This is a genomic window from Myxococcus sp. RHSTA-1-4 (assembly GCF_020037125.1).
Lineage (GTDB): Bacteria > Myxococcota > Myxococcia > Myxococcales > Myxococcaceae > Myxococcus.
The window spans coordinates 115344-172001 of sequence record NZ_JAIQDG010000008.1; the positions used below are offsets into that span (position 1 = coordinate 115344).

Annotated in this window: 47 protein-coding genes and 1 pseudogene (2 of these 48 running past the window's edge); 27 read left to right on the forward strand and 21 right to left on the reverse strand. The window is 70.9% G+C overall.

Going from position 1 to position 56658, the window contains the following annotated elements; all coding sequences use genetic code 11:
• From K8638_RS13675 to K8638_RS13690, 4 genes are all read left to right on the forward strand, one after another.
• Positions 1–710: the 3' portion of an amidohydrolase family protein gene (locus tag K8638_RS13675; protein WP_223755084.1), read on the forward strand. It extends 373 nt beyond the left edge of the window; only the last 710 of its 1083 coding nucleotides appear in the window; its start codon lies off the left edge, out of view; the stop codon is at positions 708–710.
• The gene (locus tag K8638_RS13680) at positions 703–1074 is read left to right on the forward strand and encodes a metal-sulfur cluster assembly factor (RefSeq protein ID WP_223754946.1); all 372 of its coding nucleotides are present in this window, start codon (positions 703–705) and stop codon (positions 1072–1074) included. Before K8638_RS13675 ends, K8638_RS13680 begins: the two co-directional genes overlap by 8 nt.
• 133 nt (positions 1075–1207) lie before the next feature.
• Positions 1208–2206 carry a hypothetical protein gene (locus tag K8638_RS13685; RefSeq protein ID WP_223754947.1) on the forward strand — a complete coding sequence of 333 codons (999 nt, stop codon included), beginning with the start codon at positions 1208–1210 and terminating at the stop codon, positions 2204–2206.
• A gap of 36 nt (positions 2207–2242) precedes the next feature.
• Positions 2243–2737 (forward strand): hypothetical protein, encoded by a 495-nt coding sequence (locus K8638_RS13690; protein WP_223754948.1) that lies wholly within the window; start codon positions 2243–2245, stop codon positions 2735–2737.
• A gap of 15 nt (positions 2738–2752) precedes the next feature.
• On the opposite strand, the gene K8638_RS13695 is transcribed toward K8638_RS13690, so the two are convergent.
• A complete protein-coding gene (locus tag K8638_RS13695) occupies positions 2753–4246 on the reverse strand; it encodes a PLP-dependent aminotransferase family protein (protein WP_223754949.1) in 1494 nt (497 codons plus the stop codon).
• Positions 4247–4371: 125 nt separating this feature from the next.
• Here K8638_RS13695 and K8638_RS13700 point away from each other — a divergent pair, with 125 nt between their 5' ends.
• Complete coding sequence (locus tag K8638_RS13700) at positions 4372–4875, forward strand: cupin domain-containing protein (RefSeq protein WP_223754950.1); 504 nt, start codon at positions 4372–4374, stop codon at positions 4873–4875.
• A gap of 2 nt (positions 4876–4877) precedes the next feature.
• The gene (locus K8638_RS13705) at positions 4878–5768 is read left to right on the forward strand and encodes a dihydrodipicolinate synthase family protein (protein ID WP_223754951.1); all 891 of its coding nucleotides are present in this window, start codon (positions 4878–4880) and stop codon (positions 5766–5768) included.
• A 79-nt stretch (positions 5769–5847) separates the two neighbouring features.
• Here K8638_RS13705 and K8638_RS13710 read toward each other — a convergent pair whose 3' ends face one another.
• From K8638_RS13710 to K8638_RS13730, 5 genes are all read right to left on the reverse strand, one after another.
• The gene (locus K8638_RS13710; RefSeq protein WP_370643968.1) at positions 5848–6369 is read right to left on the reverse strand and encodes a GNAT family N-acetyltransferase; all 522 of its coding nucleotides are present in this window, start codon (positions 6367–6369) and stop codon (positions 5848–5850) included.
• Positions 6370–6484: 115 nt separating this feature from the next.
• On the reverse strand, positions 6485–7438 hold the full coding sequence (locus K8638_RS13715) for a zinc-dependent alcohol dehydrogenase family protein (protein ID WP_223754953.1): 954 nt from the start codon (positions 7436–7438) through the stop codon (positions 6485–6487).
• Between the two features lie 444 nt (positions 7439–7882).
• Positions 7883–9886: an acetyl-CoA carboxylase biotin carboxylase subunit gene (locus tag K8638_RS13720; protein WP_223754954.1), complete on the reverse strand. Its 2004-nt coding sequence runs from the start codon at positions 9884–9886 to the stop codon at positions 7883–7885.
• Between the two features lie 14 nt (positions 9887–9900).
• Positions 9901–11517, reverse strand: coding sequence for an acyl-CoA carboxylase subunit beta (locus K8638_RS13725; protein ID WP_223754955.1), 1617 nt, complete (start codon positions 11515–11517; stop codon positions 9901–9903).
• Positions 11518–11522: 5 nt separating this feature from the next.
• Positions 11523–13238 (reverse strand): acyclic terpene utilization AtuA family protein, encoded by a 1716-nt coding sequence (locus K8638_RS13730; protein ID WP_223754956.1) that lies wholly within the window; start codon positions 13236–13238, stop codon positions 11523–11525.
• Between the two features lie 126 nt (positions 13239–13364).
• Here K8638_RS13730 and K8638_RS13735 point away from each other — a divergent pair, with 126 nt between their 5' ends.
• Both K8638_RS13735 and K8638_RS13740 read left to right on the forward strand, forming a co-directional pair.
• On the forward strand, positions 13365–14000 hold the full coding sequence (locus K8638_RS13735; protein ID WP_223754957.1) for a TetR/AcrR family transcriptional regulator: 636 nt from the start codon (positions 13365–13367) through the stop codon (positions 13998–14000).
• A gap of 61 nt (positions 14001–14061) precedes the next feature.
• Positions 14062–14940 carry an SDR family oxidoreductase gene (locus K8638_RS13740; RefSeq protein WP_223754958.1) on the forward strand — a complete coding sequence of 293 codons (879 nt, stop codon included), beginning with the start codon at positions 14062–14064 and terminating at the stop codon, positions 14938–14940.
• A 52-nt stretch (positions 14941–14992) separates the two neighbouring features.
• Here the strand turns inward: K8638_RS13740 and K8638_RS13745 are convergent, their stop codons facing one another.
• The 3 genes from K8638_RS13745 to K8638_RS13755 form a co-directional block, all read right to left on the reverse strand.
• Positions 14993–17854, reverse strand: a complete 2862-nt coding sequence (locus tag K8638_RS13745; RefSeq protein WP_223754959.1) for a vanadium-dependent haloperoxidase — start codon at positions 17852–17854, stop codon at positions 14993–14995.
• A 54-nt stretch (positions 17855–17908) separates the two neighbouring features.
• Positions 17909–18427, reverse strand: coding sequence for a hypothetical protein (locus K8638_RS13750; RefSeq protein ID WP_223754960.1), 519 nt, complete (start codon positions 18425–18427; stop codon positions 17909–17911).
• 188 nt (positions 18428–18615) lie between these two features.
• Positions 18616–19083: a macro domain-containing protein gene (locus K8638_RS13755; protein ID WP_223754961.1), complete on the reverse strand. Its 468-nt coding sequence runs from the start codon at positions 19081–19083 to the stop codon at positions 18616–18618.
• A gap of 95 nt (positions 19084–19178) precedes the next feature.
• Between K8638_RS13755 and K8638_RS13760 the strand changes: the two genes are divergently transcribed.
• Positions 19179–20048: a hypothetical protein gene (locus K8638_RS13760; protein WP_223754962.1), complete on the forward strand. Its 870-nt coding sequence runs from the start codon at positions 19179–19181 to the stop codon at positions 20046–20048.
• A gap of 53 nt (positions 20049–20101) precedes the next feature.
• On the opposite strand, the gene K8638_RS13765 is transcribed toward K8638_RS13760, so the two are convergent.
• The 5 genes and pseudogenes from K8638_RS13765 to K8638_RS13785 all read right to left on the reverse strand — a co-directional run bounded on the left by K8638_RS13765 (position 20102) and on the right by K8638_RS13785 (position 27273).
• A complete protein-coding gene (locus K8638_RS13765) occupies positions 20102–21223 on the reverse strand; it encodes a TetR/AcrR family transcriptional regulator (protein ID WP_223754963.1) in 1122 nt (373 codons plus the stop codon).
• Between the two features lie 623 nt (positions 21224–21846).
• The gene (locus K8638_RS13770) at positions 21847–22392 is read right to left on the reverse strand and encodes a hypothetical protein (RefSeq protein ID WP_223754964.1); all 546 of its coding nucleotides are present in this window, start codon (positions 22390–22392) and stop codon (positions 21847–21849) included.
• A 98-nt stretch (positions 22393–22490) separates the two neighbouring features.
• A pseudogene (locus tag K8638_RS13775) lies at positions 22491–22894 on the reverse strand (hypothetical protein).
• 11 nt (positions 22895–22905) lie between these two features.
• Positions 22906–23760: a DUF2381 family protein gene (locus tag K8638_RS13780; RefSeq protein ID WP_223754965.1), complete on the reverse strand. Its 855-nt coding sequence runs from the start codon at positions 23758–23760 to the stop codon at positions 22906–22908.
• Between the two features lie 108 nt (positions 23761–23868).
• Positions 23869–27273 carry an amidohydrolase family protein gene (locus K8638_RS13785; protein WP_223754966.1) on the reverse strand — a complete coding sequence of 1135 codons (3405 nt, stop codon included), beginning with the start codon at positions 27271–27273 and terminating at the stop codon, positions 23869–23871.
• A 239-nt stretch (positions 27274–27512) separates the two neighbouring features.
• On the opposite strand from K8638_RS13785, the gene K8638_RS13790 reads away from it, so the two are divergent.
• The 7 genes from K8638_RS13790 (at position 27513) to K8638_RS13820 (ending at position 32114) form a co-directional block, all read left to right on the forward strand.
• Entirely contained in the window at positions 27513–28052 is a 540-nt protein-coding gene (locus tag K8638_RS13790) for a hypothetical protein (protein ID WP_223754967.1), read from the forward strand.
• A 46-nt stretch (positions 28053–28098) separates the two neighbouring features.
• Complete coding sequence (locus K8638_RS13795; protein ID WP_223754968.1) at positions 28099–28518, forward strand: hypothetical protein; 420 nt, start codon at positions 28099–28101, stop codon at positions 28516–28518.
• Positions 28519–28884: 366 nt separating this feature from the next.
• Positions 28885–29334 carry a PaaI family thioesterase gene (locus K8638_RS13800; protein ID WP_223754969.1) on the forward strand — a complete coding sequence of 150 codons (450 nt, stop codon included), beginning with the start codon at positions 28885–28887 and terminating at the stop codon, positions 29332–29334.
• A 5-nt stretch (positions 29335–29339) separates the two neighbouring features.
• The gene (locus K8638_RS13805; RefSeq protein ID WP_223754970.1) at positions 29340–29801 is read left to right on the forward strand and encodes a PaaI family thioesterase; all 462 of its coding nucleotides are present in this window, start codon (positions 29340–29342) and stop codon (positions 29799–29801) included.
• A 10-nt stretch (positions 29802–29811) separates the two neighbouring features.
• Complete coding sequence (locus K8638_RS13810) at positions 29812–29973, forward strand: hypothetical protein (protein ID WP_223754971.1); 162 nt, start codon at positions 29812–29814, stop codon at positions 29971–29973.
• Positions 29974–30068: 95 nt separating this feature from the next.
• Positions 30069–30833 (forward strand): DUF4142 domain-containing protein, encoded by a 765-nt coding sequence (locus K8638_RS13815; RefSeq protein ID WP_223754972.1) that lies wholly within the window; start codon positions 30069–30071, stop codon positions 30831–30833.
• 264 nt (positions 30834–31097) lie between these two features.
• A complete protein-coding gene (locus K8638_RS13820) occupies positions 31098–32114 on the forward strand; it encodes a hypothetical protein (RefSeq protein WP_223754973.1) in 1017 nt (338 codons plus the stop codon).
• Positions 32115–32367: 253 nt separating this feature from the next.
• Here the strand turns inward: K8638_RS13820 and K8638_RS13825 are convergent, their stop codons facing one another.
• The 3 genes from K8638_RS13825 to K8638_RS13835 all read right to left on the reverse strand — a co-directional run bounded on the left by K8638_RS13825 (position 32368) and on the right by K8638_RS13835 (position 34810).
• Positions 32368–32673, reverse strand: a complete 306-nt coding sequence (locus K8638_RS13825; protein WP_370643973.1) for a hypothetical protein — start codon at positions 32671–32673, stop codon at positions 32368–32370.
• 201 nt (positions 32674–32874) lie between these two features.
• Positions 32875–33552 (reverse strand): retron system putative HNH endonuclease, encoded by a 678-nt coding sequence (locus K8638_RS13830; RefSeq protein ID WP_223754975.1) that lies wholly within the window; start codon positions 33550–33552, stop codon positions 32875–32877.
• Positions 33527–34810: an AAA family ATPase gene (locus K8638_RS13835; RefSeq protein WP_223754976.1), complete on the reverse strand. Its 1284-nt coding sequence runs from the start codon at positions 34808–34810 to the stop codon at positions 33527–33529. Before K8638_RS13835 ends, K8638_RS13830 begins: the two co-directional genes overlap by 26 nt.
• Positions 34811–35007: 197 nt before the next feature.
• On the opposite strand from K8638_RS13835, the gene K8638_RS13840 reads away from it, so the two are divergent.
• From K8638_RS13840 to K8638_RS13855, 4 genes are all read left to right on the forward strand, one after another.
• Positions 35008–36360 carry an RtcB family protein gene (locus tag K8638_RS13840; RefSeq protein WP_223754977.1) on the forward strand — a complete coding sequence of 451 codons (1353 nt, stop codon included), beginning with the start codon at positions 35008–35010 and terminating at the stop codon, positions 36358–36360.
• Between the two features lie 160 nt (positions 36361–36520).
• Entirely contained in the window at positions 36521–37459 is a 939-nt protein-coding gene (locus tag K8638_RS13845; protein WP_223754978.1) for a TIGR02266 family protein, read from the forward strand.
• Positions 37460–37572: 113 nt separating this feature from the next.
• A complete protein-coding gene (locus K8638_RS13850; RefSeq protein ID WP_223754979.1) occupies positions 37573–38049 on the forward strand; it encodes a cupin domain-containing protein in 477 nt (158 codons plus the stop codon).
• 136 nt (positions 38050–38185) lie between these two features.
• On the forward strand, positions 38186–39091 hold the full coding sequence (locus K8638_RS13855) for an MBL fold metallo-hydrolase (RefSeq protein WP_223754980.1): 906 nt from the start codon (positions 38186–38188) through the stop codon (positions 39089–39091).
• 13 nt (positions 39092–39104) lie between these two features.
• On the opposite strand, the gene K8638_RS13860 is transcribed toward K8638_RS13855, so the two are convergent.
• The gene (locus K8638_RS13860) at positions 39105–41378 is read right to left on the reverse strand and encodes an ATP-binding protein (protein ID WP_223754981.1); all 2274 of its coding nucleotides are present in this window, start codon (positions 41376–41378) and stop codon (positions 39105–39107) included.
• 224 nt (positions 41379–41602) lie between these two features.
• Between K8638_RS13860 and K8638_RS13865 the strand changes: the two genes are divergently transcribed.
• Entirely contained in the window at positions 41603–43816 is a 2214-nt protein-coding gene (locus K8638_RS13865) for a tryptophan synthase alpha chain (protein WP_223754982.1), read from the forward strand.
• Between the two features lie 251 nt (positions 43817–44067).
• Here K8638_RS13865 and K8638_RS13875 read toward each other — a convergent pair whose 3' ends face one another.
• Positions 44068–44583 carry a hypothetical protein gene (locus K8638_RS13875; RefSeq protein WP_223754983.1) on the reverse strand — a complete coding sequence of 172 codons (516 nt, stop codon included), beginning with the start codon at positions 44581–44583 and terminating at the stop codon, positions 44068–44070.
• A 183-nt stretch (positions 44584–44766) separates the two neighbouring features.
• On the opposite strand from K8638_RS13875, the gene ppk1 reads away from it, so the two are divergent.
• The 4 genes from ppk1 to K8638_RS13895 all read left to right on the forward strand — a co-directional run bounded on the left by ppk1 (position 44767) and on the right by K8638_RS13895 (position 52891).
• Positions 44767–46926 (forward strand): polyphosphate kinase 1, encoded by a 2160-nt coding sequence (gene ppk1 / locus K8638_RS13880; RefSeq protein WP_223754984.1) that lies wholly within the window; start codon positions 44767–44769, stop codon positions 46924–46926.
• 182 nt (positions 46927–47108) lie between these two features.
• Positions 47109–49856 carry a glycosyltransferase gene (locus tag K8638_RS13885; protein WP_223754985.1) on the forward strand — a complete coding sequence of 916 codons (2748 nt, stop codon included), beginning with the start codon at positions 47109–47111 and terminating at the stop codon, positions 49854–49856.
• A 27-nt stretch (positions 49857–49883) separates the two neighbouring features.
• Complete coding sequence (locus K8638_RS13890; RefSeq protein ID WP_223754986.1) at positions 49884–52640, forward strand: glycosyltransferase; 2757 nt, start codon at positions 49884–49886, stop codon at positions 52638–52640.
• Between the two features lie 44 nt (positions 52641–52684).
• Complete coding sequence (locus K8638_RS13895; RefSeq protein ID WP_223754987.1) at positions 52685–52891, forward strand: hypothetical protein; 207 nt, start codon at positions 52685–52687, stop codon at positions 52889–52891.
• A 327-nt stretch (positions 52892–53218) separates the two neighbouring features.
• On the opposite strand, the gene K8638_RS13900 is transcribed toward K8638_RS13895, so the two are convergent.
• Positions 53219–54364, reverse strand: a complete 1146-nt coding sequence (locus tag K8638_RS13900; protein WP_223754988.1) for an App1 family protein — start codon at positions 54362–54364, stop codon at positions 53219–53221.
• A 162-nt stretch (positions 54365–54526) separates the two neighbouring features.
• Between K8638_RS13900 and K8638_RS13905 the strand changes: the two genes are divergently transcribed.
• Positions 54527–54967, forward strand: coding sequence for a DUF6209 family protein (locus K8638_RS13905; RefSeq protein ID WP_223754989.1), 441 nt, complete (start codon positions 54527–54529; stop codon positions 54965–54967).
• Positions 54968–55023: 56 nt separating this feature from the next.
• On the opposite strand, the gene K8638_RS13910 is transcribed toward K8638_RS13905, so the two are convergent.
• The gene (locus K8638_RS13910) at positions 55024–55542 is read right to left on the reverse strand and encodes a hypothetical protein (RefSeq protein WP_223754990.1); all 519 of its coding nucleotides are present in this window, start codon (positions 55540–55542) and stop codon (positions 55024–55026) included.
• 163 nt (positions 55543–55705) lie between these two features.
• Between K8638_RS13910 and K8638_RS13915 the strand changes: the two genes are divergently transcribed.
• Positions 55706–56658 carry the 5' portion of a DUF2169 domain-containing protein gene (locus tag K8638_RS13915; RefSeq protein WP_223754991.1) on the forward strand. It continues 91 nt past the right edge of the window, so only the first 953 of its 1044 coding nucleotides appear in the window; the start codon lies at positions 55706–55708; its stop codon lies beyond the right edge, outside the window.

Below are 56658 nucleotides of genomic sequence, written 5' to 3' on the forward strand. Positions count from 1 at the left end.
CGCTGGACGATTTGGAGAAGCAGGCCGAGGAGCTGAAGCCCGCCGGCCTGAAGCTCTACCCCGCGGCCTGGCTGGGGGACTCGTTCCGCCACACCGGCTGGCGCATGGATGACCCGAGCATCGCCTTCCCGCTCTTCGAGCGCGCGCGCAAGCTGGGCATCAAGAACATCGCCGTCCACAAGGGGCTGCCCATGGGCGCGGTGCCGCTCGAGCCCTACAAGGTGGATGACATCGGCGGCGCGGCGGATGCCTTCCCGGACCTGAACTTCGAAATCGTCCACGGCGGCATGGCGTTCCTGGACGAGACGGGCATGCAGCTGTCGCTGTTCCCCAACGTGTACGTCAACCTGGAGGTGACGGGCGCGCTCATCGTGAAGCGCGAGCGCTGGTTCGCCGAGTCCCTGGCCGCGCTGCTGAAGTGGGCGGGCCCGGCGAAAATCATGTGGGGCTCGGGCACCGTCTTCAGCCACCCGCAGCCGGCCCTCCACAAGTTCTGGAACGACTTCCAACTGCCGGACGACCTGGTGCACGTCGCGGGCATGCAGGTGACGCCCGAGGTGAAGCGGATGATTCTCGGCGAGAACTACGCCCGCTACGCGGGGGTGGACGTCGAGGCCGTCAAGGCGCGCATCTCCAACGACAGCTTCGCCAAGGCTCGCGCGAAGGGAGACGCCACGCCCTACAGCTACAAGGAAGGCCTCCATGACTGAGCAGGAGCTGCGGGCGCGCATCCAGGACATCCCGGACCCGTGCAGCCTCGCCACCGGCGTGCCGCTGGGCATCGGCGAGATGGGCCTGATTCAGTCGCTGGAGTGCGTGGAGGGGAAGGTGACGGTGCGCATGCACATCACCTCGCCCATGTGCATCATGGCCGCGTACTTCATGCGTGAAATCGAGCAGCGCCTCACCGGCCAGGAGGGCGTCGCGTCGGTGCACGTGGAGTTCGACCAGGACCTCCAGTGGACGCCCCAGGACATCCACCCCGATGCCCGCGAGCGGCTGGCGGCGAAGCGGATCACCATGCTCGGCGGGCGGCTGATGCCGCGCGGCGAGGCGGGGAAGTGCGGCGCCTGAGCGCGTAAGTCCCCGATTTCACGAATGTGACGGTGAGTGTCGGGGGGAAGCGCACAGGGAGAAGCAACTCTCCGTGGGCTCCCCCGACAATGATCGACAGGTAGAATTCCTCCACAAATCCCCCGGAGCCCCCATGAATCCCCTCCAGCGTGCTCGCCAGATTGCAACCAACGTCGCCACCGGTGCCGGCCGGGCCGTGAACCAGGCCCAGGACGCGGTGGGCAATGCCGCCGGTCAGGTGCGGGACGCGGTGGGAACCGCCGCCGGCCAGGTGCGGGACGCGGCCGCCGCGGGCGGCCGCCGCGTGGGCCAGGCGGTGGACGGCTTCGAGCGCGGTGCGGCGCGTGGCGCCCAGGCGGTGGTCGGGGCGTTCGGCTTCGGCAACCAGCCGGACCGCGTGCACGACGGGAAGTTCGTGGGCGCGGGCGGGCAGACCTTCTCCCCCACCACCCCGCTGAGCGACATCCCCGCCGTCACGCCGCGCAACAACCCGAACGCGACGCAGACCATCCTCTACGTCAACGGCATCCAGACGACGAAGGACGCGCAGTTCAACAGCCTGCAGGCCATCGCGGACACCACGGGCTCGCGCGTCATCGGCATCCACAACGCCACCGAGGGCATCGCCGCGGACCTGACCCAGTGCGTGAAGGACAAGCTGGACAAGGGCCGCAACCCCGCCGTGGATACGCTGGCGGACACGCTCTACAGCGAAATCAAGGCGGGCCGGAGCGTGCACCTGATGGCGCACAGCCAGGGAGGCCTCATCTCCAGCCGCGCGCTCGGTGACGTGTACCGCAGGCTGCGCATCGAAGACGGGATGAGCCAGCAGCAGGCCCAGCAGATGATGAGCCGCATCAACGTGGAGACGTTCGGCGCGGCGGCCACGCGCTACCCGGACGGCCCGAACTACGTGCACTACGTCAACCGCGGCGACCCGGTGCCGGGTCTCTTCGGCCTGGGCCCGATTCCGGACCGCTGGAACCCCATCGCGGACGGCGGCAATGGCTCGCGCGTGCACCACTTCAACGAGTTCCACCTCAACCCCATCGCGGCGCACGGCTTCGAGTCCGTCTACCTGAACCACCGCGTGCCGTTCGACCAGGCCCGCGCGGGGAACTTCGAGCGCTAGGCCATGGCAACCGCTCCGCGCAGTGGACTCGTCGGCATGCTGCGGTCCTGGGTCTCCTTCCTGGGCCCGGCCGCGCCCGCCGACACCCCGCTGACGCGTGAGTCCGCGCGGCGGCTGGTGCAGGGCTTCCTGGGGGAAGAGGGCACCCCGCCGAGCGGTGGCATCAACGAGCAGGGCTTCGGCGGAATCTCCGCCGGAGGGATGAGCCTCTACTTCGAGTGGCACGAGGACACCCAGGCGCTGGAGTGCAGCGCGCTGGTGTACCGGTTCCGCGAGCCACCGAAGCCGGGCGTCATCGAGGGCTTCCAGGCGGAGGAGCGCGAGGGCACCGACGCGGGTGGCGGCACCGTGGACTACGAGCCGGAGAACCGGGGCCTGTTCCTCAGCCGCACGTACACGCGGATGCCCACGGAGCGCGCCTTCGCCAAGGACATGCGCCGGCTGATGAAGGCCAGCCAGAAGTGGGCGGACGAGGTGCTGGACCGCGTGGCCTCGCGCGTGTTCCACCCCGAGGAGCTGCAGCCGCGCTGAGCGCGGGGGCTGCCGCTACGCCCGGGAAGCCCTGCGCCCACGGGGGCACGCTCGTGCCAGCCGCCGCACCGCTTCCCGCAGCTCCGCGGGATTGAGCGAGGCATAGCCCAGCCGGAAGGCCCTCGGCCCCGCCCCCTCCAGCGCGAAGGCCCGGCCGGTCGTCAGCAGAACCCCTTCCCGCCCGGCCTGCTCGGCCCACAGCTCCACGTCGAGCTCCTCGCGGACGCGGGTCCACAGCGCGAGCCCGCCCGCGGGCACGTCGAAGTCCACGCGCCCCTCCAGCTCCGCGCGCAGGGCCTCGGCGAGCACATCGCGCCTCACCAGGTACTCGCGGCGCGCACGGCGGGCATGGCGCTGCAGCTCGCCCTCTTCGAGGAGTTCCGCGACGGCTCGCTCCAGCGGCGCGTCTCCCTGCCGGTCCACCACGGCGCGCAGGGAGGCCAACCGCCGGACCACCGGCGCGGGGGCGGCGACGTAGCCCAGGCGCAATCCGGGAGCCACCAGCTTGGAGAGCGAGCCCACGTAGATGACGCTCCCCGCCCGGTCCGCGCTCGCCAGCGGCAGCACGGGACGGCCCTCGTAGTGGAACTCGTGGTCGTAGTCGTCCTCGACGATGGCGACCCCGGCCTCCTCCGCGAGACGCAGCAGCTCCAGCCTGCGGGCCGCGGTGAGGGTGACGGTGGTGGGGTACTGATGGTGCGGCGTGACGAAGACGGCGCGCACGGGCTTGCGAGCGAGCAGCGCCTGGAGCGCCTCCACCTTCATGCCATGCGCGTCCACCGGCAGTCCCACGAGCTCCGCGCCCGCCAGCCGCAGGGCGTCCCAGGCGGGGCGGTAGCCGAGTGACTCCACCGCGACGACGTCACCCGGACGCACCAGGGCGCGTGCCACCAGGAAGAGCCCCATCTGGCTGCCCCGGGTGACGAGCACGTCGTCCTCCCCGGCGGCGAGCCCCCGCGTCTCGCTCAGCATCCGGGCCAGCGTCCGCCGCAGCAGGGGTTCTCCTCGTGGGTCGCCCACGGCGAGCGTCGTCCGGGACCTGCCGGTGAGGACCCGCCGGAAGGCGCGCGACAGCTCCACGGCGGGGGCCAGCCGCACGTCCGGTGCGCCGTCATTGAAGAGCAGCGTTCCTCTCGGCGGCGGCGCGGTGGCTTCCCGCGGTGACTCCTCCCAGCCGTCGAGCCGGAAGGCGGGCCGGGCGGGCATTCGCTGGCGGGGCGCGCTGCCGAAGCCCCTGGGCGTCTTCACGGGCAGGGTGCCGGACACGAAGGTGCCGCGTGACGGCTCCGCGGACGCCCACCCCTGCTGGATGAGCTCGCGATACGCCGCGTCCACCGTGTTGCGGTGAATGCCCAGTTGCCGCGCGAGCGCGCGCGTTCCGGGCAGGGCATCCCCGGGAGACAGCCTGCCGCGCTCGATGTCGCGGACGATGGCGCGCGACAGGCGCACGAAGAGCGGCGCGTCGGAGTCCGGGGTGACTTCCAGGTTCAGCTTCCAGGAGCGGAGCACCGGCCTAGCGTACTTCGAAGAACCGGCACTTTTCGAGGTGCCGGCCTGTCTCTACTTATTCGCCCGCGTCCGCCGCTCCGGAGAGACGTCCTTCCGGCGACCGGCGGGCGAGGAGACGCGACACCATGAGCCAGACCGCTGAAGTGAAGAAGAAGTACGAGTCCGCCGACTTCGACAAGACGCCGCCCCGCCCGCGCGTCGTCATGCCGGACCGGCTCGCCCACCCCCACGTGGAGGACGCGGGCCGCAACGAGGGCTACTCCCAGGAGCGGAAGCACCCCGTCTTCTTCGTGGACCTGCCCTCGCACGCCATCAGCATGACGATTGGCTGGCTGGAGCCAGGCCAGTCCTCCAACAGGCACCGCCACACCTACGAGACCATCCTCTACGTGCTGGAGGGTGAGGGGTACTCGGACATCCAGGGCCGGCGCATCCCCTGGAAGCAGGGCGACGCCGTCTACATCCCCGTGTGGGCGTGGCACAACCACGTCAACACGCACCCCACCGCCCGCGCGCGCTACCTCGCCTGCGAGAACGCTCCCATGCTGCAGAACATGGGCGGCGTGGCGCTCCGCGAGGAGGTGGGCGAGAAGGGCCAGTCGCTCCTGCGTCACGAAGAGGAGGGCTGACCATGAGCCGCAACGTTCCGCTGCGCGGCATCATCGGTTACACCATCACTCCCTTCCGGGAAGACGGTGGCGTCGACCTCGACACCCTCCAGTTGCTGACGGACCGGATGGCCGGCTCGGGCGTCCACGGCATCGCCCCGCTGGGCAGCACCGGCAGCCTGCCCTACCTGGACGACGGGGAGCGCGAGGCCGTCATCGAGACCACGATGAAGGCCGTCCGAGGCCGGGTGCCCGTGCTGGCGGGCGTCTCCAGCCTCACCACCGAGCGCACCCTCCACCATGCCCGCTTCGCCGAGCGGGCCGGCGCCGCCGCGGTGATGGTCATCCCGATGAGCTACTGGAAGCTCACCGAGGAGGAAATCTTCCGGCACTTCGACCGCGTGGCGAGAGCCATCTCCATTCCCATCATGGCCTACAACAACCCGGCCACGGGCGGGCTGGACATGACGCCGGAGTTCCTGGCCCGGCTGCTCCAGATTCCGAACGTCACCATGGTGAAGGAGAGCACCGGTGACGTGGGCCGGATGCACCGCCTGCGCCAGGTGGCCGGAGAGGACGTCGCCTTCTACAACGGCTCCAACCCGCTCGCGCTCGCCGCCTTCGCGGCCGGTGCGCGCGGCTGGTGCACGGCGGCGCCCGCCCTCATCCCGGAGCTGAACCTGCGCCTCTACCGCGAGGTCGTGGAGAAGGGAGACCTCGCGGCGGCCCGGAAGGTGTTCCAGCAGCAGCTGCCGCTGCTCCAGTTCATCGTGAAGGGCGGACTGCCCCGCACCATCGCCGCGGGACTGGAGCTGCTGGGCACCCGCGTGGGCCCGCCGCGGGCGCCGCTCCTTCCGCTGCCAGACACGGAGCGGGAGGCGCTGCGCCGCATCCTGGAGAAGCTCGAGGCGTGAGGAAGTGATGTGCCCGCCCGGGCGCTGGCCGTGGGCCATCGCCCCGGGCGTTGACCCGAAGAGGCACGCGGGCCGAGGGTCAGCGCGACACTCGGACCGTGGGGCGCCAGTCCTCGCGGCACAGGGCCCAGCGCTCGTGGTCCCTCCACCGGCCGGCCACCTTGAGGTACCGGGGTGAGAACCCTTCCAGCCGGAACCCGGCCCGCTCCACCAGCGCCTTGGACGCGGCATTGCCGGGCTGGATGTTGGCCTCCACCCGGTGGAGCCTCATCGTCCGGAAGGCGTGCGTGAGGACCAGTTGCAGGCTCTCGGACATGAGCCCACGTCCCTGGAAGCCGTGGACGGCCCAGTAGCCCAGGTACGCATTCTGGAACCCACCCCGGAATATCTGGCTCAGGTTGAAGACGCCGATGAGGTGCCCGGACTCGCGCTCCCAGGCGAGGAGGGCCTCGAAGTCTTCGCCCTGGTTGCGCTGGAGATAGGCCTGGAACCCCTCGGGCGTGGTGGGGGGCGAGACCCACGGGCGGTGGAAGGCCCGGCTCGCCCGGGTGGCCGCGAGGAACACCTCGCCGTCATCCACGTGAGGGGCTCGCAGGACCACCCGGGGACCTCGGACGAGGACGCGCCGTGTGACGCGTGCCGCCTTCTGACGACCTGTCGCAATCCGTGCCATCTCTTCACCGCGCCATGGGCACCGTCCCCATGGAGCGGTGAGGCTACTTGCGGCTCACGGTCAGCACCACCTTGCCGCGCCCGTGTCCCGAGTCGAGGACGCGGTGCGCTTCCGCCACCTGCTCCAGCGGCAGCACACGCTCGACCAGTGGGCGCATCTGCTTGCGCTCGAGGAGGACGGACATCTCCTCCAGCCGGCGCCGCTCGCGGGTGAGGAAGACACCGTGCAGCGTCAGGTTGCGCGGGTAGAAGGCGGACACGTCCCCGCTGAACCCGAGGATGGTGGCCAGCCGCCCGGCCGGCCGCGTCGCCGGGATGCTGGGAATCATGTTCTTGCCCACGGTGTCGAACACCGCGTCCACGCCCTGGCCGCCCGTCTCGCGCAGCGCCACCTCGGCCGGGTCCTCGCTCCGGTAGTTGATGGCCACGTCCGCGCCCAGCTTGCGCAGCGTCTCCAGGTTGTCCGGACCGGAGGTGGCCAGCACCCGGGCGCCCATCGCCTTGGCGATCTGCACCGCGAACGAGCCCACGCCTCCGGCGCCTCCGTGGATGAGCACCGTCTCCCCGACGCGGACCTGCAGCCGCCGCACCAGGGCATCCCACGCGGTGCCTCCGGCCAGGGGAACGGCGGCGGCCTCCTCGTGCGACAGGCTCGCGGGCTTCCTCGCGATGATGCTCGCCGGGACGACGTTGAGCTCCGCGTAGGTGCCGTGCGGGTTGCCGAAGATTTCCGGCGTGTAGAAGACCTCGTCGCCGGCCTTGAACTCCGTCACGCCCGGCCCCACCTGCTCGATGACACCCGAGGCGTCGTAGCCGATGACGGACGGCGGCTGGAGCCCCGCCCATCTCCCGTCCTGGCGCAGCTTGGCGTCCACGGGGTTGGTGCCGGAGACGACGACCCGGACGAGCACCTGCCCGGGACCGGGAGTGGGAGTCGGAACGTCACGGACCTCGAACAGCTCGGGGCCGCCGAAGCGGGGAAGGACGATGGCGCGCATGGGCGCGGAACTAACCGGGCGCGCCGGACCTCGCAATGCCTCCTGGAAGCAAGCGTCCATGGCCGGACGACCGCGGCTCGCCTCGGGGGCCGCACCGCGCGGAATGGAATCTCCATTCCACGGCGCAGGCCCCCGGAACCCCACCGCGCGGAATGGAGCGTCCGTTCCACGGACGGGGCACCCGGAAGCGCATGGCAGCGGAATGGAGCGTCCATTCCGCAACCGGGGGGCCCCGGGGCGCATGGCCGTGGAATGGAACGTCCATTCCGCAACCGGGGGGCCCCGGGGCGCATGGCCGTGGAATGGAGATTCCATTCCGCGAGAGGGAGCGCCCGGGGAGGCACGGCGTGGAATGGAACGTCCATTCCGCGGATGCCGCGCCCCGCTCCGGGAGGAGGTGGAGGTAAGCGCCCAGGCAGTCGCTCACCGGCGCCTCGTCCGGAGTCAGGCGTCCTGCTTCTTCTCCGGTGTCAGCACCACCAGGAGCTGCCGCGCGGAGACCTGGGCGCCCACGGTGATGTTCACCGCCTCCACCGTGCCCGCCACGTCCGCGACGACCTGGAATTCCATCTTCATCGCCTCCAGGACCGCCAGTACATCCCCGGGCTTCACCGTCGCGCCGGCCTGCGCGCTCACGCGCAGGATGCGTCCGTCCATCGGCGCGATGAGCCGGCCGCTCCCAGCACCGTCCGACTTCGACGGCGGCCGGAACGTCACGTCCGTCACCGCGTGCGCGCCATCGCCCAGGTCCAGCCAGAGCGAGTCCCCATCGCGCAGGTAGCGCGCCCGCTCGCGGGCCCCTGCCACGGAGAAGTCCAGCACTCCGTTCGCCATCCCGAGCACCGCGAGGTCGAACGTCTCGCCTCCCACCTCGACCGAGTACCGCTCCGAAGACATGGGCCGGACCACCACCTGCTCCTCACGGCCGCGGCTCACGAGCTTCAACGGCACCGGATGGGCGCTGTACGCCGTATTCCAGTTCACCAGCGAGGCATCCAGCCCGGCCTCCCTCGCGAGCTTCAGCGCCTCGCCATGGAAGAGCACCACCCCCGCCAGGGCCTGGACCTTCGCGCCCGGCTGGTAGAGCCGCTCGACAGCGCCCGCCTCCGCGTGCTTCCCGATGAAGCCCGTGTCGTACTCGCCCGAGCGGAACGCCGGATGCCCGAGCACATGGAGCAGCAGGCCCTTGTTCGTGGTGACGCCGAACACCATGAGGTCATGCAGCGCCCCCACGAGCCGCCGGCGCGCCGTCTCACGGTCCGGCCCGTACGCAATCACCTTCGCCTGCATCGAGTCGTAGAAGGGCGGAATGTCCTGCCCCTCACGCACACCGTGGTCGATGCGCACGCCCTCGCGCGCGGGCAGCCTCCACCCGAGCAGCCGTCCCGCCTGGGGCGCGTAGTTGTTCGCCGGGTCCTCCGCGCAGAGGCGCACCTCGATGGCGTGCCCCTTCCAGGACACCTGCTCCTGCGTGAGCGGGAGCCGCTCCCCCGCCGCGACGCGGAGCTGCCACTCCACCAGGTCCAGCCCGGTGATTTCCTCCGTCACCGGGTGCTCCACCTGGAGGCGGGTGTTCATCTCCATGAAGTAGAACTCACCACCCGGCGCGAGCAGGAACTCGATGGTCCCCGCTCCCCGGTAGCCGATGGCCTTCGCGGCCGCCACCGCGACCTCGCCCATGCGCGCACGCAGCGAGGGGCTCACGGCCGGCGAGGGGCTCTCCTCGACAATCTTCTGGTGCCGGCGCTGCACGGAGCAGTCGCGCTCGCCCAGGTGCACGACATTCCCATGCTCGTCCGCGAAGACCTGGAGCTCCACGTGGCGCGCGTCGATGACGGCCTTCTCCAGGATGAGCTCGCCGCTCCCGAAGGCATTCGCCGCCTCCGAGCGCGCCGACTGGAGCGCCGCGCGAAGCTGCGCCGGCTCGCGGACGAGCCGCATGCCACGCCCGCCACCACCCGCCGCGGCCTTCACCATCAGCGGGAAGCCGATGCGCGCGCCCTCGGCCGCCAGCGCCTCGTCATCCGCGTCCGTGGCCTCGTAGCCGGGGATGCAGGGGACGCCCGCCGCAATCATGCGGAGCTTCGCCTGCCGCTTGTTCCCCATCAGCGAGATGGCCTCGTGCCCCGGCCCGATGAACACCAGCCCCGCGTCCCGGCACGCGCGGGCGAACTCCGCGTTCTCCGAGAGGAAGCCATACCCCGGGTGGATGGCGTCCGCGCCCGACGCCTTCGCCGCCGCGAGCAGCTTGTCGATGACGAGGTAGGACTCCTTCGCGGGCGAGGGGCCGATGGGCACGGCCTCGTCCGCCGCGAGCACGTGTGGCGCCGCGCGGTCCGCCTCGGAGAACACCGCCACCGTCCGGTAGCCGAGCTTCTTGCAGGTCCGAATCACCCGGACGGCAATCTCGCCACGGTTGGCGACGAGGACCTTCTTGAATCGCTCCATGGTGTCCGTCCCTCTCACAGGCGCGCCACGCCGAAGGTGTTGGGGTGCACCTCACGCCGCTTCGCGTCCCGGCACACGGAGAGCGCGAAGCCGAGCACCCGCCGCGTGTCCCGCGGGTCGATGAGGCCGTCATCGAAGAGCCGCGCGCTGCAGTTGAACGGGTGCGACTCCTTGTCGAACTGGTCCATGATGGGCTGGCAGAAGGCGCGAATCGCCTCCTCGTCCACGGCCTCCCCGCGCCGCGCGAGCTTCTCGCCGAAGACGATGGACATCACCTTCGCCGCCTGCTCGCCGCCCATGACGGCGGTGCGCGCGTTGGGCCACGCGAAGATGAAGCGCGGGTGGAAGGGCCGGCCGCACATGCCGTAGTTGCCCGCGCCGAACGAGCCGCCCACCAGCACCGTGAGCTGCGGCACCGTCGCGTTCGCCACCGCCTGAATCATCTTCGAGCCGTGCTTGACGATGCCGCCCTGCTCCGGCTGCGTCCCCACCAGGTAGCCCGTGGTGTTCTGCAGGTAGAGGATGGGCGTGTCCGTCTGGCAGCAGAGCTGGATGAACTGCGCCGCCTTCGTCGCCCCCTTGGGCGTAATCGGACCGTTGTTCCCGATGATGCCAATGGGCATCCCGAAGATGCTCGCCCTGCCGCAGACGGTGTGCGGGTCGTACTCGTCCTTGAAGCCGGTGAACTCGGAGCCGTCCGCGATGCGCGCGATGATTTCGCGGCAGTCGTACGGCTTCCGGTAGTCCGCGGGCACCGCGCCGCACAGCTCGTCGGGCGAGTAGCACGGCTCCGCGTACGCCACCCGCTCCACCGGAGGATGCTGCGCGTTCCACCCGAGGTTCGCCATGATTTCGCGGGCCATTCGGATGGCATCGGCGTCGTCCTCGGCGAGGTAGTCCGCCGTGCCCGCCACCGTGGCGTGCATCTCCGCGCCGCCGAGCTCCTCGTCCGTGGCCACCTCGCCGGTCGCCGCCTTCAGCAGCGGCGGGCCCGCGAGGAAGACCTTGGCCTTCTTCTTCACCATGACGACGTAGTCGGACAGGCCCGGCAGGTATGCGCCGCCCGCGGTGCTGGAGCCGTGGACCACCGTCACCTGCGGAATGCCCGCCGCCGACAGCTTCGCCTGGTTGTAGAAGGTCTCCCCGCCGGGGATGAAGATCTCCTGCTGGTACATCAGGTTGGCGCCGCCGCTCTCCACCAGCGACAGCATGGGCAGCTTGTTCTCCAGCGCAATCTGCTGGCCCCGCAGCGCCTTCTGCACGCCCCACGGCGACGCGGTGCCGCCCTTGATGGCGGAGTTGTTCACGAAGACGAGGCACCGCACCCCGGACACGTAGCCGATGCCGGCGATGCTGTTGCCTCCGGCCAGCGAGCCGTCGCTGTCGTCGTGGTAGCCGTAGCCACACAGCGTGGACAGCTCCAGGAACGGAGAGCCCCTGTCCAGCAGGAGCATCAGCCGCTCGCGGGGCAGCAACTGGCCGCGCTTGTGGAACTTCTCGCGCGCCTGGCTCTCCGTGTTCCGGACCTTCGCCTCCACCTCACGCAGCTCGGCGACGCGCGCGAGCATCTCCGCGCGCTGCGCCTTGAACGACTCCGAGTTCGGGTCGATTCGCGATGTGATTCTCGGCATCTGTCTCACCCCTGCCCTTCACGGAGCAGCGACTCGGGAACGTCCACGTGGCGCGAGCGGAGCCACTCGCCCAGCGCCTTGCCCTGCGGGTCGAAGCGCGTGGACGACGACACGCCCTCGCCCAGGATTCCGTCGATGACGAAGTTCAGCCCCCGAAGGCCCGGGAAGACGTGCCGCTCGATGGGGAAGGCGGCCGTCTCCGGGAGCAGCTCACGGAGCTTGTCCGCCGTGAGCGCGTGCGCCAACCAGCGCCAGGCCTCGTCCGTCCTCGCCCAGACGCCGATGTTCGCGGCGCCGCCCTTGTCGCCACTGCGCGCGGCGACGATGCGCCCGAGCGGCACCCGGCGCGTGGGCCCCGAGGGCAGCGGCGCGGGAAGCTCGGGCGGTGTCACCGGAGCCAGAGCCTGCGTCTTCTCCTTCGCCAGCGGGGCAATCACGGAGCGCGTCCCATCGGGCAGGACGGCGACGTGCTCCACCTTCGCCGCGTCCACATAGGCGGGCGTGTAGACACCGTAGGGCGCGCCATCCGACGGAGGCGCCGTCATCGTGAAGCCCGGGTAGCTGCCCAGCGCCAGCTCCACCGCGGCGCCGCTGAAGGCGCGGCCCACCACCTTCGGGTCCGAGTCCTTCACCACGACGCGCAGGAACGCGGCGGCCTGCTCCTCCGTGGCCGCGTCCTCCCGGTCCGTCCGGACCAGCGTCCAGTGGACCTCCTTCGGCTTGCGCGTCATCGCCGCTTCCATCTGCTCGCGGACGAGGCGGGCCTTCTCCTCGATGTCGAGCCCCACGAGGACGAACGTCGCCTCGTTGCGGTAGCCGCCCAGGTTGTTGAGGCAGACCTTCACCGTGGGCGGCGGCGGCTCACCGCGCACGCCCGAGATTCGGACGCGGTCCTTGCCGTCGGAGGCCAGGGCAATGCTGTCGAAGCGCGCCGTCGCGTCGGGCCCCGCGTACCGGGCCCCGGTGATTTCGTAGACGAGCTGCGCGAGCACCGTGTCCACCGTCACCGCGCCGCCCGTGCCCGGGTGCTTGGTGATGACGGAGCTCCCGTCCTCGTGAATCTCCGCCAGCGGGAAACCGGGACGGCGGGCGTCCAGCTCCGTGAAGAAGGAGTAGTTGCCACCCGTGGCCTGCGTGCCGCACTCCAGCACGTGGCCGGCGACCATCGCCCCGGCCAGCCGGTCCCAGTCGTCCGTCTTCCAGCCGAAGTGCGCCGCCGCCGGACCCACCACCAGTGACGCGTCCGTCACGCGCCCCGTGACGACGAGGTCCGCCCCCGCGCGCAGACACCCGGCGATGCCCCACGCGCCCAGGTACGCATTCGCCGTGAGCGGGCTGCCCAGTCCCAGCTCGTCGGCATTGCCGATGAGGTCGTCGCCCTCCACGTGCGCCACCTTCACCTGCACGCCCAGGCGGCCCGCCAGCTCCCTCAGCGCGGCGGCGAGCCCCGCCGGGTTCAGCCCTCCCGCGTTGGTGACGACCTTGACCTTCTTCTCCACCACCAGCGCGAGACACTGCTCCATCTGACGGAGGAACGTCTTCGCGAAGCCCGTGGCCGGGTCCTTCATCCTGTCCCTGCCGAGAATCAGCATCGTCAGCTCGGCCAGGTAGTCGCCCGTGAGGACGTCGAGCTGCCCGCCCTCCAGCATCTCCCGGACCGCCGAGAAGCGGTCTCCATAGAAACCCGAGGCATTGCCGACACGCAGGGGGGACGCGCTCATGCACTCTCCGCACAGCCGCGGCACCTCACACGGGCCGCGAGTCTGGGTTGAAGGAAGTCTGGGGGGCGGCCTCAAAAAAAGCAAGCGCGCTTGCTTTTTTCCACCCCGGCTTCCATCCTGACTCTCGTGAGTGAGTCCTCCAGCGCGACGGGCAGGCAAGAGCAGGAGCGCAGCCGTGTCACGCGCCAGCGCCTGATGGAGGCCGCCATCAGCGCCCTCTCGGAGCTCGGGTGGGCAGGCGCCACGATGACGGTCATCGCCGAGCGGGCGGGCGTGTCCCGTGGCGCGTGTCAGCACCACTTCCCCACCCGCGCCGACCTGGTCGCCGCGGCCGTGGAGTACGTCGGACATCAGCAGGTGGAGGAGGTCATCCGGCGCGCGGAGCAGCTCCCGGCGGACTCGCGGCGGACGGAGACCATCCTCCACATGCTCGCGGGCATCTACATCAGCCCCGTCTTCACCGCGGCCGTGCAGCTCTGGGTGGCCGCCGTGGCGGACCCGGAGTTGCGCTCGCAGCTCGCCCCCCTGGAGGCGCGCGTCGGGCGGGAGTTCCACCGGCTGACGGTGAAGCTGCTCGACGTGGACGACAAGGACCCGGAGGTGCGTGAGCTGGTGCAGGGGACGCTCGACCTCATCCGCGGCCTCGCGCTGGCGAATCTCCTCCGGGACGACAGCGCCCGGCGGAAGAAGGTGCTCCACCGGTGGGCGCTCACGCTCGAAGATGCGCTCGAGGCCCGGCGCTCACGCAAGGCCGGGGGCTGAACTTCACGGCAACACGCCAACACGGGCCCCGGCGGACGCCAGGGCCGCATCTGGAGGTGACATGGGCTACCGCTCTCTCTTCGCGCCGGGCTGCTTCAAGGACCGCGTCATCGTCGTGACGGGCGGTGGCAGCGGCATCGGGCGCTGTACCGCGCATGAACTGGCCTCGCTGGGCGCGCACGTCGTGCTGGTGGGCCGGAAGCAGGACAAGCTGGAGGCCGTCGCCGCGGAGCTTCGCGAGGACGGCGGCGCGTGCTCGCTGGAGGTGCTCGACATCCGCGACGAGGAGGGCGTGAAGGCCACCGTCGGCCGCATCGTCGCCGCGCATGGCCGCATCCACGGCCTGGTCAACAACGCGGGCGGGCAGTTCCCCTCTCCGCTGGCCATGATTTCCAAGAAGGGCTTCGACGCCGTGGTGTCCACCAACCTCACGGGCGGCTTCCTGATGGCGCGCGAGGTCTTCCTCCAGTCGATGAGCAGCCACGGCGGCGCCATCGTCAACATGCTCGCGGACTGCTGGGGCGGCATGCCGGGAATGGGGCACTCGGGCGCGGCGCGCGCGGGCATGCTCAACCTGACGCAGACGGCCGCCGTCGAGTGGGCCTCGGCCGGCGTGCGCGTCAACGCCGTGGCCCCCGGCTGGGTCATCTCCAGCGGCCTGGACAGCTACGAGGACGAGGGCGTCAAGGCGCTCATCCCCCTGCTCAAGAAGGAGGTCCCCTTGCAGCGGCTGGCCACCGAGTCCGAGGTGAGCGCCGCCATCGTCTTCCTGCTCACCGACGCCGCCGCCTTCATCACCGGCGAGGTCATCAAGATTGACGGCGGCGCGTCGTGCAACACCAAGGTCTACCCGCTCGAGGAGTCCTCCGCCTCCAAGCCCTACGAGGGGTTCCATCGCGCGACGCGACCCGCCATCCTCGGAGGGGAATCCAAGAAGTAGGAGCGCGGCACGCGCGAGGCCCCAGCCTCTTTGGCCGGGGCCTTTTGCTTGTTCAGGGGACCGCGGTGCCGTCGAAGAAGGCCCGTGCCCGAGCGACAGCGGACAGGCCCACCCTGCTGCCGAGCCGGCGGCCCACGAAGTCATCCGGCGCCACGTGGATGCCGCCCCACAGGCGCGACTGTCCCGCCTGGTCCGCGGCGTCGTAGTACGTGGCCCACTGCAAGCGCACGTCGGTGGAGGGGCCTCGCTCGAAGGTGAGGTAGGCGTTGGCGCTGGCAACGAACTCGCCCAGGCCGCCGGGGAAGTACGCGCTGCCGGTGAGGGAGGTGAGCACCTCGGCGGCGGAGCGGCTGAAGGTGCTGTGCCCGGAGATGAAGCCCGGGAAGGCGGGCGTCACGAAGGTGCGGAGCTGGAAGGGAATCCACTCCACCGCCCGAATCCAGCCGGAGCCGCCCACCTCGTTGCGGCGGTCTCCCGGCTCGCCCCTCCACGAGAGCACCACCACCTGTCCCTGGAAGTGCGCCAGGTGCGCGTGCCGCTGTCCCGGCGCGGAGCTCTCCGGCGTGACGACCTCGATGAGCCCCGGCACCAGCGGCAGGCCGTCCGGGTGGTACGACGGCCCGCTCGGGTCCGTGGACTGGCCCAGCTTGCCCATGTAACGGATGAGGGAGATGGGGCGCGCGGCGATGAAGGCGCGCTTGATTTCCCACGCGACGATGGCCGCGTCATGCACGGCGCCGTTGAGCGCGAGGTACACCTTCACGTCCCACTCCAGCGGGTCCAGCGCCTCGCCCGCGCCGAAGAGGCGCCGCGAGAAGCCCGGCGAGTCCGCCACCGAGTTGGCGAGCACGTTCCAGTGCCCCGGCGGCGTCTCCGACTTCGGGCCGTCCGCCCAGAACTCCGCCAGCACGCGGCCGAAGTCCCCACGCCTCACGAGGTGCGGCGTGTACGGCTGGCCGGTGATGGGATTGACGGGATGGCCGGTGCCGTCATTCGCGCCCAGGCTGTTGTTGCCGTACGCGCCGGGCGACAGGTCCATGAGCTCATCGCTGCCGAGCCAGCTCGTCTTCCGCAGCACCTCCACCACGTTCGTCCGCAGCTCCGCGCCGAACACCGGCGGCGCGCCCGGGTCCAGGTACAGCCCGCCGCCCTCCGGCCGCGTCAGGGCGAACGGCGTCACGTTCGTCCAGTGCGCGCCGATGTAGCCCTGCACACCCGCCGAGGTGATGATGCCGTTCTGGGTGACGGCCACCGCCAGGTTGAGCGGCTGCCACAGCGAGGGGTTCACCAGCGTCGCACCCGGCGTGTCCACCACCAGCGGCGCGTTCACGAACTGGAAGCCCGTGGTGTCCTTGTAGTCGTTCTGCTCGTTGGCGCCGTCGTCCGCGCCCGCGCGGATGATGGCCTGGCCGATGCGGTTGCCCAGCGCGCGAGGGCTGTCTCCCGCAGTGGTGGTGTCGTCCGGCGCGTACCCGAGCTTCTCCATGAAGGCGCGGAAGCACGCCGCGGAGGTGAGCCCGCCGGTGGACTTCGCATAGCGGTGCGTGAGCACACGGTAGGCGGCGTAGCTGAGGGCCTCCGCGCGCGCCGCCGCCACGTCCTGGGCGGTGTGCTTCTCACGCAGGAAGGTGCCGTCCGCCGTCGCGTCGTAGGCGGCCCACGCGTCCCACATGGCCGCGGACAGGTGATACAGGTTGCGCGCGTGCACCGTCGGCCGGGGAATGTCGCGGCGGATGGCGTTGAGAATCTGCTCGTTCCACCGGCGGGCGATGGTGCCCGCCGGACGAGGGTCCACCGCCGACGCGGGACAGCTCACCGCGGGCGGAGGGACGGTCTCCACCGGAGGAACCCGCGCCACCTCCGGCCCCCGGTGCAGCAGCGCGCCCACGTCGAGCGAGCCCGACAGCACGTTGCCGCCCACCGCCCACACGCCCCCCTCCGGGTCCGTCCACGTCGCGTGCAGGGACTCCACCAGCGGCGGCGAGCCAATGTCCGCCCGCGCCCAGACGCCTGCCTTGCGCTGGTACACCTCGCCCCGGAAGCCCGTGGCCCAGCCGGTGCCGTCCTCCGCCAGGGACACGCCCTGGAGGAGCGGGCACCCCTCCGGGGAGCGGCTCACGAAGCGGCCGGCGGACTCGTCCAGCTCCAGGATTTCTCCCTGGCCCTCGCCGCCCACCACCGTCACGACGCCGCCGGCACCGTGCACCGTGAAGAGGCGGCTGGTGGTGCCGGTGGGAAGCCTCGCGAAGGCTCCGCCCCCGCGCGAGCGCAGCACCACGCCCTGCGCGCCCACCACATACACGTCACCGCCGGTGCCCCACACCTTGAAGAAGCCGGGGAGGTCTCCATCGGCCGTGCGTGGCAGGTCCGCGAATGGCAGCGCCACCTCGCTCCACCGCGCGCCGTCGTAGTGCCAGATGAAGCCGCCGCGGTCGGACACGCTGCCCACCGCGTACACGTCATCCGGTCGTGAGCCCCACAGGCCGTACACCGTGTGGCGCGCCAGGCCCGGCGTGGACATGCGAGTGAAGGTGCCGCCCTCGTAGCGGAGGATGTTGGCGTTGCCGCCGGACATCATCACCGGGCCGTCCTGGAAGGCGTGGACCCACCACAGGTCTCCGCGCACGCCGGTGGGCAACTCCTTCCAAGCCGTGCCGTCGAAGTGGAGCACGGTGGGCCCGCGGCCCCGGTCCGCGCCCACCGCCCACACGTCAGAGCGCGAGCGGCCCGACACCGCGAGCAGCGCCTCCGGCCGGGCCTCGGCCACGGCGGCCCAGGGGATGGGCTCGGGCTGTGGCTCGGGCTCGGGGTCATCCGGACAGCCGGTGAGCAGGGCTCCCAGCAGCACGGGCAGCAGCCATGCGCCTCTCACACGCGCCCGTGGCGTGGAGGGGGTGAAGGGGTGCTCCTGCATGGAGGTGCTCCTGCGTACCGCGGGGTTCACTTCAGGGAGGTGGGGTGCCACGTGTTACGGGTAGGTCTCCCACTGGAGCGTGGCGGTGCGCGTGTCGGAGCCGTGCTCGCCAGACTCCGCGACGAAGGACGCCTTCAGGCGCACCTCCCGGCCCAGGGCCTCGGACACACTGGGGACCACCAGCAACAAGCCCTCCAGCAGGGCGGGGGCGCCCTCCGTGGTGGCCTGGGTGAAGCGCAGGTCCACCGCGTAGGGAGCCGACACGCGCACCCCGTCCGAGGTCCGCTCCAGGGACATCTCCACGCGGGCCTTCATGTCATTCAGGTTCCAGGCCCGCATCGACACGAAGACGTGCTGGCTGCCCTGGCCTCCCGAGGTCAGCTCGAGCGTGCCGCCGTCCTCGATGGGCGTGAACCTTCGGCCCGTGCCCACCTCGAAGCGGAGCGGCTCTCCCTCGGGGTCGGGCCCCGGGCCGGGGTCGGGGTATGGGTCGGGGCCAGGGCCGGGGCATCCCGCCAGACCGAGGCCCAGGGCGACGAGCGCGCTCCAGGTGACCGCTCGAATGCGGCTCATGGCGCCACCCGCGCGGCGGAGGAGATGGAGGTGCCCCGCGGCACACGCCGGGACGAGAAGATGGATGAAGCCACGACGTACGACAGGGTGCCCGCGCTCAAAGATGTCCCCCGGACCACTGAACCACGGTCCGGGAGCATACGTGATTTCCGAGGCTGGATTGGAATGCCCCGAATCGAGGCCCGGGGTCAGGAGCGACGGAAGCGAACCACGCGCACCTCCAGGGCGCCGGCCTCGGCGTCCAGGACGGTGCGCATCACTTCCAGGGCCCGCTGCTCGTCGAAGCCTCCGGAGCCTGCGCCGATGAGCGGGACGGCCAGTGAGGTGAGGCCGAGCTCGCGCGCCCGGGCCAATGCGTTGCGGACGGAGTCCTGGATGGAGCGCTCCGATGCGCGCCAGAGCATGTTGATGCCGGCCACGTGGATGATGGCCTTGTAGGGAAGCCGTCCGGCCGAGGTCACCACCGCCGTGCCGAGCGGCATCGGCCCCACGCGGGCCAATTCGCGGAACGGACCGAGCCCCGCCTTGCGCTTGATGGCTCCGGACACGCCCTGCGGCAGGAGCAGCCACCAGGGGATGATGTTCCGGTTCCAGGCGTTGACGATGGCCTCCACCGGCTGGTCGAGCAGGTCTCCTTCGACGATGTGGACGGGCATGGAGGGGACTCTAGCGCTGCCTCGTGCTCGAAAGATGAACCGTCCGTGATTCGACCATGATGTGGCCGCATGGCGGCGTACCATCATCGCCCGACATGCGTTCCCATTCCCGCTGGCTGCTGGCGTTGCTGTGCCTCTGTGGCTGTTCCCGCACCTCCCCCCCGTCCGTGAAGCCTCGGGAGGAGGGCGCTTCCACCACCGCGGCCCGGTCTCCGGACGCTCCACTGTCCAAGGCCGCGCTCGATGCCGTGCGCAAGCGCGCGATGTACATCGTGGACGCGGAGCGCGCCGCCATCGGCGCCACCGACCTCCTGCTGGCGATGGAGGAGCGCGACGAGTCGAAGCTGGAGTTCTTCCTCACCGTGCCCCGAGGCGACACCTGGTACGGCCTCTTCGGCAAGCTGGATGACCAGGGCACCTTCGTGCCCGGGTACGCCTTCCGCTCGCCGCGTGCGGTGCCCGAGAAGATGGAGCCGATGCCCCTGAGCGCGCTGCCCGCGGACTTCAGCGCCGAGGCACGCGCCGTGAGGACGGCCACGCAACGGGCCTACGCCACCCATGGCAGGCGGCAGCTCAATCCCGTGGTCTATGCGGAGGAAGGGGCCCTCTCCGTCTACGTGCTGCAGGGCTTCAATGAACGAGGGCTGTATGTACTCGGCGGTGACTTCCGCTTCGACTTCAGCCGGGATGGGCGCAAGGTCCTCGAAGAGGTCGCGCTGCACAAGAGCATCATCCCGGTGGACCTCCGCGAGGATTCGGAGGGGCAACGCCCCGAGGCCATCGTGCACTCGCACGTCTTGTTTCCCGGACCGGTGGAGACCGAGTGGGCCCTGCTGATGCTCTACCCGGAGCTCAATGCGCTGTACGTAACCGGCCTGGACTCACGCTGGATGTACGCAATGCATCCGGACGGCAGGGTCCGAATCATCGATGCAAAGAGGGAGAAGGCAGTCGACCCGGAGTGACGACGCTCCTGGACTCGGGACCTCCCGGCGCACAGGCCAGGAGGTCCAAGCCCTCACAGCCGGCTCATTCGTGCGCGGTAGGGATTCGCACGAGGCAGAGCGCCGCCTGGCGGTGCCTGGGCCATGGCGGTGCATCGGCGAAGGCGCGAACGGGGCGGCCCTCGGTGAATGCCCTCGCGTTGCACGGACCAGGATGGACGTCTCGCCGCGTTCGCGGCCGCCCGGGAGCCAAGGCACTCGACCCGCGCATCCCTCCATCGAGCCCCCTGGCATGTGTCCCGCGAAGGCCAGGCGGCGCGACGGCAAGATGACACGGCCAGGCGCTCGCATTGCCGGGGAGCGCATGGGGGCGGAGATTCGGCGTGCGTTGAGAGTGCGCCACTTTCTCGGAGAGCATGCCCCGGCACCACTCCGTCGGAGACGGGCACCTCTGGCGATGCAGCACCGGTGGCCAACGCGGAGCCGCCAGTCCTCTCGGCCTCGATGTGCTCCGCGACAGACGCAAGCGTGCCGGTGACTCCAGGCTCGAGGTCTTCCGTCCTCGCCGCCCCAGAAGGAGGCGTGTCGGAGCCTCGGGAGGGCGAGTCCTCCTCCGCAGCCAGCGCCTTCCAGAGGGCCCGGCCCGCGGCGTTGACGTCTTCCTCGACCAGCGCCCCCTCCTCGCCCCGGGCCAGTGCTCGCACCAACTCCGCCAGCGCTCCCCAGATGAGTCCCTCTCCCACCCGGGCGCTGCCCGGCGCCAGCGCCCCCTCGCGCTCACCGAGGGCCAGCACCTCGCGCACCAGCGCCCGCGCCTCGTCCCCAAAGGACTGCGGCTCGAGCGAGTCCTCGTGCCAGTGCATGAAGGCGAAGTGGAAGCACTCCGGCCTCCGCGTCGCGAACCAGGCCAGCTGCTGCCAGAAGTCGTCGAAGTCCTCGCGGAAGCCGCGGCCCTCCCGCGAGCTCGGCTCCACCTCGAAGACGATGCGCGCGATGCGGCACAGCTCGCTGTCGGCCCACTGGCGCACCCGGTGGGCGAAGGCGCCCTTGCTGCCGTAGCGCCGGTAGAAGCTGCCCACCGACAGGTTCGCGGCCCTCGCCATCTCCTCGGCCCGTACGTTGCCGTAGCCCCGCCGCGCCATCACCGCCGCCGAGTCCCGCATGCTCATGAGGTACAGCTGCTCCGCCGTCCACATACCCCTTCCCCTCCCTCTCGCCCCTGGGACGACGCTCCGCTGAAAGGAGTGCTCCTCCCGCGGCATGGTGTCTATCTCAGGGGGCTGACATGCCAGGTGGGTTGGGGCCCGCCACCGGAGAGGACTCGGCGGGTCACGCGGAATGGATGCTCCATTCCGCGCGTGGCGGCCCGGGGGAGCCGACATGGCAAAGAGGTTGGGGGCGAGGCGCGGTGAGGGCTGCGCGGGCCGCGCGGAACGGACGCTCCATTCCGCGCAGGGCGGCCCGGGCGGGGACTGACAAGGTGGAGAGGCGGGGCCCATACGTGGTGAGCGCGTGGCGGGCCACGCGGAATGGAAGTTCCATTCGGGACCTGGGCGGCTCGGGGCTGACGTGCCGGGTGGTGAGGCGGGGCCCATGAGTGGTGAGCGCCTGACAGGCCATGCGGAACGGACGCTCCATTCCGCGCAGGGCGGCCCGGGGGGCTGACATGACGAGAAGTCGTGGCATGGGAGACAGGGCCTGGGGCTTCGCGGGTTCTCGGTCTCCGGGCACTCCGAACATGCCCGGGTTGCCGTTGCGGCTACTGCGTGGCCGAGACGGCTCCGCGGCAGGACTCATCCGCGTCCCGAATCAGTCGCAATCAAGAGCCGCCATCCAACCACCTTGGAAGTGGCTGCGGCTCTCCCCAGGTGGTGTCACCGACGGGAATGGACGGGCCGGACGAGGTCTCCGGCATCCCTGCATCCGGCCCTTCCGAAGTGGGAAGCGTTTCGGGTTCACCATCAAAGAGCCGCCGGAGGATGCGCCCATCGGTGCTGATGGCGTACTTCACGCCGCCATCCAGCATCCGGGGGCCAGGCTTGCAGGACTCGGGGTCAGCGGAGAGCCGCACGAAGACGACGTCTCCCTGCTTGATGACCCGATAGCGGTATGACTCCTGCCTGTTCCAGCATGACCGCTTCGTGGAGTCAGGAGGCAGGAAGTCATTGGCCGCAATCGCAATGGCCCGGAGCAACACACCGTCCAACTCATATGGCTGGCTCTGGGCGCTCATCCGTGCTGCCTCGCGGTCGAAGAGGTCCGGGAAGACGATGGACGTATCTTCCTCGACTGGAGCAGGGCGCCAGCCCTGGTTTCGCGCGCAACCGGACAGGACGACGACCGCCACGAGGAGCAGACCTCTCATGGACAAACCCTCCGCGCTATTCGAGGCGTTGATCCCCAAGGACGTGACCGATGAGGCAGAAGACATCTGAGCCGTCACGTCCACGGAAGCCGGGTGGCTCAGCGGAACTCGTCCACGATGTCGACCCCCGCGCGCGGGAATTCGAGGATGGCCGTCCCAGGCTTGGACTCAGGCCGCTTCATGAGCTGCCCCTTGCCAAGCCGGGCGACAGCGCAGATAGGCACCTTGTCGCCTCCCCTGACGGGCTGAGCCTCGTAGTAGCGGATGACGACAGGGTGATGGGATGGTTATCGGCCTGGTTCGCATCGAGATCAACCCAGGCGGACTCCCCGACGAACATCCTGAGATAGCGCATCGCCTTTCGCGATTCCTCGGGGCACTTCTCCGGCCCTGGCGTCCCATCGGCACGAAGAGCGACTCCACCCATGGTGGCTCCGGCGCACCCGGAGGCCATCAGGAGAAGGGAGGTCCAGCACAGGAGCGCGAGCTTGTTGTCAGCCATCCTGGTCGCTCTTACTTCCGGGCGAGGTTGTGTTCCAGCAAGACGTAGGCGTGCCTGAGCCCGTCGTGCCGGTAGAGTTCCAACATCAGGTTCGTCAGAGCGCCACCCTCCACGAACGCACCGCCGTCCACGACGAAGGCAATCGCGCCGGACGCTCCAGGAGGAATCGAATCCTGAGTCGCACGAACAGCGACGGCTCGGCGCTGACCACCGGAAACGGTCATCAGGCGGGCCTCCTTGATGCTCCAGTCCCGCTGCGTGTCATGGTTCCGGACCTTGAATACAACCGCCGCCTTGTCCTTCCCCTTGAAGACGAGCGTCTCAACCTCGGCGTCCTCGTCCCTCCCCGCCCAGCGCCGGTACATGACGAACGGCGTCTGAGCAATGGCGCCGCTCGCCAGCAGGGCCGCCAGGGCATGGTCCGCCGAGGTCTCCTCCATTCGGTAGCGCTCGACCTGCTCTTCAAGCACGCGCTTCTTCTTGAGCGCGTCATGCAGGGATGAGAGCACGGCATCGTAGCTCTCACGGTCCCTGAACACGTTGACCTGCTGGTCCGCCCTACCCCACTCCTCTTGCCGCGGCGGTCGCACCAGAAACGGAATCTCCGTTCCATCCGCGAGCGTCACGAGAAGAGGAACGCCTTCCTCGGGCGCGAGGTCTCGCAGTGGCTCCAGAACCACCTTCCTGCCGCCCACGAGAGGTGGCTCGAAGCGGCCCTCCCAGCCCAGCAGCTTCGTCCTGGCCGGGTCGCACGGCAGCTCGAAACGCAGGACGGTGGCGACCTGCCCCTTCACATGAATGCGATGGGTGGTGCCGTCCGGAGAGTCCGAGAGCAGGGGGGTCCGAATGGAGAGCGTCTCCCACAACCTACCAGGGCCTCTGGCCCCCCCAAGCCGAGAAGCCTCCCTCGACACTCCCCCAGACTCGGGACCTCCCGGCGCACACGCCAGGAGGTCCCGGTCCTCACAGCGGGCTCAGTCGCACTCGCTCGTGTGCGTGTGCGCCGTGGCCTTCGGGCTCCAGCCCTCGTTGCCGTCCTTCTCGAAGAAGAACTTCGCGCGCTGGCGCTGACGCGTCCCCACCTCGTTGAGCGTGGCCGCGTCGTACAGCCGCCCGTTCACCATCGTGTAGCGCACCGTGCGGCTGTTCCGGAGCTCCTCCAGCGGGTTCTTGTCCAGCACGATGAGGTCCGCCAGCTTGCCCTCCTCCAGCGAGCCCACCTCGCCGTCCATCCCCAGGTAGCGCGCGCCGTTCAGCGTCGCCGCCCGGAGGGCCTGCAAGGGCTTCATCCCTCCCTGGCCGAACATCCACAGCTCCCAGTGCGCCGCCAGGCCCTCGCGCTGGCCGTGCGCGCCCAGCTGCACGCTCACACCCGCGTCATTCAGCTCGCGCGCCACCTTCGCCGCGTTGAAGTGGTTGAAGTCCTCGTCCGTCACCAGCTTCGCCGGACGCAGGCTCTTCGAGTCCACCACCCGCCGCGGCACGAAGGACAACAGCCGCTCGTCCTCCCACACCTTCGTCTTCTGGTACCAGTAGTTCTCACCCCAGATGCCGCCGTACGCCACGCCCAGCGTCGGCGTGTAGCCCGTGCCGCTCTTTCCCCAGAGCTGCTTCACGTCCGCGTAGATGCGCGCCACCGGAATCGCGTGCTCCACCCCGGTGTGCCCGTCCACCACCATCGTCAGGTTGTGCTGCAGCAGCGAGCCACCCTCCGGCACCACCAGCATCCCCAGCTCGCGCGCCGCCTGCAGCACCTTCTGCCGCTGGTCTCTCCGCGGCTGGTTGTAGCTCTTCACGCTGAACGCCCCGATGGCCTTCATCCGCCGCAGGTGCGAGCGCGCGTCATCCAGCGATTCAACCGGCGCCCGGTAGCCCGCCCCCGCCGCGCCGTAGAGGATGGTGCCCGTGGAGAAGATGCGCGGCGCCAGCAGCGCCCCCGTCTTCCCCAGCTCGCTCGCGGCGAACACCTGCGACGAGGCGTTGGACGGGTCATGCAGCGTCGTCACGCCGAACGCCAGCGACGCCGCATGCACCCAGCTCTGCTCCGGCATCAGCCCGTCCACGCCCATGGCCCCGTGCCAGTGCACGTCGATGAGCCCCGGCATCAACGTCTTCCCCTTCACGTCCACCACCTTCGCCCCCGCCGGCACCTGCACCTTCCCCACCGGCCCCACCGCGACGATGCGGTTGCCCCGCACCACCACCACGCCCTGCTCCAGCACCTCGTCACCCTTCATCGTGATGACGCGCCCGCCCACCAGCGCCAGCGTGCCCTCCGGCACGTCCGACTTCGCCAGGAAGGAGATGTCCACGCCCTTCGCCGGCGCCTCCGGCAGCTTCTCCGGCGCGCCGTCCATGAAGCGGAAGCTGTCCTTCAGCTCGCGCGTGAAGAGCTCGGGCCCCAGCGCCCAGTGCAGGCGCTTGCTGTCACCCGACCAGTGCAGGTACTCGCCCGCGTCCTTCGTCACCCGCGCCACCGGCAGCGCCTTCGCGTCCGGCCCCGCCGACGCCGACTTCGCCCCTCGCGGGAAGGGCATCAGGAACGCGTTGAAGTTCTCCCGGAACGCCACCCACTTCTCGTCCGGGGACACCCGCAGCTCCGTCGCCTCCGCGCTCGTCAGGTGCGTGCGCTCCTGGCTCCCGTCCAGCGCCACGCTCTTCAGCGAGCGCACGTCCTCCTTCTCCTTCGACTCCACGTGCAGGAAGTACACGCGGTCCGGGCGCGCGCCGAAGTGCGGCTGCTCGCCGTCCCGCGACAGCCGCCGCGGCGTGCCACCGGACACCGGCATCACGAACAGGCCCGTCTCCCGGCTCCACTGGCCCGGCATCAGGTAGCCGTCACCCGACGCGCGGTACACCAGCGCCTTGCCGTCCGGGCTCAGCGCCGGCTCCACGTAGTAGCCCGGCTTCGACGTCAGCACCTTCCCCTCACCCCCCGTGGCCGGCACCACCCGGATGGAGCCCAGCTTCTCGTCGTCCCACGTCGTGTAGACGATGGACTTCCCGTCGCGGGAGAACGACGGGTAGAACTCCAGGTGCTCCTCCTGCTTCGTCAGCCGCCTCGGCGTGCCGTTGGGCAGCTCGCGCACGTACAGCTTGCCCAGCGCCTGGTACACCACGCGGTCCCCGCGCGGCGACACCTGCACCCAGCGCAGCATCTTCGCCGTGAAGCGCTCGGGCGCCACCGCCTGCGGTGTGCGGACGGCCTGGAAGAGGGTGCGCGTGCCCCTCACCCGGAAGGGGATGGGCGTCACCTTCTTCGTCGCCACGTCGATGCGCTGCAGCTTGCCGCCCGCCCAGAAGACAATCGACGTGTTGTCCGGCGTCCACGCCATGCCCGGGTACACGCCGTGGATGGCCCACGTCTCCTGCATGTCCCGGTCGAGCCCGTCATACAGCGGGCGCTCGGCGCCGGAGTCCACGTCCGTGACGTAGAGCACGCTCTTGCCGCGCACGCGCCGGACGAACGCGAGCTGCTTCCCGTCCCGCGACGGCGTGGGCCGGATGGCGCCCCCCGGGCCGGTGACGAAGGGGTCGATTTCCTTCGTCTCCAAATCCAGCCGCTGGATGGCGTAGATTTCCCCGTTCGGGTCCTTGTTGTACTCGAACGTCTTGCCCGGGGTGATGTCCTGGCTGAAGTAGACGTAGCGGCCGTCCGGGGAGAACGCGGGCTCGCCCAAATCCTTCTGGTCGTTGGTGCGCTCGGTGAGCTGCACGCCCTCGCCGCCGGAGCGGTGGTACATCCACACCTCGCCCGCGCCCAGCGAGCGGCGCGCGGTGAAGTGCTTGCGCGCGACGATGAACTGGCCGTCCGGGCTCCACGCCGGGCTGTTGAGCAGGCGGAACTTCTCCTGCGTCACCGCCTGCGCGTCCGAGCCGTCCCGCTTCACCACCCAGACGTTGTCGCCGCCGCCCCTGTCACTGGTGAAGGCGATGGACTTCCCGTCCGGGCTGAAGCGCGGCTGCATGTCCCAGGCGACACCCGTCGTCACCGCCTTCGCCTCGCCGCCGCCGATGGGCAGCACGTAGAGGTCCCCCAGCAGGTCGAAGACGAGCTCGTCCCCTCGCGGGCTGACGTCCACGTTCATCCACGTGCCCTCGGTGACGTCGATGCGCACCTCGGTGGCGGGGAAGCCCGGCGCGTCCACCTTCCACGCGTCCTTGTCCTTGCCCTCCTTCGCGGCGTCCGCGGTGGTGGTGGCCGGGGTGCCGCCGTCCACCTCCGCGGCGCGGGCGGCCTCGCGGGCGGCTTCGTCCTTCTTCCCGGGCGCCGGAGGTTGGTCCTGACGGGCGGCGGGAGGCGTCGTCGTGGGCTGCGCGGCCAGCAGCGCGCCAGGCAGCAGCAGCGCGGCGCAGAGAGCGGAGGTCAGTCGTTTCACCGTGAGTCCTCGTGAAAGGGCGGGGTGTGTCGGGTGGTGGAGACTACCCGGCCCCCAGGGGCCGGAGGATGCGGCGCCGTGAACAGGCGGGCGGGCAGGCCTCTTCCTGGCGGTGGTAGGGTGCTCTCCGGGTGAAGCGGATTGGACCGTCGCGTCACACCGTCTCAGGGGGGACACACCATGAAGCCGAGCAGCACCGTCCGGGCCACGGGCCCGCGTCCAGGCCGGGAGGTCCGGCCATGAGGAAGCTCGCCGTCCTCATCATCCACGGCATCGAGGTGGATGACCCGGGTCTCTTCGACACCGCCCTGCGCAAGCTGCGCGAGCAGTTCGGCTCGCAGGCCCGCACCGCGCCGGAGCAGGCACTCGTCGTGGAGACCGTGAACTGGGCCTCCGTGCTGGAGGGCCCCGAGCGGGACTTCCTCGCCCGGCACGGCACGCCCGACGCGGAGGGCTACTGGCAGTCGCTCTACGACGGGATTCGCGCCGTCAACCAGGGCCGGGAGTCCGCGCTGGTGCCCCTCATGCTCCGCATGATGCGGCCGTCCACGCGCGGCATGGACCAGCGCTACCCCGGCCTGCGCTGGCTGATGGTGCACTTCGTGGGCGACATCATCGCCTACCAGTCCAACCCCGCCGACCCGGACGTCTACACCGCCATCCACCGCAAGGTGGCCGAGGCGCTCGCCCGGCTTCGCGAGAAGGCCGGAGACACCGCCCCCCTGTGCGTTCATCTCGCACAGCCTGGGCAGCGTCATCGCCAGCAACTACTTCTATGACCTCCAGGTCCACCGGCAGACCGGGCGCGACATCATCGAGGAGACGGTGCGCGCCGCGCAGGGTCCGTCCCCCCTGGAGCGCGGCGAGACACTCAGCCGCTTCTACACGCTGGGCACGCCCATGGCGCTGTGGAGCCTGCGCTACCGGAACGCGGAGCTGGACCGGCCCGTCCTGGTGCCCGCGCCGGAGCTGGAGCGCCACCACCCGGGGCTCGGCGGCGAGTGGCTCAACTTCCATGATGATGACGACATCTTCGCCTGGCCGCTCCAGCCCCTCAGCGCCGCGTACCGTCACGCCGTGAAGGATTGCGCCGTGCGCCTCGCCGGGCCGCTGTTCTCGTGGACGCCGCTGGTGCACCCCTTCTACTGGTCCGATGACGCGGTGATGGGGCCCGTCGGCCGGTCTCTCGCGGACGCGTGGAGACTGCTCGGCGCGACGCCGCCGGCGCCCACGGTCGCGGCGTAGGCGGGGAGCCGCCCGTCGCGGACGTGGGCGGCTCATCCGCTTTCGTGGAGGCGGCCCGCGCCAGCGGTCGCGGCACAGACGGGGAGCCGCCCGTCGCTCGCGGGCGGCCCATCCGCCTGCGTGGAGGCGGCCCGCGCCAACGGCCGCGGCACGGGCGGAGAGCCGTCCCCGGTGCATCCGCCCGTCACTCGCGGGCGGGTGCAAGCGGCCCGGCGTCGCGACGCTCGCCCCCACAGTCCGCCACGCGCCCTTTCCGGGGATGTCTTGGACGGAGAGCGGAAGTCCCGGAACGCCCCGGTGTGGGAGGGGTGGACACCCGTCGAAACGCAGCGCGCAACGGGGCGGAGATTCTGGTATCCGCGCTTCATGTCGGACTTCACGCTTCCCGAGGACAAGGCGGCGCGGATGGAGCGCTGCGCGGTGTTCTACACGGACGCCGTGCCACACAACCACGCGCTCGGCCTGAGGCTGGTGGACATCGGCCCCGCCGAGGCCACCGTCGAGCTGCCCTACGCGGACTTCCTCGTCGGCAACCCGGAGACGGGCGTGCTCGCCGGCGGGCCGGTGACGACGCTCATCGACGCGTCCTGCGGCTCCGCCGTGTTCCTGAAGCTGGGCCGCTTCGCGCCGCTCGTCACCCTGGACCTGCGCATCGACTACCTGCGCCCCGCGCGCCCCGGCGTGTCGCTGACCTGCGTGGCCGAGTGCTACAAGCTCACCCGCCAGGTGGCCTTCGTCCGCGCGCTCGTGCATCAGGGCGACAAGAGCAACCCGGTGGCCTCCGCGCAGGGCACCTTCATGAGGACGGAAGAGTGACGGCCATGAGCGAGACGACGCCCACCCCCCTTCCCCTCGCCGAGCTGGTGCGCCAGGTGCGCAAGTCGCGCGAGTACCGCAAGCTCACCGACGCCATCCCCTACACGCGCTACATGGGCATCGGCGTGGAGAACCTCGCCGGAGAGATGCTCTGCCGCATGGCCTACTCGCCGAAGCTCATCGGCAACAGCATCCTGCAGGCGCTGCACGGCGGCACCCTGGGCGCCCTGCTGGAGTCCGCCGCCATCTTCGAGCTGCTCCTCCAGACGGACACCGAGCGCGTGCCCAAGGTCATCTCGCTCACCGTGGACTTCCTGCGCTCGGGCAAGCCGCAGGACACCTTCGCCAAGGCGCTCATCACCCGCCAGGGCCGGCGCGTCGCCAACGTGCGCGTCGAGGCCTGGCAGGATGACCGCACCCGCCCCATCGCCAGCGCCCACGCGCTGTTCCTGCTCGCCGAGCCGTGAGGTCCACGCCATGAGCTCCAGCGCGGGTCCGGGCAAGCTCGTCTTCGACCTCATCGAGGCCGCCAAGCCCCAGGGTCCCTGGGGCCAACTGCTGGTGGGCTTCTTCGCGGTGGGGTTCGTCGCAACCTTCCTGGTGGTCCGTCACAAGCACCACCGGGACAGGAGTCACTGACGGAACGCCCGCTCCGCCGCCCGCCCTCCCCTGGCCGCCCGGCTCCGCCCGCCTCCAACTTCGAGCCGGGACTTCCAGAACCGAGGAGGCAGGCAATGAAGCGCTGGATGGGTTGGATGCTGATGGGCTCGCTCTCCATGGGCGGGGCCGCGGTCGCGCAGGACGACACGCAGCAGCAGAGCACGCAGAACGGGACCGATGACACCCAGGGCATGCTCCGCATGGGCGAGGCGGAGGCCATCGACCAGGGCGAGAGCCTGAAGGACACGACGGGCCAGGGCACGGGCGGCTCCGGCCAGCAGGTCCAGGGCGCCCAGCCGGATGCACAGGGCGCGAAGCTGATGGACCAGGGCCTGCTGCCCATCCCCACCGACGAGAAGGCCTACCTGGAGATGCTGCACCACTCGCAGCAGATGGAGGTGCAGCTCGGCCAGCTCGCGCAGCAGAAGGGCGTGTCGAAGGGCGTGAAGGACTACGGCGCGCGGCTGGTGAAGGACCACCAGGCGGCGGACCAGAAGCTGCTGTCCTACGCGCAGAAGAAGAACCTGACGCTCGGCGAGCCGAAGGTGGATGACGACTTCCACAAGACGATGAAGAACGCCGACGACGCCGTCATGGCGAAGCTCCAGTCGCTCCAGGGCCCCGCCTTCGACCGCGCCTTCCTCGCGCACGCGGTGAGCGACCACGACGCGGACGTCGCCAAGGTGATGGCCGGCCAGCAGCAGTTCGCCAGCAACACCGAGCTGAAGGGCCAGCTCGACTCGCTGCTGCCCACGCTGAAGCAGCACCGCGACCAGGCGTACAAGCTGCTGGGCCAGGAGAAGCCGCGCCAGGCCCGCGCTGCCCCGCAGGGCCGGTAGCACGGCACCCGCGCGCGGGGAGGGGGCGCTCCAAGACTTTCCTTGTTACAGCGCCCTTCCCCCCTTTTTACAGGGTTCACCCCGGGTTCGTTCGGCCCGGGTGCGTCGGGCCTCGTACCCCGGGCGCGGAGGCCTGCACGTCGCGGAACGGGCATCCGGGCCTGGGGGTGGAGACTCCGCCCGGCACCGGACCTTTCAACGGCCCCGCGCTTCCCGGCATGCCCCCTGCTTCCTGTCCCCCGCATTGGCAAGGGGGCCAAGGGTATGGGCGAGCGGGAGCTGATGAAGTTGAGGGAGCTGAAGGAAGCCGCGCACGCCCTGTTCGTTCGTGGGCGCTATGCGCAGTGCGCGGAGACCTACGCGCGCATCCTCCGGCTGGCCCCGAAGGACCCGAACGTGCGCGTGCGGCACGCGGAGTGCTGCCGCCGCGCCGGGGACCGGCAGTCGGCCGTCGCCTCGTACCGAGCGGCGGCGGCGCTGCTGATGGAGCAGGGCTGCGAGTCGCGGGCCCGGGGGGCGCTGCGCGCCGCGCTCGAGCTGGACCCGAAGGACCCGATGCTCCACTCGGACCTGGCGCAGCTCGGCCAGCCGAAGCCGCCGTCCACCGCGATGGAGGACGAGCGGCTCTACAGCGGCAACACGGGCTTCTTCGAGCGGCTCGACGCGCGCGCGGACAGGAGGAGCCCACCACCGCCTCCCCCTGCCTATGTCCTCCGCGCGGCCGAGGAGACGCGCGCAACGGGGCCGCTTCCGGCCGCGCCCTCCATCACGCCGCTGAACGTGGAGGCGCTGCAGCGCGCGGCCGGACGGGTGGCGCCGATTCCGTTGCTCCCTCCCGCGGCTCCGCCGGGCACGCGCCGCGAGTCGTCGAGCCTCCCCATCGTGCAGGGGCGGCTCATCACCCAGCCCCCGGTGCCTTCTCATGCTCCGGCGGCGGGTGCCGGGGCCCGCCCTCACGGGGCCACGCTGGCGCCCGTGCCTCCGGCGATGCGTCTCGCGGGAGCAACGCTGGCCGGTGTGCCTGTCACGGACAATGCCGGAGGCCCGCTGACGATGGTGCCTGTTCCCGGGCATGGCGCCGGAAACACTCGCGCGGCTCCCGGAGTCGGAGTGATGCCCTACCGGCCCGAGCTGCGCCGCCTGGGCCCGAACGCCGTGGCGCTCCGGGTGTCGCCGCAGGCGCGCTGGGTCATCATCCGCTCGGACAGCCCGCTGGAGGTGAGCCGCGCGGAGACACTGCCCGTGGCACAGCAGCCCGTCGCGGGCTGTTCGCCGGAGTAGCACCCGGTGGGCTCCGCTCCGGCGAGTTCCTGAGCGCGCGGCGCTCGGGCATTCCCGGAACGGAAGCTCCATTCCGGGGGCTCTGCCAGGCCTCCACCAGCCAAGGCCCCGCATCCCCGCCATGTCGGCCCCCGGGCCGCCCATGTCCGGAATGGAGGTTCCGTGCGCGCCTCCGCGAGCGCGCCACCCGGCCGGTGGCGCGGCCCCGCGGGGTCCGCGCGCTTCCGGGCCGGCGCGCCAGCACGCCCGTGCCCTACATGGACACCGACTTCTTCGGGTCGAGCTGCTTCTTCTGCTCGGGAGCCTGGGTCTTCGCGGGCGCCGGAGTCTCCGCCGGGAGCCGCGCCTTCACCGGTGCCTCGCAGTGCTCACCCTTGCGGTTCGGATGGCAGTGCCGGATGCCGTACACGTGGTGGCAACCACACGAGTCCACGCGCTTCTTCGCGCACACGGACGGATTGAACACCGGGGCCGCCACTTCCACGGGCTTCTGCTCCGGCTGCTCCACCGGCGCCGCGTTCAGCGCCATCGCCAGGAAAACCCCACCAAGAAATCCCATCGCCCAACCCCCTACCTGGATGCTGAGCCATTGATGGGAATGGCTTCGGGACGCGGCAAGTCCCACGCCGAGCGGATTCGTGCCATTCGCACGCGAGCCGACGGTCGCTCGACCGCGTGAGTGAACCGGGCAGCCGGCCCCCCCTGCCGAAAAGTGCGCCTCGGGCGTTGCGATGACAACACCGCGCGCCGCGGGACCACCTCAGCCCCGCTCAGGCATCAGGTAACCCGAGAGGACCTGCACCACAGCGGTCGCGAATGGGGAGTGGTGCCCCTTCGCATCCTTTCCATCGAACGCGGCCAGGAAGGCTCGCAGCGCATCATCGCCGAACGCGTCGTCCTGCAGCAGGGGGAGGACCGCCTCGATGGCCATGTTGCGCTGTGCGACCAGCTTGGGGATGTCGAGCCCCAGGGTGTCGATGGTCCGGCGGGCCGCGGCGGCCCGGGCCGGGTCGGCATCATTCGGGCGAACGCCCCCCGCGCTGTCGAAGACGAAGTAGTCACGACAGTCCCGCATCAGGGGATGCACCTCGATGGGGGTGTCGCCCTTGAGGTGGCCGCAGTGGGCGGGCACCTGGCGCGGCTGTTCCTCCAGGCCCGCCTGGCAGCAGGCGAGCAGGTTGGAGAACTCCAGCGCGAGCTCGGGGGCGTGGTGGCGCGGCTGGAGGTGCTCGATGTGGGACTCGCGCTGGGCCCTGTCCGGGTCGATGCGCCGCTCGCAATAGCAGCAGACGTAGCCCTGGTCGCGCAGGAGGGCACTCAAGACCTCCGGCTTCTCCGGACGCTTCAAGTTCTCCCATGTCGGGCGCCAGCGAGCCGAGGCCCGGGCCTTCCAGTCCTTGAACGACGCCGGCTCAGCGCTTCGGACGATGGGGCGCACCGGGCAACAGCTCCTTTCGGCGGATGAGCACGTCCGCCTTGGCGAAGTTCGGCTCGTCGGAGCCAATCTCCTCCGCCAGCTCCCCCCGGACAGCGCGAGCCTCCTCGAGCTTCCCCTCGTCGATGAGGCGGAAGAGCTCCTGGAGCCGCTCCTTGATGCACCGGGGCCGCTCGTCCACGCCCATCAGGTCCTCGAGGATGCGGTTGCTGTCGAGCCCGAAGGACGCTCCCGGCCGCGCCGCGACGGTGTCTCCGTTCCGGCGCTCCAGCAGGTAGATGCTCTCGGGCTTCACCTCGCTCAGCACCTGGGGCGAGTGCGTGGTGACGATGAACTGGCAGTTGGGGAAGGTGCGCTCCAGGTCCGCGATGATGGTGCGCTGCCAGCGCGGGTGCAGGTGCAGGTCCACCTCGTCGATGAGGACCAGGCCGTTGCCCAGCCGGGGCTCCTCCAGGTCGGGGTTGAGGAGCGAGAGCCTGCGGGACAGGTCTCCCACCAGCGTCAGCAGCGCCTTCTCTCCCGAGGAGAGCTGCATGACGTCGAGCGTCTCGTCCTGCTTCTGGATGGCCATGCGCTGCTGCCTGCGCTCGATGCGCAGGTGGGAGAAGCCTCCCAGCAACGTGCTGATGGCGCCACGGACGGCTTCGAGCTGACGGTCGCGATGGTCTTGCTGCCTGCGGGCCCGCTCCTCGTTCTCCAGGTCCTCGCGCTCCCGGAACCAGGTGTAGAAGTCGTCGAAGGTGCCGACGCCCGCGGGCAGCGCGCCGTGGAAGGCCCGCTTCCACTCCTCCGCGGGCAGCTCCTCCTCCGAGTCCCTCGGCGCGCTCAGCCACTGTCCCCGGCTCGTGGAGTACTGCACGACCAGGGGCGGCGCGGGCCGTGGCCGCTCCCGGGTCTTCCCCCACAGGAAGCGGCCGTAGGGGTCGGGCTCCCCGCTCAGCTCCGGCTCCCCTTCGGGAAGCTGCCCCGCCGACTCACCCCACGTGAAGGTCTGGTCTCCCTCGCGCGCCGTGATGGTGAGCTTCCACCCCCTGGCACCGATGCGGACGTCACGTGCATCGAGGGTATGCCGGACCCGTTGCAGCTCGAGGTCCTCGAGGATTCGCTCGAAGGCCCACTCCATCAGCAGCGCAATGGCATCCAGCACCGCCGACTTGCCCACGCCGTTGATGCCCACCAGCACGGTGGTCTGCGTGGGGAAGTCCAGCGCGAGGTGACGGATACCGCGGAAGTTGGTCAGCTCCAGCCGCTCGACGCGCATGCCCGTGCTCCCCGAGGCCCGCCGGCCCGTGCCGCCCACTTACGCCAGATGGGCGACGACGGCACGGAAATCGCTCGCCTTCCCGCCCGCCCTCCCAGCATCCTCGTGAAGAGCGTGTCTCCAGGGGGCCCTGGTCAGCTTCGCTCGGACGCCCCCGTCCCTGCCGCGTGTTCATCCCTCTCCTGGGGATTCAAGTCATGAGCTGGAAGCAGCGTTTGGAAAAGGCCGCCGAGGGCCATTACGTCCTGCCGAAGACCAAGAGCATGAAGGTCGACGCGGACCTGTTCCTGTCCGACAAGCTGCTCTGGGGCGAGGGCCCCGAGGAGCCCGGCCTGGAGGACGCCGTCTTCGACCAGGTGGTCAACGCCGCGTCCTTCCCCGGCGTCACCCGCGTGGCCGTCACCCCCGACTGCCACGTGGGCTACGGCGTGCCCATCGGCACCGTGGTGGAGACCGACGGCGTCCTCCTGCCCACCGCCGCCGGCTACGACATCGGCTGCGGCATGGTGCAACTCCAGACGTCCCTCATGGCCGAGGACGTCGCCGACCCCGTCAAGCGCCGCAAGTGGATTGACGAAGTCACCCGGCGCATCGCCGTGGGCGTGGGCGCCAGCCGCGTCCAGAAGCAGCGCAAGGTGACGGACCGCACCTTCTCCGAGGTCGTCCGCCACGGCGCCAAGGCCCTGGGCCGCGGCTCCTCGGTGACGGAGCGCGACTTCATCCCCGTCGAGGATGACCGCGTGGACATCCCCGAGCGCGCCTACGGCAAGAGGGACCAGCTCGGCAGCCTGGGCGGCGGCAACCACTTCACCGAGATGCAGGTGGACCAGGACGGCCGCGTCTGGGTGATGCTCCACACCGGCAGCCGCGGCTTCGGGTGGAACATCGCGAAGCACTTCTTCGTCGAGGGCGCGGCCCAGCTCGGCCTGAAGAGCCGCAGCGAGGACTTCGTCTGGCTGGACGCGGAGAGCGCCCTGGGGCGCGAGTACTGGAACCTCCACAACATGGCCGCCAACTTCGCCGTGGCCAACCGGCTCATCATCGGCGAGGCCGTGTGCGCCGCGCTCGAGGACGTCTTCGGCGGCACCGCCAGCGTCTACTACGAGATTTCCCACAACCTCATCCAGAAGGAGGCCGGGAAGTTCGTCGCGCGCAAGGGCGCCACGCGCGCGTTCCCCGCCAACCACCCCGCCCTCAAGCGCACCCCGTGGGAGAAGACGGGCCACCCCATCCTGATTCCGGGCTCCATGGAGACGGGCAGCGCCATCCTCTTCGCGGAGCAGGGGGCGCAGAAGTCCATCTACTCCGTGAATCACGGCTCCGGCCGCCGGCTGTCCCGCGGCGAGGCCCGGCGCGTGCTCAAGCAGGACGTCACCGACAAGCGCATGGCCGAGGCGGGCATCCTCCTCAACACCCGCACCACGCCGCTCGACGAGTCCGGGCCCTGCTACAAGAACCTGGACGACGTGCTGGAGACGGTGGAGATGGCCGGCCTCGCCCGCGTGGCCCACCGCCTCAAGCCCGTGGCCTGCATCAAGGGCGCGGACTGAGGCCCCGGGTCCGGAATCACCTGGAATTCTCGGCCCTGCCCCCCTGCCCGCCCGCCTGCTCCAAGGTGGGTGGGACAGTCCTCCCCAGGTGACGGGAGGCACGAGCGGATGCGTGGGACGCGGGGGCTCGCTACAGTGGGCCCGCTTGGAGTCCCCGAGAATGACCACGCCGTCTCCCGCTGCCCGTCCTCCTTCCCGCGAGGCGGAGCTGACTCGTGCCGAGAGTGAGCTGTCCGTCCATGAAGCGAAGCTCGCCGAGCACCTGGCCCGCGCCACCGCCGAGGCCTCCGCGCTCGCCACCCGGCTGAACCAGTTGCGCGCGGCGCTGGCGCGAGTCCAGCAGGAGCCCGGCGCGGACCCGGCGCTGGCCGGGCAGGCCGCGGGGCTGGAGGCGCTCGCGGTGCCCGCGCTGGACGTGGAGGCCTCGCGCGAGAAGGCGCTGAAGGCCCGCGAGGCGGCGCTGCATGCCCGGCGTCAGGCGGGGCAGGAGATGCACGCCGCGCTGAAGGCGCACCAGGAGCAGGCGGCGCACGTGGCGCGCGCGGTGGCCGACGCGGAGACGGTGGTGAAGCACCACGTCGATGCGGCGGCGGCGCGCACCCGGGCGCAGCAGGAAGCGCAGGCGCGGGCCCAGCAGGAGGCGGCGCGCGCGCGTCAGGCCGAGCTGGCCCGGCCGGCGGCCACGGCGCGGGCACAGGGAGCTCCCATGCCCGCGGCTCCGGCGGCCCATCCCGCGGCGGCGGCGCAGGACGGCAGGGACGCGCGGCGCAACGGACGGGTGCGGATGCACACGTCCATCGACATGCGCAGCGACTCGAACTTCTTCACCGGCTTCTCGATGGACATCAGCGAGGGCGGCGTCTTCATCGCCACGGTGGACCCGGTGCCGCGCGGCACGCAGGTGGAGCTGGACTTCACGCTGCCGGGCGGCCGGCCGATGAAGGTGACGGGCGTGGTGCGCTGGGTGCGCGAGTCCAACTCCCGCACCCCGGAGCTGATGCCCGGCGTGGGCGTGCAGTTCACCGGACTGCCTCCCGAGGTGGCCTCCGCCATCTCCTCGTTCGTCACCACGCGCGACCCGATGTTCTTCCCGGACTGACGCCGGGGCACGGGGCCGTCCCCCCCGAATTCGTCTGCTATTCGACCGGCATCCTTTCCCCCTCGCCCGGGGGCGGGATTATCCTCGGCGAAAGACAGACAATCCGAGGCTGAATGAGCGCGCCCACCCGGAGTCCCACCGTTACCGTCGCCCGTCCCCCGCGCTGGGATTCCCGCCGCCGCGCGGAGGCCGGGGACACCCCCGCCACCGAGCCCACCCCGGCCCCCACCGTGGACAAGGTGAACCTCGCGCAGAAGCTCGCCCTCTTCTCCGAGCACTGGTCCCCCAAGGTCGTCGGAGACCTGAACGGCCAGCAGGTGAAGGTGGTCAAGCTCCAGGGGCCCTTCGTCTGGCACCACCATGAAGCCGAGGACGAGCTCTTCCTCGTCCTCCACGGCCGCCTCCGTATGGAATTGAGGGAGCGCACCGTGGACGTGGACCCGGGCGAGTTCATCATCATCCCCCGCGGCGTCGAGCACCGGCCCGTCGCCGAGGAGGAGGTCCACGTCCTCCTCTTCGAGCCCGCCTCCACCCTCAACACCGGCAACGTCCGCGAGGAGCGGACGGTGGAGCAGCTCCAGCGCATCTGACGGCCCGGGCATCAACCGGACAGGCGAGCCCCGGCCTCTTCGCGCGCCCGTGGATTCCTCCCCGGACCCGCACAGCGCACCTTTGCTCCGGACCCGAGCGGCCCCGGCGGGGGCCTCACGTCGAGGAGCGGGAGCGATGCGCATCCACCACCTGAACTGCACCACCCTGTGCCCGCCCGGGGGCCGGCTGATGGACGGGCGGAAGGGCTTCGCCGGACCCGCGGCGCTGACGTGCCACTGCCTGCTGGTGGAGGGCGCCAACGGGCTCATCCTCGTGGACACCGGCTTCGGCCTGCAGGACGTCCTCCACCCGCGCCCGCGGCTGGCGCCCCTGTTCCTGAACGTGCTGCTCCGGCCCCGGCTGGTGGAGGAGTCCACCGCCATCCGCCAGGTGCAGCGGCTGGGCTTCAAGCCCGAGGACGTGCGCGACATCATCCTCACCCACATGGACTTCGACCACGCCGGCGGCCTGGAGGACTTCCCCCAGGCCCGGGTGCACCTGCTCGCGGACGAGTACCGCCAGGCCACCGCGCAGGCGTCGGCGCTGGACCGGGGGCGCTTCCGGCCCCAGCAGTGGCTGGCCGAGTCGAACTGGGTGACGTACCCCACGGGCGGCGCCGGAGAGCGCTGGTTCGGCTTCGAGTGCGTGAGGGACTTGCAGGGCCTGCCGCCGGAAATCCTGCTGGTGCCGCTGGTGGGCCACACGCTGGGGCACGCGGGCGTGGCCATCCAGACCGAGGACGGCTGGCTGCTGCACTCCGGGGACGCGTACTTCTACCACGGGGAGATGGACCTGGACCGGTACCGGTGTACCCCGGGCCTGCGCTTCTACCAGAAGCTCATGCAGACCGACGGCTACCTGCGCTGGTACAACCTGCGCCGCCTGCGCGAGCTGGTGCGGCGCCACGGCCGCGACGTCACCGTGTTCTGCGCGCACGACTCGCTGGAGTTCGAGCTGCTCGAGGAGCGGGAGAAGGCCCCCGCCGAGTCGCCGCTGCGCAGCTTCCTCGCTCCCGTCTCCGAGTCCACGCTGCCCGTGTGACTCGCACCGCGGCTCACGACGGCATGGGCGGGGCCGGAAGCTCCACCTCCGCGCCCAGGTGCATCAGCGGCAGGTCCACCGTGAAAATCGCGCCCTCGCCGGGCGTGCTCTCCACGTGGATGGTGCCCCCGTGCGCCTCCACCAGTTGCCGCACGATGTAGAGCCCCAGGCCGAAGCCGGCGTGCTGGCTCGCGGACGGTTCGCGCTCGAAACGGTCGAAGATGCGGCGATGGGACTCCGGAGCGATGCCCACGCCCTGGTCCGACACCACCAGCCGCGCCCGCGCCACCCCCATCCGCTCCACCCGCACCCCCACCGGGTGCCCCTTTCCGAACTTCAGCGCGTTGGAGAGGAGGTTCGTCACCACCCTGTCCAGCCGCAGCCGGTCCCACCGGCCCACCAGCCCCAGCTCCGCGTCGAACCTCAGCTTGCAGCCCGCCTCCTCCGCCTGCTCGGCGAAGCGCTCCACCACCTCGTGCGTCAGCTCCGCCAGGTCCACCGGCGCCACGTCCAGCACCAGCTTCCCGGACGACAGCCGCGACAAGTCCAGCAGGTTGTGCAGGAGCTGTCCCAGCCGCTGCGCCTGCTTCAGCGCCGAGCCCAGCCCCTCGCGCACCTTCTCACCTCCGGCCACCAGGTCCGTCCGCTGCAGCCTGCGCAGGAGGAGCTGCAGCGTGTTCAGCGGGTTGCCCAAGTCGTGCGCCGCCACGCCGATGAGCTCCACCGCCTCCTGCGCCTCGCGGAACAGCCGCGCGTTGTCCAGCGCGAGCGCCGCCCGCCCCGCCAGCTCCTCCACGAGCACCTGGTCCGTCAGCGTCAGCCGCCGCCCCGGCGTGGACGTCAGCAGCACGAACACGCCCCGCGTCTGCTGCCCCACCCGCAGCGGCACCACGAGGTACGAGTGGATGCCCACCTTCTCCATCAGCTCCAGGTGCTCCGGGCTCTCCGCCTTCTGCGCCAGCATCTCGGGTGGCACGTCACCGGCGAGCTCGGAGCGGCCCGAGCGCAGCACCTGCCAGAGCTCTCGCGGCGACTCGGGCGTCGGCGGGTAGCGCCGCAACGTCTCCCATATCCGCTGCTCCTTCTCCGGCACCGCGTGCGTCACCGCCCGGGGCTTCAGCTCCCCCGAGGGCGTCAGCAGGTACAGCAGGCACGCATCCGCCACCTCCGGCACCATCATCCGCGCCAGCTCCGCCACCGTCAGGTCCGGGTCCAGGAGCTGGTGGAAGATGCGCCCGGCCTCCGCGAAGAGGCGCTGCGTGCGCTCGGCCCGCCGCAGCTCGGTGATGTCGCGCGACACCTTGGCGTAGCCCCGCAGCCGTCCCTGCCCGTCGCGCAGCGCGGTGATGATGACCTCCGCGAGGAACCGCGTGCCGTCCCTGCGCACGCGCCACCCTTCCGTGCACAGCCGTCCGTTCCGTCGCGCCCGCGCCAGGTCCTTGTCCGGCAGCCCCGCGTCCGCCGCTTCCGGCGGGTAGAAGATGGAGTCCGGGCGTCCCAGGATTTCGCTCTCGCGGTAGCCCGTCATCCGCTCCGCGCCCGGGTTCCAGCTCACCACGCGGCCCTCCTTGTCCAGCAGGTCGAGGCCATAGTCGCGGACTCCCTCCACCAGGAGCTGGAAGCGCCGCGCGTGGGCCTCGGCTTCCTGGTGGAGCGGCCTCAGCCGCCGCGTCAGCACCCACGCCAGCACCGCGGCCACCACCAGGCCCAGCCCTCCGACGAGCAGGATGAGCACGAGCGTCCTCCGGTCCGTCGACACCGCCTCCTGGATGCCCAGCGACAGCCGCGCCTCGCTGTGCTCCTCGAGCCCTTGCAGCGCATCGAAGGCGCGCCGCCGTGACTCGCTCACGCGCGACTCGAAGATTTCCTCCAGCCGCTCGCGTCCGGCGCCGCTCTCGTTGGCCTGCACCAGCTCCCGCACGGTGTCCTCGTGCTCCAGCTCCGCGTGGGCGGCGGACTCCAGCAGCGCGGCCGCTTCGCCGCCCAGCCGGGACTTCAGCCGCTGATAGGTGGCGGTGAAGCGCTCGCGCGACGCCGCCATGTCCTGCGCGAAGAGCGGGTCTCCCGACAGCGCATAGCCGCGCCCGCTGGACACCTTGTCGCTGAAGGCCCGGCGCAGCCGCTCCACCTCCAGCAGGTCCATGGACAGGTCCAGGATGCGCGCCTTGTTGCTGGTGCGCACGGACAGCAGCGCCACCACCGAGGTCCCCGCCAGGACGAGCGCCACCAGCAGCGAGGCGAGAAAGCCCGCGCCCACGCGCTGCGCGAACGTCCACGGTCGCCCCACTCCGCCCCCTCCCGCAGGCCGGAAGCCCGGCCCGGGCAAGGTGCGCGGACGTGCCATTCCAGGCCAGCCGTGCCGGCGGACCGGGACCACCGTCGGGAATCGTGCGCTCACGAGGCCCGCGTCTGTCCACCGGCCGCCAGAAGGCCCGCTGGCGCGCGGCGCGCTGCTGGGCACGAAGCCGCCGCGGCACCACGTTGGGACGCGGGCGAGGGCGGCGGGAGCGCATGCGGGACAAGGGACGTCTGGGGGCGTGGGTCTGGGCGTGTGGACTGGCGCTGTGGGTGGCGTGTACCGACACGGGCTCGCACCCCGGGCCCGCGGATGCCCGGAAGCCGTCCCGCTGCGAGCCGATGACGTGTGCCTCGCAGGGCATGGACTGCGGCATCGCCATCGACGGCTGTGGCGGCACGCTGGAGTGCGGCACCTGCGCTCCGGGAGAGACGTGCGGCGGAGGGGGCCGGCACAACGTGTGCGGCGCCGCGCCGTGCGTGCCTGGCACCTGCGCGGCAATGGGCCGTGAGTGCGGGCAGGTGCCGGACGGGTGCGGCGGGGTGCTCGACTGCGGGACGTGCGCCGCCCCCGAGACATGTGGCGGAGGCGGGACACCGTACGTCTGCGGACAGGCGGCCTGCGTTCCGGACACCTGCGCGTCGCTGGGGAAGGACTGCGGCGCCGTGCCCGACGGGTGCGGCGGCACGCTGGAGTGCGGCACCTGCGCTCCGGGGAGGACGTGCGGCGGAGGCGGCGCACCCAACGTGTGCGGAGACAGGGAGTGCGCTCCGGCCACGTGTGAAGTGCTGGGGAAGAACTGCGGGCCGGTGTCGGACGGGTGCGGGGGGATGCTCGACTGCGGCACCTGCGTGGGTGGCCAGACGTGCGGCGGCGACGGCGTGCCCAACGTGTGTGGCGCCGCGCCCTGCACGCCGGCCACGTGCGAGGCGCTGGGAAGGAATTGCGGCAGCCTGCCGGACGGCTGTGGCGGGCTGCTCTCGTGTGGCACCTGCGTGGACGGCCAGACGTGCGGCGGGGGCGGCGTGCCCAACATGTGCGGTGGAGGCACGTGCACTCCGGACTCGTGCGAGTCACTGGGGAAGAACTGCGGCACCGTGCCGGATGGGTGCGGCGGCGCGCTGGAGTGCGGCACCTGCACGGCGCCCGGCACGTGCGGCGGGGGCGGCGTACCCAACGTGTGCGGACAGACGTCCTGCACGCCGGCCACGTGCGAGGCGCTGGGGAAGGACTGCGGCACCGTGCCCGACGGGTGCGGGGGCTCGCTCCAGTGCGGCGAGTGCCCGGACGGGATGACGTGTGGCGGTGGCGGGACACCCAACGTGTGCGGCGCGCCCGCGTGCCGGCCGTACACCTGTGGCCTGCTGGGGAAGAACTGCGGCCTCGTGAGCGACGGGTGCGGCGGAAGGGTGGACTGCGGCACCTGCCCGGTGGGCGAGTCCTGCGGCGCGCCCGGCGTTTCCAACGTCTGCATCGCGACGCAGGCGGTGTGCGTGGACCAGGACCTGGGCGGCGCGCTGCCGGTGACGGCGAAGGGCTCCACGGCGTACGCGGGGGACGACCATGGGGCCTCATGCGGTGGGAGGCCGGCGCCGGACCGGGGCTTCCGCTGGACGGCGCCGAGGAGCGGCACCTTCACCTTCGACACGGCGCGCTCGGCGCTGCGCTCACTGGTGTCCGTGCGCCGGAGCGGATGCGGCGGCGCGGAGCTGGCGTGCGCCACGGGCGGCATCAGCTACGGCGGCGGCGCGCGGGTGACGGTGCCGCTGGCGCAGGGGGAGACGGTGCTGGTGGTGGTGGACTCGGCGAGCGGCGACCGCTTCAGCGCGGGCTACTTCGAGCTGCACATCGACGCGCTGCGCACGAGCGAGGCGGGGGCCTGCTTCGACAACATGGACAACGACGGGGACCGCTGGGTGGACTGCGCGGACACGGACTGCCACGGGACACCGGGCTGCGGCGGACGGGGCTGCGCGCACCATGACCTGGGCAGCGCGCTGCCCGTCACCTTCCAGAGCGAGACGGTGGCTTCCGGCGACGGCTTCCAGGGCACCTGCGGCGCGCTGCTCCAGCAGGACCGCGCACACCTGTGGACGGCGCCGCGCGCGGGCACCTTCGTCTTCGACACGTCTCCCGGTGGCTGGGGCAACGCGCTCTACGTGCTCACCGGCTGCCGGGGCACGGAGCTGGGGTGCGCGGCGAATCCGAGCGCCAGCGTGCAGGGCTCGCCCGCGGTGAAGGTGGCGCTGGCGCAGGGGCAGACGGTGCTGGTGGTGGTGGACGGCATGGCGAACCCCGGCCAGGACACGCCCATCCGCTACACGCTGCACGTCAGCGAGTACGCGCCCACGGAGGCGGGGCACTGCGCGGATGGGGCGGACAACGACGCGGACGGCAGGGCGGACGCGGCGGATACAGACTGTGATTGAGCCCGTGAGCACATACCCGCCCTGGACTGGAGCGACGCCAACCGCTTCAAGGTCGCCAACCCACCTCCACCCGGTTGGCGCCCCCTCGGCCCTGACGGCGAGCTGCCGCGCACGCTCCTGCCCGACGACGAAGCCTGACCGGCGGCGCACATCCCAGGAGAGGGCGCTGCCCCTGCGCCAGCGCGCGGGCGACAGCCCGGCCCCGGCGCCGGGGTCATCGAGCGGCGTTCCGAAGCCCCAGGAGCCGGGGCTCAGCCCGGCGTGGACGCCGACGCGGGCGCGGCCCCCTCACCCGCCGGAGCGTCGCCGCCCGGCGCCTCGAAGGTGCTCGTGTCCGGGTCCACCTTCCAGGCGGAGAACTTCTGCTGCTTCACGTCCCGCAGCTTCCCGTCCTCGTAGCAGACCGTGAAGATGAGGAACTGCGGGTTCACGAGGTTGGGCTGGCCGTAGCGGTAGCACTCCGCCCCGCTGCCATCGCGCTCCAGCGTAATCGGCCGTCCCAGCAGGGCCGACACCTGCTCCGTCGACATGCCGCCGCGCACGGACTTGATGCCCGTGGGCGTGATGAGCCGGTACGTGTGCTCCTCGCCCTTCGCCAGCGCCCAGAACCCCACGCCCAGCACCACCGGCACCAGGGCCGCCATCAGCGCCATCGCCCAGCGCCCGCGGGGCACCGGCCCGCCTTCCTTGAAGGCCGTGAAGAGGGCATCCGAATTCGCCCGGGACTCGGCCGGGGAAGCTTCTGTCGTGCTCACGTCGCCTGACATGCAGACCTCATAACCCGGATGCAAGAAAGTCCACGCCGCCCCACCTTTATACCTGCCCTCCCTCCAGGGGGGACATAGATGCCCTCGGCGGCCCGGCAGCCCAGGTGACATGGAAGTTTACAATCCCCAGGGAACGCGCCTGCTACATCCTTTTTACAGGAGTCCACCAGGAGTCACGGAACCATGGCGAAGCGCGGTGCCGGGCGGAGTGCCACCCAGAAGCCCGTGGAGCGGGACGTCCTCCCCGCGGGCACGGAGGCGGTGGACACGGAGCTCTTCTTCAACCGCGAGCTGTCATGGCTGGCCTTCAATGACCGCGTCCTGCAGCTCGCCGAGTCGCCGGTCGTCCCCCTGCTGGAGCGCCTGAAGTTCGTCTCCATCTACGCCCGCAACCTGGACGAGTTCTTCATGATTCGCGTCGCCCGCCTGCACGAGCAGGTGCGAGGCGGCGTGGCGAGGCTGGTCCCCGACGGCGCCTCGCCCGGCGACACGCTGGACAAGCTGCACGAGGGCATCTTCGAGCAGGGCCGGCGCCACGCCGACTGCTTCGAGAAGGTGCTGCGCCCCGCGCTGGCGGAGAAGGGCCTGCGCATCCTCTCCGCGAGAGATTTGGACCCCGAGCAGCGCGGCCAGGTGGATCAGCGCTTCCGCGAGCAGATATTCCCCGTGCTCACCCCGCTGGCCATCGGCCTGGGGCGGCACTTCCCGTACATCTCCAACCTGTCGCTCAGCCTCGCCGTGCTGCTGAAGGACCCGGATGCGGACGAGGAGAGCATGGCGCGGGTGAAGGTGCCCAAGGAGCTGATTCCCCGCTTCCTGCCGCTGAAGGGCAACGTCTTCGTCCCGCTGGAGGAGGTCATCGCCCAGCACCTGGCGGACCTGTTCCCCGGCATGGAGGTGCTCAGCTGGGGCGTCTTCCGCGTCACCCGCGACGCGGACTTCACCGTGTCCGAGGACGCGGAGGACCTGCTCAAGGCCGTGGAGACGGAGCTGCGCCAGCGCCGCTTCGGCGACGTCATCCGCCTGGAGTACCAGGCGGGGATGAGCCCCAAGCTCCTGGAGCCCCTGGTGGAGGCGCTGGGGCTGGAGGAGCGGCAGGTCTACGAGGAGCAGGGACTGGTGGGCCTGTCGGACCTGGCGGCCATCGCCTTCGGGCCCGGCTTCCCCGAGCTGAAGGACCCGCCGTGGACACCCGTCACCCAGCCGCGCCTGCGCCCGGAGGCGGACTCGCAGGACGGGGGCACCGTGCTGTCCGCGATGCGCCGGGGCGACCTGCTCGTCCACCACCCGTACGAGTCCTTTCCCTCCTCCGTGGAGCGCTTCGTCACCGAGGCGGTGGCCGACCCGGACGTGCTCGCCATCAAGCAGACGGTGTACCGGACGTCGGACAGCTCACCGCTGGTGCCCGCGTTGATTACGGCCACGGAGAGCGGCAAGCAGGCCGTGTGCATGGTGGAGCTGAAGGCCCGCTTCGACGAGCGCACCAACATCCGGTGGGCCAACGCGCTGGAAGAGGCGGGCGTGCACGTCGTCTACGGGATTCCGGCCCTGAAGACGCACGCCAAGGCCATCCTCATCGTCCGGCGCGAGGGCGAGCGGGTGCGGCACTACGTGCACATCGGCACGGGCAACTACAACCCGAAGACGGCGCGCCTCTACACGGACCTGGGCCTGTTCACCCGGGACCCGGACATCGGCGCGGACGTGGCGGACCTGTTCAACTACCTCACCGGCTTCGGCCGGCCGAAGTCCTTCCGCAAGCTGCTGGTGGCGCCGCTCACCATGCGCGAGGGGCTGCTGGAGGAAATCAAGCGCACCCTCATGGCGCACACGATGGAGCGGCCGTCACGCATCCAGATGAAGATGAACGCGCTGGTGGACCCCGTCATCATCCGCGCCCTCTACGACGCGTCCCGCGCGGGGGTGAAGGTGGACCTCAACGTGCGCGGCATCTGCTGCCTGCGCCCCGGCGTGCCCGGCGTGTCGGAGAACATCCGCGTGGTGTCCGTGCTCGGCCGCTTCCTGGAGCACTCGCGCGTCTACCTCTTCGAGCGCGGCACGGAGACGCGCTGCTATATCGGCTCCGCGGACCTGATGCCTCGCAACCTGGACCACCGCGTGGAAATCCTCGCGCCGGTGGAGGACCCCACCCTGGTGACGCAGGTGCGCGACATGCTGGAGCGCTGCCTGGCCGACAACACCTCCGCCTGGGAGCTGACGGCCGACGGCACCTGGCGCCGCCGCGCCCCGGCCACCCCCGCCGAGAAGCGCTCGGTCCAGGCCGAGCTGATGGAGCGCGCCACCCGCATGGCCCAGTTCCAGGGAGGCCGGCCGCTGCCCTGACCTGCTGGCGGCCAGGGGCCGCTCGCACGCTCACCGTGCGGGGATTCACTGGGAGCAGGCAGCCTGCCTGCATGCTCGGTGAAGGATTCCTGCAAAACAAGGGGGCCTCGCGCAAGGAGCGAGCTGGCCCGGGCACCTTGCTTGCGGGCTGAGAGGAGCGTGGGGTAATAGCCCCCGGTCCCATGAGTGCCCAACCGCCCCGCTTCAGTGTTGTCATTCCGTGCTTCAACCAGGGGGCGTTCCTCGCCGAGGCCCTCGACAGCCTCCGCGCCCAGACGCTGCCGCCCCACGAAATCATCGTCGTGGATGACGGCTCCACGGACCCGTACTCCGTGCAGCGCATGGATGAACTGTGCGTGGGCGGCGTGAAGCTCGTCCGCCAGGAGAACCGCGGCCTGTCCGGCGCGCGCAACTCCGGCATCCGCGCCGCCACCGGCGACTGGATTCTGCCGCTGGACGCCGATGACCGGCTGGCACCCGACGCGCTGGAGACCTGCGCCACCGCCATCGCCGCGTCACCCGAAGTGGACGTCTGGTATCCCGACATCCAGTACTTCGGGCTCGAGAATTTCGTCTGGAAATGCTTCCACTTCAATCCCTGGCGGCAGCTCTGGGAGAACCAGATGGTCTGCAGCTCGGCCATCCGGCGCACGGTGTTCGACGCGGGCGTCCTCTACAACGAGCGCATGCGGCAGGGGTACGAGGACTGGGAGTTCTACATCCACGCCTGCGTGGAGAGGGGCTTCCAGGCGCGCAGCCTGGGCAAGCCCATCTTCCATTACCGGCGCTGGGGCTACAGCATGCTGTCCGCCGCGGATGCGAAGCGCGCGATGCTGGTGGAGCAACTGCGCCGCGAGCGCCCCATCTTCCAGGACGAGGCGCGGCTGCTGGAGCTGAAGCGCCGGCACAACCCCTTCCTGGGAGTGGCCGCCGAGAGCCCGGAGCTGGGCGCCGCCCTGGCCGGACAACGCTTCCAGGACTTCCGCGTGGTGGAGGACACCGGCCGGGTGACGCGCCAGGGGGACCTGGCCGTCTTCGGTGACGTGCCCTGCTCGCGCGTGCTGGTGAGCGTGGCGGACGCGCCGCTCGCCGCGGCCCTGCGCGCCGACCCCTTCCTGCTGGAGAAGGTGGCGCGGACGCTCCAGCAGCACAACCCGCCCGTGCTGTGGCTCGTCACCACCGAGCCCGACAGCGCCTGGCCGGGCTTCCTCCCGTCCGAGCAGGAGACGCGCGCCGCCTCCACGCGCTGCGTGGGCTTCTGCCTCGCGCCGTCCGCCTTCCTCGACGCGCCGGACATTTCCCGGCTCGGAGAGAGCCTCGTCGAGGACCTGGCGCACCACCTGGAGCACCGGGGCGCGCGGCCTCCGATGACGCTGGTGGTGGGTCCCCACCTGTCGCCCTCCGAGGGTGTGGCGCTGCCGGTGGCGCGCGCCCCCCAGGCCCCGCCGCCCATGGCGCCTCCGGCCCCCGTGCTGGCCGAGCGCACCCAGTTGCTGCGTCTGGGCGCGAAGCTCATCGGCAAGGGGGTGAACCACCTCGCGCAGGGGACCCTGAACCCCTCCATGCACGACCGGTTGATGCGGTCCGGAGTGGTGCGCGGGCTGCGCTCCCGCCTGAGCTCCCCGCCTCCCGCCCTCCCGGCGCAGGAGCGCGGACCGGTGCGAGCCGGCCCCCTCTCCCTCGCGGTGCAGACGGACACCCGCAGCCGGGACACGCGCAACTATGTCCTGGAGCAGCCCCCCCGCTTCGGCGCGCCGCTCACCGGGGACTCGCCCGCGGTGCTGGTGGTCACCCCATCGCTCGCGCCGGGCCCCACCAGCCGGGCCCTGGTGCAGCTCGTCCAGGAGATGGCCCGGGCGGCCCCCCATCAGCGCCGCTACCTTCTCCTCACCCAGGAGGAGCCCCGCGCCGGGGCCAGGCTCGCCCACGCCTCCGAGCTGCTGCCCCACCTGACGGGCGCCTTCTGCCTGCCGGGACTGGCCTCCCGGAGCCCGGCCGAGGAGCTCCCGCGCCTCGTCGAACGGCTTGGCGTGGAGGGTGTGCTCATCTCCGATAGCCGGGTGGCCTTCGACGCGCTTCCGGCGCTGCGCAAGCTGCCCCGCCGGGTGCGCATCGTCGCGCACGCGCACGAGCTGCGGCGCGCGCCGGTGCCGGACAATGCCTCCGCCTGTGCCTACGCCGCCATCCGCTTCAACAACCTGCTCGACGCCTACTACGTCTCCTCCCAGGAGGTGGCGAAGCAGCTCGTGCGCGACCTCTACGTGTCCGCCTCGAAGGTCCACGTGGCACCGCCCCTGGTAGACGCGGGGCGGACGCCGCCCGTGCGCCGCCCGCCGCCCGGCGAGGGCCGGTCCCCGCGGGTGCTGTGGTTCCATCCCGCGAGCGCGAGCGACGAATCGCACCTGATGCTCCTCGAGCTGGTCCGCCTCTGGAAGCGGCGCCACCCGGGCCGCGCGCTGGACCTTCAGCTCATCCCGCAGGCCCCGCTGGCGGGCTGGCTGCCCCAGGCGCTGGAGCAGCACCGGCTGTCCGACGTGGTGAGACCGGTGCCACCGGTGGAGGACCTGCTGCCGCTCTACCGCGACGCGGACTGCCTCATCCTTCCCGCGTTCGGTCCGGAGCAGGCCCTCGCCGCCTGGGAGGCCCTGGCCGCCGGCCTCCCGGTGATGGCCGCGCCCGCGGGCCGGGGCATGTCCCCGGAGCTGGCGTCACGGCTCTTCATGTCCCTCGAGCAGCCAGAGCAGCCCTTCGACTACCTGCGAGGCCTGGAGCAACTGCTGGACGACCCGGAGCGGCTGCGCGCCCACATCGAGATGGCCCGCGCGGCCTGCGCCGCTCCGGAGACCCGCACCCAGGCGGTGCGTCAACTGGAAGCGCTGCTGCTCCCGCCCACGCCGCCGCAGCCCGTGCGGCAGCGCGCGGCTTCCTAATTCGTCGCGATACGAGTCCTCTGTTCCATGAGTGCCCAACCGCCGCGCTTCAGTGTTGTCATTCCGTGCTTCAACCAGGGGGCGTTCCTCGCCGAGGCCCTCGACAGCCTCCGTGCCCAGACGCTGCCGCCCCACGAAATCATCGTCGTGGATGACGGCTCCACGGACCCGTACTCCGTGCAGCGCATGGATGAACTGTGCGTGGGCGGCGTGAAGCTCGTCCGCCAGGAGAACCGCGGCCTGTCCGGCGCGCGCAACTCCGGCATCCGCGCCTCCACCGGTGACTGGATTCTGCCACTGGACGCCGATGACCGGCTGGCGCCGAACGCCCTGGAGTCCTACGCGAGCGCCATCGCCGCGTCACCCGAGGTGGACGTCTGGTATCCCGACATCCAGCACTTCGGCATGGAGGCCCTGCTCTGGGAGAGCCCGCCCTTCAACCCCTGGCGGCAGCTCTGGGAGAACCAGATGGTCTGCAGCTCGGCCATCCGGCGCACGGTGTTCGACGCGGGCGTCTTCTACAACGAGCGCATGCGGCAGGGGTACGAGGACTGGGAGTTCTACATCCACGCCTGCGTGGAGAGGGGCTTCCAGGCGCGCGTGCTCGAGCGCGTCATCTTCCGCTACCGGCGCTGGGGCTACAGCATGCTGTCGGAGTCCAACTCCCGGCAGGCGGAGCTGCTGGAGCAGCTCCACCGCGAGCGCCCCATCTACCAGGACGAGGAGCGGCTGCAGGAGCTGAAGCGCCAGCGTGACCCGTACCTGGCCATCGCGGCCGCCAGCGAGGCGCTCCGGCCCGCGCTGGAGACGCAGGCGCTGAAGGACTTCCGGCTGGTGGACGAGTCCGGCCGGGTGCAGCGAGAAGGAAGCCTGGCGCCCTTCCAGGGCCACCCCTTCGCGCGGCTGCTGGTGAGCCTGGATGACGTGCCGCTCGCGGCGGCCCTCCGGGCGGACCCCTTCTTCCTGGAGAAGGTGGCCCACGTCTTCCAGGAGCAGCGGCCGGCCATGCTCTGGCTCGTCACCACCTCCGACCCCGGGCAGGCCTGGCCGGGGAACCTCCTGCCCGAGCGCGAGGTCCAGGCGGATTCGCTGCGCTGCGTGGGCTTCGGTCTCCACCCCTCCTTCCTGGTGGACGGTCCTCCCATTCCCCGCACCGACGCGGGACTCCTGGAGGACCTGGACGGCCACATGGGGCGGCTGGCGCCGGGCTCGGTGGCCTTCATGGTGGTGGGCTCCTGGTCCCAGTCAGAGACGTCCGCGCTCACGCCCTGGGTGCCCACCGCGAACGCGAGCATGTCAGCGGCCCTCCAGGCCGAGGAACGCAGGCGCCTGGTCCGGCAGGGGCTCCAGCTCGTGGGCCAGGGGACCAGCAAGCTGGTACGCGGCGTCATCGGCGAGCGGCCCCATGACAAGCTGCTCTCCGTTTCCCTGACGCGGCAGGTGAAGTCCCGCCTCCTGAGCCAGGCCGCGGCCTCCTCCACGCCGTCCCAGGCCACCGCCACCGGCGTGCCGGTCAGCGACAGCCGCCCAGGGCCCTTCGCGAGCTGGCAGCTCGACACCCCGCGGCAGCGCCAGGCGCTCCTCAAGGGGCTGCATCAGCCCCCCCGCTTCGACAAGCGCCCGCTGGCGGGAGAGCCCGCGTTGATGATCATCACGCCGTGGGTCGTCCACGGCGGTGTGGACCGCGCCCTGGTGGACCTGCTGCACGGCCTGCGGAGGGTGGCGCCCCATCAACGGCGCTACCTCGTCACCACCATCAATGCCGGGCGCCCCACCGTCATGGCCTGGGCGGACGAGGTGCTGCCCCTGATTGACGGCGCATTCTGCGTCCCCGACGTGGCGCCACACACTCCCCATGACTTCATCGCCGGGCTGGCGAAGCGGCTGGGCGTGGGCGCCGTGCTCATCGCCAACAGTCAGATGGGCTTCGACTCGTTGCCCAAGCTGCGCCAGTTGGAGCAGCGCGTGCGCGTCATCTCCCAGGCGCACACCTTCCCGAAGGACCCCGTCACGGGAGAGCTGTTCGGTCACTGCGCCTACTCGGCGTCCCGGTACAACAACCTCATCGACGGGTATGCCGCCATCTGCCAGGACACGGTGGACGGCTTCGTGCAGAAGTTCTACGTGTCGCCCACCAAGACGCGCATCGTCTTCCTGGGCGTGGACACGGAGCGCTTCGGAGCCGCGTACCGCCGGCGCTTCGTCGCTGGCGAGCGCCCGCGCGTGCTCTGGCTGGGACGCCTGGCCCCGGAGAAGGACCCCCTCATGTGCCTGAAGGTGGCCGAGCTCTGGAAGCAGCGCCATGGCAGCGAGCGGCTCGGCTTCCACATCACCGGCAGCGGCAGCGAGGAAGCCGCCCTGCGCGAGTACGTCCGCCAGAAGAACCTGGGGGACGTGGTGACGATGGAGCCCGCCGTGGGCGACACGGTGCCCCAGTACCGGAGCGCGGACTGCCTGCTGATGACGTCGCAGTACGAGGGCATCCCGGTCGTCATCTATGAAGCCATGGCCGCGGGCCTGCCCGTGGTGGCCTCCGTCTCCAACACCTCCATCCCCGCGGTGCTCCCCGCCGAGGATGCCTGGTTCATCCACCGCCAGTCCGAGCCCGCCGACTATGTGGCCGCCCTGGAAGAGATGCTGGCGAACCCGGACGAGGTGCGTGCGCGCGGCGAGCGCCTGAAGAAGTCCAGCGAGCGCTTCGGCCTGGTCCGCTACGCCCAGGAGATGATGGAGATGCTCTTCCCCGAGCCCCGCCAGCAGCCGCTGCGCCGCGTGGTCCCCTGAAGCAACGACGCCGGTGCTCCCGTCTCGGGGGCACCGGCGTTTTCATGACTCCGAGCGCCGCGTACGCCGCCGCGTTGGCCACCACGTCCAGGCCCGGCGGCACCGTGGTGATGCCCGGCACCTCGTACGTGTCCAGCAGGCCGTCACACCAGTTCTCGCCCGTGTCGCAGCGCGTGTTGCCCGCCGCCATCGCCGCCGCCAGCCCGCTGCTCACCGGCAGGTCTCCCAGCACCAGGGGCCCGAGCCCGTAGTAGTAGTTATCTCAGCGGGCCGAGGAAGGCCGTACTGTCCACGATGTCGCCGCTCGGAGGCGCCGGTGGCGGATGGAGGACCGCCTGCGCGCTCTCACCAACGCCGAGGGCTTCTTCTGCGACTTCCGTCGGACCACACGCACCCAGCACCAGCGCGGGGAGCGCCCAGCGAAACGAATGCACCAGCTTGCCACGCATGAACTCGCTTCTTTCGGGGTGGAGGGGGGACACAGGGCTGTCCCGATAAACTGGCGCGCCTTTGCCACACCCGGCGAGTAAAATTCAAGTCACGGTGCCCGTTTTTCACATATCTGGAATTCGAAGTACTCACTCCTCACGGGTGCCGAGGATTCCCCGGCTGGAGTCCTCGCGGCGGTGGGCCTCGACTTCGTGGACCTCGCGCCACTCAATCCACCCGGCGCGCGCCGCGTGCCTCGCCGCGGCGGTGGTGTCATCCACCACGAGCATCTGGCTGCCGGCGACGCGGATGTCCACGGAGATGCGCTCCAGTTCCCGCGCGCGGCGCGAGTGGCCCGGCACGTTGCGGATGTAGACGCAGAGGATGCGGCCCGGGTACTCGCGGCAGATGGTGCGGTAGTGCTCCGCGTCCTCCTGGCCGCTGTCGCCGATGAGGATGAAGGGCAGGTGCTCCAGCGTGTCGAGCACCCCGCGAATCTTCTCCAGCTTGTGCCCGTGCCCACCTCCGGGCGCGAAGCCCTGGGCGGACAGGCCCCAGTCGCGCAGCAGCAGCGGCCCGGCGGGGATGTGGTGCAGGCCGAGGAACTCGTCGAGGTGCTCGTACAGGTTCCACGGGCTGCTGGACACGTAGAAGATGGGGTTGTCCGCCGCCTGCCCCTTTCCTCCCTGGAGCGCCGCGTAGAAGGCATCCACTCCGGGGAAGGGCAGCCGCACGCGGTGCTCGGTGAGGAAGAGCGCCCAGGCCCGCTTCAGCGGATGGGTGACGCCGGTGACGATGACGGTGTCGTCGATGTCGCTGATGACGCCATACGCCGCGCTCGCGCCCGCCACCCGCACCGGCGCCGCCACGCGCGCCACGCCGTGGGGTTCCGGGGACAGCAACTCCAGCTCCACCATGTGCCAGCCCGAGCGCACGCCTTCCGGCGGCGGCACCCACAGCTCGAGGAAGCCCTCCTCGTCGGTGGTGCCCTCCCAGCGCTTGTCGCCCCAGCGCACCGCCACACGCGCGCCGGGGATTTCACGCGTCATGTAGCGCTTGTAGGAAGCGACGGCGCTGCCCACCAGCGTGTGCCGTTGCCGCGGCGGGCGGACATGCCGGTCCTCCAGGACGCGCGCCTTGATGACGGCGCGCTCGGGAGTGCCGTAGCCCCGGTAGGGGAGGATGCGCAGCGGCGGAGCGATTCCGAGCCTCTGCCGCACCCGTCGGCTCAGTGCGTCGTAGTGGGCGTCCACGCGGACGGCGAGGCGGTAGAAGGCAGGGAAGAAGTCGGCCATGGCGCAGGGCGTAACGAGGGGGAACGGACGCGACTGTAGAGGACTCCGAGGCCCGCGAGGGGCATTCCCGCGCGGAAGCCGCCACCCGGCGGACACAGCCCGCGGGGCCCTCCGCGTACGTACTTCCCCTGGAGTCCGCCCTCAACCCGGAGGTTCGCCTTGATGCGTCATCCGTCCCGCTGGTTCCTCGCCACCGTTGCCACCGTCGCGCTGCTGTTCGGCACCGTGGCCGCCTCGCAGTCCACGCCGAGCATCACCTTCCAGTCACCGTCGCAGAGCTGGAGTGTCTTCGCGTCGTCCAACCCGCTGCCCTACGGGCAGACGGCCGCCATCCACTACAGCACCGACCGGCTGACGGCGTGCCGCGGCAACATCAACAGCACCACGCCGGGGTGGACCATCACCGGCTACTACAAGTTCAACAACGGCCCGGTGCAGAGCTTCTGGGTGGCCGGCTTCTCGTCCGTCCCCAACCCGCCGCCGCCGTCCATCCCCCTCAACCAGAAGGGCGACCTGGCCATCTGGTTCGAGAACACCAACCGGTGGGGCTGCCAGGCGTGGGACTCCAACTACGGCAACGACTTCCACTTCAACGTGCAGTGACGTGACGGGCCGGGGCGTGGAATGGAGGTTCCATTCCACGCTCCCGGGCCGCGACGTCAGTGGGGCCGGGTGACGAGCTCCGCGCGGCCGATGGGGCTGTGGCCCGCGGCGAGCAGCCGGCGCGCGGCGAGCACCGACACGCAGTCCTCCGTGCTGTGGAAGTCGCCGTAGAAGGTGAGCAGCGTGGCCGGGTCCACCACGCGCACGCCGTTCACCCCCACGGAGGGCACGCGCCGGACGAAGACGTCGAGGATGACCTTGCCGCCCGAGTCGTGCCGCGCGTAGCGGTAGAAGTGCGTGGACGTGGCGTCGAAGCGCGTCCAGATGCGGTGGTAGCCCCGCGCGGTGAGCACCGGCACCACCTCCGGGAAGCGCGAGGGCTCCACGAAGAGGTCCACGTCCTTGTGGTCGTGGAAGAGCTTCAGCTCCTCGTGCGGTGGGGCCATGAAGTGCCAGGCCCAGCCGCCCGACACCGTCACCCAGGGCGCCAGGGCGCGCACCTCCGCCTCGGAGACGCGCAGGCGCTCGGGGTTCCAGGGCTCGTTCGCCCGCTTCGGATTGCGTGGGTCTCCCATGGCCGTGTCCTCCAGTGGCCTGCCCTGACGGGGGCCATGGAGGGCGACTGACACGGGGCCGTCCGGTGCTGGCGGCCTTGGTCACGCCTGCCTGGTGTGCGGCCCAGGAGCCCCGGCGGGCAGGCCGTCTGCGCGTGTCCCCTCTCTCTGGTAGAGCAGAGGCATGGCGCATCCCAGCGTCGAGAACCTCACGCCCTTCACCTTCGAGCCGCTGTTCCTCAACGACGAGGAGCTGCGCCCGCTGTTCGTCCCGGTCGTCAAGGCCACGTTCGAGCTGCGCCCTCGCGGCGCACCGGTACTGGCGGAGAAGCAGGAGCCGCTGCGAGTCGCCGGAGAGCGCTGGGAGGGAGGAGAGACGCCCAGCCCGCGCCTGGAGCCCGAAGGCGCGTTCTTCAAGCCCGCCACGGACGTGGTGCTGGTGGGGCATGCCCATGCTCCCGGGCCGGGGACTCGAGAGCTGCTCGCGGAGCTTCGGGTGGGGCCCGTGCACAAGAAGGTCCGGGTGGTGGGGGACCGCACGTGGTTCAAGAGCCTCGGGGGCATCGGCATGACGCAGCCCGCCCCCTTCGAGCGCATGCCGCTGCGCTATGAGCGCGCCTTTGGTGGGAGGGACCGCGACACGTTCGAGCCGCGCAATCCGGTGGGCACCGGCTTCCGCGCCCGGGGGAGCCGGTTCGAGGAGGGGCTCCTGCTGCCCAACCTGGAGTCCCCCACCGAGCCCCTGAAGGCCTGGGGCCAGCACCCTCCGCCCACGGGCTTCGGCTTCATCGAGCCCCACTGGCAACCGCGGGCCGCCTTCGCGGGCACCCATGACGCCGCGTGGGAGAAGTCCCGCCGGCCCCTGCTGCCCCGGGACTTCGACCGCCGCTTCCTCAACGGCGCACCCCAGGACCAGCTCGTGCCGGGCTACCTCCGCGGAGGCGAGCCCGTCCTGCTCGCGCACGTCACGCCGCGGGGGCCGCTGAGCTTCCGGCTCCCGGCGCTGCCGCCCGTACGGGTGCTGGCCACGCGGGCCCAGGACCTGGATGACGTGGACCTGGAGCTGAAGCTGGACACCGTCGTCCTGGACACGGACGCGATGAGGCTCTTCCTCACCTGGCGGGGCACCTTCCCGCT

Bases quoted from the DNA above. Each gene is read 5' to 3' on its own strand.
- K8638_RS13680 (WP_223754946.1), top strand. From the start codon at position 703: ATGACTGAGCAGGAGCTGCGGGCGCGCATCCAGGACATCCCGGACCCG.
- K8638_RS13685 (WP_223754947.1), top strand. From the start codon at position 1,208: ATGAATCCCCTCCAGCGTGCTCGCCAGATTGCAACCAACGTCGCCACC.
- K8638_RS13690 (WP_223754948.1), top strand. From the start codon at position 2,243: ATGCTGCGGTCCTGGGTCTCCTTCCTGGGCCCGGCCGCGCCCGCCGAC.
- K8638_RS13700 (WP_223754950.1), top strand. From the start codon at position 4,372: ATGAGCCAGACCGCTGAAGTGAAGAAGAAGTACGAGTCCGCCGACTTC.
- K8638_RS13705 (WP_223754951.1), top strand. From the start codon at position 4,878: ATGAGCCGCAACGTTCCGCTGCGCGGCATCATCGGTTACACCATCACT.
- K8638_RS13715 (WP_223754953.1), bottom strand. From the start codon at position 7,438: ATGCGCGCCATCGTCCTTCCCCGCTTCGGCGGCCCCGAGCTGTTCGAG.
- K8638_RS13720 (WP_223754954.1), bottom strand. From the start codon at position 9,886: ATGGAGCGATTCAAGAAGGTCCTCGTCGCCAACCGTGGCGAGATTGCC.
- K8638_RS13725 (WP_223754955.1), bottom strand. From the start codon at position 11,517: ATGCCGAGAATCACATCGCGAATCGACCCGAACTCGGAGTCGTTCAAG.
- K8638_RS13730 (WP_223754956.1), bottom strand. From the start codon at position 13,238: ATGAGCGCGTCCCCCCTGCGTGTCGGCAATGCCTCGGGTTTCTATGGA.
- K8638_RS13740 (WP_223754958.1), top strand. From the start codon at position 14,062: ATGGGCTACCGCTCTCTCTTCGCGCCGGGCTGCTTCAAGGACCGCGTC.
- K8638_RS13745 (WP_223754959.1), bottom strand. From the start codon at position 17,854: ATGCAGGAGCACCCCTTCACCCCCTCCACGCCACGGGCGCGTGTGAGA.
- K8638_RS13750 (WP_223754960.1), bottom strand. From the start codon at position 18,427: ATGAGCCGCATTCGAGCGGTCACCTGGAGCGCGCTCGTCGCCCTGGGC.
- K8638_RS13755 (WP_223754961.1), bottom strand. From the start codon at position 19,083: ATGCCCGTCCACATCGTCGAAGGAGACCTGCTCGACCAGCCGGTGGAG.
- K8638_RS13760 (WP_223754962.1), top strand. From the start codon at position 19,179: ATGCGTTCCCATTCCCGCTGGCTGCTGGCGTTGCTGTGCCTCTGTGGC.
- K8638_RS13765 (WP_223754963.1), bottom strand. From the start codon at position 21,223: ATGTGGACGGCGGAGCAGCTGTACCTCATGAGCATGCGGGACTCGGCG.
- K8638_RS13770 (WP_223754964.1), bottom strand. From the start codon at position 22,392: ATGAGAGGTCTGCTCCTCGTGGCGGTCGTCGTCCTGTCCGGTTGCGCG.
- K8638_RS13790 (WP_223754967.1), top strand. From the start codon at position 27,513: ATGAGGAAGCTCGCCGTCCTCATCATCCACGGCATCGAGGTGGATGAC.
- K8638_RS13800 (WP_223754969.1), top strand. From the start codon at position 28,885: ATGTCGGACTTCACGCTTCCCGAGGACAAGGCGGCGCGGATGGAGCGC.
- K8638_RS13805 (WP_223754970.1), top strand. From the start codon at position 29,340: ATGAGCGAGACGACGCCCACCCCCCTTCCCCTCGCCGAGCTGGTGCGC.
- K8638_RS13810 (WP_223754971.1), top strand. From the start codon at position 29,812: ATGAGCTCCAGCGCGGGTCCGGGCAAGCTCGTCTTCGACCTCATCGAG.
- K8638_RS13815 (WP_223754972.1), top strand. From the start codon at position 30,069: ATGAAGCGCTGGATGGGTTGGATGCTGATGGGCTCGCTCTCCATGGGC.
- K8638_RS13820 (WP_223754973.1), top strand. From the start codon at position 31,098: ATGGGCGAGCGGGAGCTGATGAAGTTGAGGGAGCTGAAGGAAGCCGCG.
- K8638_RS13825 (WP_370643973.1), bottom strand. From the start codon at position 32,673: ATGGGATTTCTTGGTGGGGTTTTCCTGGCGATGGCGCTGAACGCGGCG.
- K8638_RS13835 (WP_223754976.1), bottom strand. From the start codon at position 34,810: ATGCGCGTCGAGCGGCTGGAGCTGACCAACTTCCGCGGTATCCGTCAC.
- K8638_RS13840 (WP_223754977.1), top strand. From the start codon at position 35,008: ATGAGCTGGAAGCAGCGTTTGGAAAAGGCCGCCGAGGGCCATTACGTC.
- K8638_RS13845 (WP_223754978.1), top strand. From the start codon at position 36,521: ATGACCACGCCGTCTCCCGCTGCCCGTCCTCCTTCCCGCGAGGCGGAG.
- K8638_RS13850 (WP_223754979.1), top strand. From the start codon at position 37,573: ATGAGCGCGCCCACCCGGAGTCCCACCGTTACCGTCGCCCGTCCCCCG.
- K8638_RS13855 (WP_223754980.1), top strand. From the start codon at position 38,186: ATGCGCATCCACCACCTGAACTGCACCACCCTGTGCCCGCCCGGGGGC.
- K8638_RS13865 (WP_223754982.1), top strand. From the start codon at position 41,603: ATGCGGGACAAGGGACGTCTGGGGGCGTGGGTCTGGGCGTGTGGACTG.
- K8638_RS13875 (WP_223754983.1), bottom strand. From the start codon at position 44,583: ATGTCAGGCGACGTGAGCACGACAGAAGCTTCCCCGGCCGAGTCCCGG.
- ppk1 (WP_223754984.1), top strand. From the start codon at position 44,767: ATGGCGAAGCGCGGTGCCGGGCGGAGTGCCACCCAGAAGCCCGTGGAG.
- K8638_RS13885 (WP_223754985.1), top strand. From the start codon at position 47,109: ATGAGTGCCCAACCGCCCCGCTTCAGTGTTGTCATTCCGTGCTTCAAC.
- K8638_RS13890 (WP_223754986.1), top strand. From the start codon at position 49,884: ATGAGTGCCCAACCGCCGCGCTTCAGTGTTGTCATTCCGTGCTTCAAC.
- K8638_RS13895 (WP_223754987.1), top strand. From the start codon at position 52,685: ATGACTCCGAGCGCCGCGTACGCCGCCGCGTTGGCCACCACGTCCAGG.
- K8638_RS13900 (WP_223754988.1), bottom strand. From the start codon at position 54,364: ATGGCCGACTTCTTCCCTGCCTTCTACCGCCTCGCCGTCCGCGTGGAC.
- K8638_RS13905 (WP_223754989.1), top strand. From the start codon at position 54,527: ATGCGTCATCCGTCCCGCTGGTTCCTCGCCACCGTTGCCACCGTCGCG.
- K8638_RS13910 (WP_223754990.1), bottom strand. From the start codon at position 55,542: ATGGGAGACCCACGCAATCCGAAGCGGGCGAACGAGCCCTGGAACCCC.